The organism is Bacillus sp. NP247, from assembly GCF_018966865.1.
Classification (GTDB): Bacteria; Bacillota; Bacilli; order Bacillales; family Bacillaceae_G; genus Bacillus_A.
Genome location: NZ_CP076653.1, coordinates 3,025,172 through 3,082,842, shown reverse-complemented (window position 1 = coordinate 3,082,842; position 57,671 = coordinate 3,025,172). Strand labels below are relative to the sequence as shown.

The following is a 57,671-nucleotide window of genomic DNA, read 5'->3' as shown; positions in this document are numbered from 1 at the left end:
AAAGGTTGAATACCATCCACATTCATATGTTTATCAAAAGATGGCACATATTTTAATTCTTTTGGATTTGGCATATCCTTGAGGCCATCTTCTTTCTTAATATGACTAATCGCATCCACACGGAAACCATCAATTCCTTTATCAAGCCACCAATTAACCGTATCGTATAGCACTTCGCGAACTTCTTTATTCTCCCAGTTTAAATCTGGTTGTTTACGTGAGAATAAATGTAAATAATATTGTCCTGTTACTTCATCGTATTCCCATGCCGAACCATTAAAAATACTTTCCCAGTTGTTTGGTTCCGCACCATCTTTACCGTCATGCCAAATATACCAATCACGCTTCGGATTGTCTTTAGATGAACGCGATTCAATAAACCATGGATGTTCATCACTCGTATGATTAATAACTAAATCAATAATAAGCTTCATATCACGCTTATGAACTTCATCTAGTAAAGCATCAAAATCTGCCATTGTACCAAACTCATCCATAATGTCTTGATAATCACTAATATCATAACCATTATCATCATTAGGTGACTTATACATTGGACAAATCCAAATTACATCTATACCTAAATCTTTTAAATAATCCAGTTTTGCAATAATACCTTGTAAATCTCCAATACCATCACCATTTGAATCCATAAAGCTACGTGGATAAATTTGATAAGCAACTGCTTCTTTCCACCATGTTTTCTTCATAATAACTCTCTCCTTTTGCATCTCTATTTTTTTATGCAAACGTTTTCGTAACACTATCATAACAAAATATGGAGAGTTTGCAACTGTTTTCATTGAACTCCATGTATATTCCTTATTCTTATGCTTTATTTATTTCTCGCAAAGATAAAATGAAACTTTAATCAGTGGGGGGTGTCCATTCCCCACTGATTATTAGCCCACACCAATCGTACTTTTACGAGCATCCTGATTTTCATCTAACTTCTTTGCTTCAGCCAGATTTTGAGGTAGGGGTCTTACTGCTCACAACTAGCAGGATAAATCTAACACTTCTCTTCTTCTTGTCCATACGCGTTAAACACACTCTTCATATACTAATACAAACTCATATTATTTCAGAAAGGAGAAACAAATTGAAACAAACAAAATTAACTGGTCGTATCGTCGTTCCTTCGGATCCCGGGTATGACATAGCCCGAATGAATTTGAATTTAAGTATTCCAAAACTCCCTTGTATTATTGTTTTTTGTCAAAATAAAAATGATGTGTGTAACGCCTTAAAGTGGGCACGTGAGCATCATGTACCATTTCGCTTAAGAAGCGGGCGTCATAGCTATGAAAATTTCTCTCTTTTAAATCGAGGACTTATTATTGATGTGAGTGAAATGAAGCAAATTACGGTTAATACAGGGAAATTAACAGCAACAATTGAAGCGGGTGCAAATCTTGGCACTGTTTATAAAGAACTTTGGAAATACGGTGTTACAATACCAGCTGGCACAAGTGCAAGTGTTGGTATCGTTGGATTAACACTTGGCGGTGGCATCGGCATGCTTTCACGCTTATTTGGACTAACATGTGATCAATTATTAGAAGTCGAAATGGTACAAGCGTGCGGAAAATTTGGTGCAAAACTCATTCGTGCAAATGAACAAGAAAACCCTAACCTTTTTTGGGCATGCCGCGGCGGTGGAGGTGGGAATTTCGGGATTGTTACTTCCTTAACTTTTCGGGTCCATCCTATAAAAAACGTCTCAATTTTCTCGATTACATGGGAATGGGAAGACTTTATTGCTGCATTTCAAGCTTGGCAAAACTGGGCACCTTATATAGATGAACGTCTCACTTCATCAATTGAATTATTCTCCAAACAACGAAATAAAATCGAGGTGAAGGGTGAATTTGTTGGCTCTCCCTCTGAACTCTATCCTCTATTATCTCCTCTTCTTGAAACTGGTAACCCCTCTCTCTTTATAGATGAAGTTCCTTATATAAAGGCTGTTCAATTCTTTAATAGCGGTAATATTCCTGAAAAATTCAAGCGTTCTGGTTCCTATGTATATAAACCTATTCCCCTTAAAGGCATTCAAATCATGCAATATTTTCTTTCTCATGCACCAAATAAAGAGGCAAGCATTTGGCACCAATCACTCGTAGGTGCTGTAGAAAATATTTCTCCTAATGAAACCGCTTATTTCCATCGCAAAGCAATTATTGTTCAAGAATATATTACCTCTTGGAAATGCGACGATGAAGAAAATCGAAATATACGCTGGGTTAAAGATTTACGGGAGAGCTTAGATCCTTACACACTAGGAGACTATGTCAATTGGCCCGATATCGACATAAAAAATTGGCAAACTAGTTATTATGGCTCTAATTTTCAAAGGTTGCGTAAAGTGAAGACAGCATATGACCCTTGTAATGTTTTTCGTTTTCAACAAAGCATTCCTCCTTTCCATACGTAAAAAGGAAGAACAGAATTCTGTTCTTCCTTTTTACATTGAAAATCGTTCAATCGTTTGTTTCAATTCAGCTGATCGCTTCTCTAAGTCTTTTAATAATTGATCGATTGCTATCATATTTTTAGACTGTTGCAATGTCACACGCGCCACTTCTTGTGAACCAGCTGACGTTTCCTCAGCGATGGCTGCTACAGCCTTTGTTTGTGCTCCTGTTTGATGAATGTGACTCACTTGTTCATTCATATAACTACTAATTTTCTTAGTTGCATCGGCTACTTCCATAATACTTGATGACATTTCTTTTAAAATTAATTCTGTAGCTCCCCCGCGTTTCGCCTCTTCTTTAGCTGTCTTCACCTGCTCTGTCATTTTCAATGCGACTTGCTGTACTTCATCTTGCATATTCCGTAATAACTGCGATATGTTTCTTGCGGAATGATCACTTTCATCAGCAAGTTTACGTACTTCTTCTGCTACAACCGCAAAGCCCCTTCCATGCTCTCCTGCACGAGCTGCCTCAATAGAAGCATTGAGTGCTAATAAATTCGTTTGGCTAGCAATCTCACTCACAACAGAAACAATATGTTCAACTTGTTTCATTCGCTCTTCTAATTTCTGTACATTTTCCATCGAATCTTCATTTTCTCTCGCCAATGTTTGAATACCTTGAATTAAAGACGTAAAGACACGTGTACTTTGTCCTAAAGCTTGAACCATTTCTGAAGACAACTCGTCAGACTGTTTTGCTTTTCCTTCTACTTCATTTGCAATAGAAGTCGTTGTATCAACAGTAGAAACGATCGCTTGAATCGATGCTGCTGATTGCTCGGCACCGGAAGAAATCTCCGCAAGAGTTTCAGACACACCTTGTGCTTGCTTTGTCGCTTCACCTGTTTGTTTTCTAATTTGCTGAACTTGATTATTTGTATACGAAAATGTAGTATCGATATTTTTTACCATGCCCCTTAAGTTCCCTAGCATCATATTAAATGCAACACTTAAAGAATTAATCTCATCATCGGTCTTTGGCAACGGGACATCTTCACGAATATCACCTTCAGCCGCTTTCCTTGCTGCTTCTTCCAACTTTCGAAGTGGTTTAATTAAAAATATTGCTGCCCCATACGCTAAAATTCCAGACCATACTACACCTAATAACATAACGATAATATTATAAACAGTTTGACTTACATAACTTTGAAAGTAATCATATATAACGTAAATGAAAATTAAACTTGTTGAATATGTAATGAAAGCTAAAACTGTAGTAAATAACATAAGCTGTATACGCAAGCCAAAGGAAAATGTTTTTCTTTCTTTTCCCATCTCTTCTTTCCCCCTTCTTATAAGCAATATAAGTACTACCTATATATTATTATCCATATTTTCGTTATAGAAAGATATAGGGATTTTAAAAATCATTATTTCTTTGAATATTAAATCCCCTGAAAAAAATAAAGGATTCTGACAATTTATGACTAATAACAGAAATAAGGGGCAACATTTGTAAAATATATTTTTGACTGGGGGTTTTGTATGATTCAAGTTCGAAATCTAGTAAAATCATTTGGCTCACTTGATGTTTTAAAAGGAATTGATTTAGAAGTAAAAGAAAAAGAAGTTGTTGTTTTAATCGGTGCCAGTGGTTCCGGCAAAAGTACATTACTTCGCTGTCTTAATTTTTTAGAAATGTACGATGAAGGTGAAATTCACTTACAAGGTGAACGAATTGATCCAAAGCATTCAAATTTAAACAAAGTCCGTGAAAATGTCGGTATGGTTTTTCAACACTTTAACCTCTTTCCTCATATGACCTCACTAGAAAACATCATAGAAGCACCTATTCACGTGAAAAAATTGGAGACAGCAGACGCGAAGGATGTTGGGAATCAACTCCTACAAAAAGTCGGCCTACAAGATAAGGCCGATGTAACTCCTCACCTACTTTCAGGTGGTCAAAAACAACGCGTTGCGATTGCACGAGCTCTTGCTATGAACCCTAAAATTATGCTATTTGATGAACCTACCTCAGCCTTAGACCCTGAACTCGTTGGGGAAGTATTGCAAGTTATGAAAGAACTTGCTGAAGAAGGAATGACAATGGTTATTGTTACTCATGAAATGAATTTCGCAAGAGATGTAGCTGACCGCGTCATCTTTATGGATGACGGGAAAATTGTAGAGGATGCTTCGCCAGCGCAATTTTTTTCCGCTCCATCGCATGAACGGGCAAAGCAATTTTTACGCAACGTTTTATAATGTAGCTTCTGTTTCAAACATAAAAAAATTCATTCATACGGGGCACAACTAATTGTCCAAATAAAATATCTCCATAACACATTGAAAACAATCCGTATGATCAATATAGGAGGGGTTTTATGAAAAGAAAACTATTAACCATTGTTGCGAGTATTACATTATGTACATCCTTCATACTAGGAGCATGTAGTAAGGAAAGCTCTACCACATCTAATGGTGAAAAAGAATTTCGTTATGCGATGAGTGGTTTATACAAACCTTTTAACTATAAAGAAAATGACGGAAAACTTGTCGGTTTTGATGTAGAAATAGGTGAAGCTCTCGCGAAAAAGATGGGAATGAAACCTGTTCCTGTTACAAATCCTTGGGAAACATTGATTCAAGGTCTACAATCAAAAAAATATGACGTGATATTAGGAAGTATGGCAATTACAGAAGAACGATTAAAAGCCGTGAATTTCTCAAATCCATATTATCGCTCTGGCGCACAAATTTTTGTAGCTAAAAAGAATACATCTATCTCTTCTCCAGAGGACTTGAAAGGTAAAAAAATAGGTGTTGTAAAAGCAAGTACTTTCAAAAACCTTGTTGCAAAATATACAGATCAAATTACAGAATATGATAGTGATATTACTGCACTTATGGACTTAGAACCAGGACGTATAGACGCAGTTATTACTGATCAAATGGTTGGTCTTCGTATGATTAAAGAAGGTAAATCAAATATAAAAGAAGCTGGAAAACCGTTAAACCTTGATGAAATGGGAATTGCTATTCATAAAGACAATAAAGACATGGTCGAAAAGGTAAATAAAGCGCTGGATGGAATCATTAAAGACGGCACGTATGAAAAGATTAGTAAGAAATGGTTTGGGCGTAATATTCTTGGAGACGAGGTAAAAACAAAGTAAGTTAGCCATTTAGAGATTTCATAAATCATGCCCCACTTTGTATGTGGGGTATTTCATTCCCTACTAAAATCCATACAATATGAGGTGACACATATGTTTGAAATTTTTATCTCTACCTATCCCACACTCTTAAAGGCTACTATTGTCACATTACAATTAACATTAACATCCCTATTACTCGGTTCACTAATTGGATTACTAGTCGCTTTCTTTCGAATCTCTAACAATAAGGTTTTAAATAGTATTGCTCATGTATACATCGCCATTATTCGTGGTACACCTTTAATTGTTCAAATCGCGATTCTCTATTTTGGGATTACATCCGTTGTTGTTTTTACCCCTTTTTGGGCAGGAGCAATTGCTTTAGCAATTCATAACGGTGCATATATTACTGAAATTTTCCGCGGATCCATTCAGTCCGTTGACCGGGGACAATTGGAAGCTGCTCGCTCTTTAGGTATGCCTTACCCTTTAGCGATGCGCCGGATTATATTACCACAAGCATTCCGTCTGTCTCTTCCTCCCCTAGGGAATCAATTTATTATTGGATTAAAAGATTCTTCTCTTGTTGCTTATGTAGGAATGTCCGAATTATGGGGATCTGGTTTATCAATTGCCGCAGGGAACTTTCAACAATTAGATACATATATAATTGTTGGTGTATACTATCTCGCACTTGTTCTCCTATTCACTTATCTTGTTAGCCTTCTAGAAAAACGACTACAACGGAAAGAAAATAACTCTGTCCAAGTCAAGACAAAGAACAAGAAAGAAGTTTCTTTATAACAAAAAGCAAGCTCTAAGAGAGCTTGCTTTTTCATCGTAAAATATATTTATTATTGATTTACTTTTTTTATAGTCTCTTTTTCCTCTATATGATCCTCACGATATGAAATATTATGAGGATCCAATCCATTTCCTAAAGAACCATAAAAATGCTCCCTATGCGGATCAACTAATTCACTTCCGTGATAATACACACGTGGTGTATTCCAAAGTGCTGCCAATGCTTTTGTCATCGGCATTTCGTGATAGCGTTCCGGCCACATTTCTTTAATTTTATCTTTTACTAATGGATAGTATTTAGAACTCATAGCAGGAAACAGATGATGTTCTGTATGGTATGAGAAATTGAAATGTAAAACGTCTACCCAGCGCGGCACTGTTACTGATAAACAGTTTGCTAACGGATCATTTACTGGAACAATTGGATTTAAGCGATGATTTGTTGCGATATACGCCATTACAATAAAGTTAGCAATTAACAACGGAATCACATATGCAAAGACCCACTTTGCAGGTCCCATAATAAACAATAAACTAATCCAAACTGTCCAGGGCAAAAGAAGTTGCAGCCATACAGATTTTTGATTGGACGACTTAAATTCTTTAATAAAATGAAAGAACATTCGAGTCGAATGTAACGTAAATTGAATTGTTAGTGAAAGAAAACTAAAGAATGAACGTACATGAAGAGGCATGCGATATACCCAACTCAAAAACTTACTCTTTTTAAGTTTCTCAAATGTCGGCCATGCATCTGGATCATTCTCTTCATGCTGTGTATGAACATGATGCGTTGCATTATGCCACTTTCTCCAAAGTTTTGGGCCAGTTGATAATGGCATAAATGCTATCGCACCTAAAAAATCACGAAGCCATGCCTTTCTTACAACTGTTCCATGTAAAATTTCATGACCTAAAAACCCAAGTGAAGCAAAACATAGTCCGAGAACAATCGCAATTCCTAAATTTGCCCACACATTCAATTCAAATACACCAATCGCTATTAACCCCGCTAATGCCACAAGTAAATAAGCCAGTCCACCAAATAAACGAGTAGGAACTGGTTTAAATGCTTTTTTTGGCAAATGTGGTGATACGCGTGCTGCATACCACCCAAACGTATGAAGCTCCTTCATCCTTTTGCCCCTTTCTTATGCCGCGCCCTACGCGACTTGCATATATCAATTCTTGCTTCCAGATTGATTTTACTAGGTGATTCAAAAAAGCATTTATCATAAGGAAAATATACTCACTCTATCGTCACTTATTTCTCGCTTTTATTATCAATGAAAAACATTTCTCTTTTTACTCTCTATCAACCTTTCCACATGATGAATCATAACAATAGACTTTCTACATTGTCAACAACTTTTATGACCTAGTAATAAAAGTTGGTTATACTTTTATAATTATACTTTATTTCACTAAAGAAAGAGTACAGATTCCACAAGGTTTTATCGCTATACATACACATCCACTTAAATTCCATATACTCTACCTTATTCAAGAACTCCCTATGTAATCCACAAATGGAATCACTTAAATTTAGCTTTATATAAATCCTACTTCCTCATACTGCCCTAATAAAATAATTATATTAATATAATTTTATATTTCTTTTAATAAAAATAGGATGCTACTAAAACAACATACATGAATTCCATATAATATGGAAATATTAAAAGGAAAATTGTTCTAAATTCAGGAGGTTTCCAAAATGACAGATGACACATTTCCGCAGTTACCATCATCCTATTGGATTGAATCTACTCATTTCCCTACTTTTCCTCATTTATCCGAAAATATAAAAACAGAAGTTGCTGTTATCGGAGCTGGTATTACAGGCATTACTACCGCCTATTTACTCGCTAAAGAAGGAGTGAAAGTCGTTTTAATTGATTCTGGTTCTGTTTTAAATGGAACAACTGGACATACAACCGCAAAAGTAACAGCTCAACATGATCTTATTTATGATGAATTAATAAACAATTTTGGTGTTGAAAAAGCTCAACTTTACTACGAATCAAATAGTAAAGCTCTACAATTCATAAACGAGACTGTACAAACATATAAAATCGACTGTAATTTCTCAAATGAAGATTCATATTTATATACAACTACCGATAACGGATTAAGAAATTTATCGAAAGAATATGAAGCCTATCAAAAATTAAATATACCTTGTGACTATGTTCAATCTCTGCCCCTACCTATTCCAGTACAATCTGCACTTGTGATGAAAAATCAAGCGCAATTCCATCCCCTCCTTTATTTAAAAACACTTTTAGAAAAGTTTGTGGAAATGGGCGGAAAGGTTTATGAGCAAACAACAGCTATTGATGTGGAAAAAGGAGATTATCCACAAGTAATTACAAAGGGTGACCATCGCATCACTTGTAAATATATTGTCTCTTGTTCACATTTTCCTTTTTATGATGCCAACAGCTTTTTCTTTGCGCGAATGTATGCAGAACGCTCCTATGCTCTCGCAATAAAAACAAAAACGGATTATCCAGGTGGCATGTATTTAAGTATCGATGATCCAAAACGCTCCTTACGCTATACAACAACAAATGGAGAAAAGCTAATATTAATCGGCGGAGAGAGTCATAAAACAGGACAAGGAATAAATACGATGCTTCATTACGAAGCACTCTATTCTTTTGCTGAAGCAACTTTTGGAGTAGATGAAGTTCCCTATAGATGGTCAGCACAAGACTTAATTACGCTAGATAAACTCCCTTATATCGGACATATTAATGAAAGGAATCCAAATATATTTGTCTCAACTGGATATCGTAAATGGGGAATGACAACCGGAACTGCTGCAGCTCATTTACTAAAGGATTCCATTCTAAAAGTCCACAGTCCATATAAAGAATTGTTTGCACCATCACGCTTTCATGCAAATCCAGATATAAAAACATTCCTCTCGCAGAACATTGATGTTGCTAAACATTTAATTGAAGGAAAAATTGAAACCGCATTACGTAAACCAGAAGACCTTGCAGTTGGTGAAGGATCTGTTGTACATGTCAACGGTAAACGAGCAGGTGCTTATAAAGACAAAGAAGGCAAATTACATATCGTCGATACAACTTGCACACACCTTGGCTGTGAAGTTGAATGGAACAACGGTGATTGTACTTGGGATTGCCCTTGCCACGGTTCCCGTTTTTCAATTGATGGGGATGTTATGGAAGGTCCAGCAGATCAACCATTAAAACGAGTTAATAACGAGTAAAAAAACAAAGAAGTTCAATAAGAAACCTGTTGAACTTCTTTGTTTTTCATGACACCTTTTCATATAAATTTCGATATAAGAAGGGAAATATTAACATTAAATAAAATAATATATTCATCTACAAATAAAAGGGGTGAATACTATGCAACCTTCTGCTCCACCTCATCTAGAATCTACAGAAACTATCTTTTCAAGCGCTATTACAAAACTTGTTGTTTTTATTTGTTGGCTAGCCATTCTAGCTGACGGATATGATTTAGGTATTTACGGCGCCGTTCTGCCAAAGCTTTTAGAAGACAACAGCTGGGCACTATCACCAGCTCAAGCTGGAACAATTGCTAGCTATGCTCTATTTGGGATGTTTATTGGCGCTATTCTAGTCGGAACCATTACAGATTTAATTGGACGAAAGTGGACACTTATATGCTGTTTAGCTCTTTTTTCTATCACAATGGGCTTAGCTGCAATTGCTCCTTCTCCTGAATTATTTGGACTATCTCGATTTATCGGAGGAATCGGATTAGGCGGTGTTATCCCAACGGCTTCAGCACTTACTGTTGAATATTCACAAAAAAAACGGCAATCTTTTATTTATGCTCTTATGTTTACCGGCTATCCTTTAGGTATCGTGTTAGGTGCTATTTTATCCATGTTTATGTTAGAAGATTTCGGATGGAGAATTATGTTTGGCATCGGAATGATTCCGCTACTCCTCATTCCTTTCATTATTCGTTATTTACCTGAGTCCATTCAATTTTTATTATCGCGGAATCGACAAGAAGAAGTGAACAAAATTCTTGATCGCTTTCAAATTGAATTCCATGTAAACGATGAAATTCCTGGAACACCATCTAATATACAAAAGAAAAATGGATTTCTTACGTTATTCTCAAAAGAATACATAAAAGCAACGCTACTTTTTTGGATCACTTATATAATGGGAATGTTTTTAATATACGGTTTAAATACTTGGTTACCACAGATGATGCGCCAAGCAGGATATCCTCTTGGATCTAGTTTATCATTTCTACTTATGCTAAATATTACTGCAGCTATCGGCGCATTATTTGCTGGGGCGATTGCCGACCGTATAGGAGCAAAAATTGTTATTAGCATCTCCTATCTTATGGCAGCCATATGTATTGGACTGTTAACAATTCAACCATCTGTTACAATCATTTATCTTTTAATTGGTCTTGCTGGAATTGGATCAGTCGGTATTACTCAAATATTAAATGCTTATGTAACACAATACTTCCCATCACATATACGAGCTACCTCCTTAGGATGGGGACTTGGACTTGGCCGAGTTGGGGCGATTGCTGGTCCTATTCTTGTCGGTATTATTATGACAATGCAATATGACTTAGTATGGAATTTTTACTTATTCTCTTCTGCAGGTCTTATCGCAGCTATATCTGTTTTCTTTATTCCTACAAAATAAAGTGAAACTTTAATCAGTGGAGGTTTTGTTCATCCCCCACTGATTATTAGCCATCACCAATCGGGCGTTTACGGACAGTTGACCTTCCACCTAACTTCTTCGCTCCAGCCGAATCTTGAGGTGGGATTCTTACCGCCCGTTAATGCGGGATAAAAAAGAGCACAAATTTATTTGTGCTCTTTTTCATATACTTCAAACAGCATATTTCGAAATAATGTATTCAAACTCTCAATATCAATCCCTAATCTCTTTTCAATGCCTTTCACGTATTGCTGATAGTAAATAATTTGTTCTTCTAAAAATTGATTTAGCACCTTAATTTTCAATCCAACATCTAATTCAGTACCTGCTTTTTTCTTTATTAATAACTTTTCAATTTCATCTAATACGCTACGCTCTAATATTAATTCTGTAATCAATCGATCAAATTCTACAGGAGGCAAAGTCCCTTTCTCTTCTAACCATTTACAAGCTAAAATAGGGCGTAATACGTAAAAGTACTTTTTCAACTTTACATTCTCACCTTGCAAAAATTCACGATAATTTTTTGAAGCCATATGTAAGTAATGGTATATCGTTGCTTTTGGATCAAAATTCTTTTCGCTCATTTGCTGAAGCTGTTCTGGAAAATTGGAGTTTTTCGAATAAAGAATTGGTGATCGAATCCACTCAAGTAACGCCGGATTTGACTTTGCAAATAGTTGCAATGCCTTTTTAATATCCCAGCCGCTTATATCTAAATCATCACTAATTGGATATTCAATTACATCACGTTTATCATGAATTGATAAATACCATTCTACTGGATGTATATAAACAAACCTAACATCATAATCGCTATCTTTCGATGGAAATCCCCAAGCACGACTCCCTGATTCCACAGCAAATAAGATTTTCACATCATTCTCTTTTTCAATTCGTTCTAACTCCAATTCTATTTTTTCTCTCATTTCATATCCTCCCCATTTTTTGATTATTTCCTTGGAAATTCGACAAATATACTCTTAATTTTACTACATACTAAAATAGCTGTCAGAAAATTTCCAACAGCTTAATAAAATACCCCATTTTTTACTTGTTCTTTTCTGTTACACCGACCGCAATTCGTTCAAACTCTTTTTGAATTCCCTCTTTATATGCATCAACTTTTGAAAAATCCATAGCAGCAATATAAATTCGTTCTAATTTATCACGAACTGATTTTGCTTTCGCTAAGAAAGACATTGCCTCATTCATTTTTGTTTTATATTGAATGGAGACGTCACGGATTTCTGTAGCATACTTCTCATCCGTCCCCGGTGTCACAATAAGGGCATACATATCTATAATTTCATCACCCACGCGACTTGGAAAATATTCATGTGGCGCAGTACTATCAAAAATTGCAAATCCTAATTCTCTTACGATAACCATATCAAGACTATTCGGGTCAAATCCACAATGGTATACTTCCACTTCAAACCCTTTTTCTTCTGCTACCTTAGCTAATTTTTTGAGCATTGTTGATTTCCCAGAACCTGGGCGTCCCTTAATAAAATAGCGATGTGGTAGATCCTCTGTTAAATTAGGAACAAAATCAACTGCTCCTTTCGGTGTAGCTGCTCCTAAGAAACGATGTTTCACAAGCGATTGTTTCCCCTTTTTATCTACAAATAACTTCTGAATCAGCTCATCTGTTAGTTCATTTGCTTTATTAAAATCGATATTATTAATATATATTTTCTCCCACTCATCATGTATAGCTAACGCCTCTTTAAAACATGCGTAAGCAGATTGAAAAGCCTTACTCGCTTCTGATACAAATCGTTCAATTTCTAACTTCTGCTTTCTTAATTTATTCGAGTCCCAGGCAACCCCTAAATTTATATACTCTTCGACAACTCCTGGCATTTTCGGCTCAATAACGTGTGGCGATGTCCCATCGACAATTCCTACATTTAACTTCGGAATAATTACACCGTCAACCGACTTATTGTCAGAAGAACAATGTAAAAATTCAATATTATATCCTTTTCCAGCCCATTCACGCCCAATGGCTTTTATTAAAGAGGACTTCCCTGTTCCTGGACCGCCTTTTAAAATAAACAACCTATCTAGCCCCTTTAAACTCTCTTCATACAAGCTATAAAATCCTCTAGCTGTATTTCCACCAGCAAAATAGTTCAATACATTCCCTGTCACTGCACCCACCCCTTCGCAGCAGTCTACTTACATAAGCTACAATATGCGAGCAACTTTGTTTGGGTGAATACCTATTTTGTATTGCACCGGAAAAGGAAATGAATTACAATTTAAATATCAAAAAATTACAAATTTTAAACTGAATATACCTTTATCAAGAGAGGCAGAGGGACCGACCCTTTGAAGCCCAGCAACCTCAGTTTATAAAAACTGAATAGGTGCTAATTCCTGCAAAATGCTTTGCATTTTGGAAGATAAAGCTTAGCTACTGTATGTAAAGCTCACCTTTCTTGATTATGGAAGATGAGCTTTTTATTATTTTAAAACATATATTGGAGGTATTTAGAATGAAAGTAATTGACCTATCACAAACGTTTGAAAACAATATGTCTCAATTTCCTGGAACACCTAAAATCCAACTAGAAGCAATTACAAGTGTTGAAGAAACAGGATATCAAGTTACAGATTTTCATTCTGTCGTTCATGTTGGCACTCATTGCGATGCCCCTGCACATTTCATCTCTGGTGCAACAACAATTGATAAATTACCTCTCGACCAATTTGTAGGCGAAGCAGTTCTAATCGATGTAACACATGTTCAAGGACGAAAATTACCTAAGGAAGTATTAAATAATACCGACATAAAGGAAGGAGATATTGTTATTTTCCATTCCAATTTATCTAATAAATGGAACACAGAAGCTTATGCGAAAGAAGCATTTTATCTTTCTGAAGAATTAGCTGAAGAACTAGTTAATTTAAAAATAAAATCTATCGGTTTAGATTTCATTTCTCCTGATGAGGTAACGACAGAAACATCACCTATCCATCACATATTGCTAGGGAATAACATTTATTTAATTGAAAACTTAACAAATCTAGATGCCATTAAAACGAAGCGTTTCTTTTTCTCAGCAGCACCTTTAAAAATTAAAAATAGTGATGGTGCTTTCGCAAGAGCATTTGCCGTTATTTTTTAAAATAAGAACTACTTGAGGACAACAAAAAAGCAAAGATCACTTCTGACCTTTGCTTTTATATTTTTTATTTAAGTTAAAAAAGAATTGTTCCACCCTTGGGCGTACCCAAGCTAAATAATCTTTATCTTTCTTCTTTGTACAAGCTATTTCTTCTCCATCTACCATCTCGACAAGTTCCAGCTCTAACAGTTGCCTCGTAAATGCTACCATATTTACTTCTTCTGCTGGATATTCTTCTTTTAATTTATCCTCAATTTCTCCCAATAAAAAACCGTCACGCATCATTGCTAGTGCATCAATCCAAAGTGGCGGCATTTCATATGTCTCTCCTGTAATCGTATCTTTGACAATATAGTTCTTTTGCTCTTTTCGAAATTGAATCGTGTGTAAACATACAGTCGAATTTAATGTTAATTCCATCATACCACCCCTTTCATCATATCTGCATAGAAAAAAGGATGCGCGTGCACCCCTTCTTTTCTTTTCATAACACTACCGAACCGTTACATGAGTAACCAATCTCATGTCGATATTTTCCTCCATTATAAACGAAGTATTTTATAAAAAAAACCCTTCTTGAAACATTTTATAAAATGTTTATATTTACACAAGAAGAACACTTTTCTGAAAAATAATTTCTTCTACTTCACTACACTGTCGGTAAATAAATCTCCACCTCCGTTCCTACACCCATACTACTTTGAATTGTGATACTCCCTTGATGTTCTTTAATAATTTTATATGTAATCATTAAACCAAGTCCTGTACCATTCTCCTTTGTTGTATAAAAAGCCTTTCCAATCTTCTCTAATTTCTCATTCTCTATACCAAATCCTTGATCTTCGACAGAAATACACAAATGTCCTTCCGTTTTTTGGTATGCACGGATATGAATGTCTCCACCTTCTGGCATTGATTCTATTCCGTTTTTTATAATATTTAACAACACCTGTTTTAACTCTTTATCATCGCCGTTTATAACAGGTAAATTTCCATCTACTTGCAAATAGACTTTCACTTTATATTGACTCGCATAACTTTCCATTAACTGCACAACATATAAAAGGATTCCCCCTATATTACACCATTCATAATTTATTGATTTTGGTTTTCCTAATAACATCAATTCGCTAACAAATCCGTTAATTCTCTCAATTTCTTGTAGCATTATTTCATAGCTCATCATATCTTCAGGGTTTTTTTCTTTTTGCATTTGCGTAAATCCCTTCAAAGCCGTTAATGGATTTCGGATTTCATGCGCAATTGTTGTAGACATTGTGCCAATTACAGCTAAATTTTCCGTCTCTTTCATATTGTTCATCATTTCAAACACTGTTCTTACATAAGATTGAAATCGTTTTAACAAAGAATGTGAAATAATGAAATAGAATATACATAAGACAAGCGGAATCACAACTTTTAAATCTTGTAATATCAATGTAAAAAGTACATACTTTCCAATTACACTAAAGGAAACTAAATAAAAATATTTTCTGTTCACGAAAACTGGTGCAAATAAAATTAATAACATTTCTACCATACTACCATGTTCAAAAGCTCTATCCGTTCGCAAATAAATCATTAAATTATTAATAAGATTAATAAACATGTACCCAAATAAAAATAAATATTTTATAGAATATACATAGCCTCTTTTTTGAAGATATATTGAAATAGGAAATAATGCTATTACAAATATATATACACCTATCCCAAGGCTGCCTTTTGGCCAACCTACCGCTGTTCCATTAATGTTCATAGCAGGATATGCAAAATAATATATAGCGTCATATAAAAAGAATATAATATAGAATAATAATATAAATACTTTTAAAGCTTTTCTTTCTTCATAAATCAAGCTCTTGTATTTGTTCATATAAAAACTCCCCTTGATCGATACGAAAAAACATTTCCACCGTTATCTCCTTAAATTATAAATATGAAATTGCTTTCAGGGCAATATGTAACCTTATAATACTAAAAAGGAAGGAGATTTCTCCTTCCTTTTTAGTCACAACTTATATCCATCTTACCCTATCATGTAGCAGTCCATCCGTAAAATCATTATGCCCTATTACAAAATCCTTCATATATAAATTTAAATATTCACCGTACTTACTTTCTGTATTTAATAATAATTCCTCGACATAATAAGTACCTTGTCCAAGGTGATCTAAAAGTAAACTGCACAAACCTGCATAAATTCCACACCCTACTTGGAAGTAAGTTGCATTCGTTTTATATTTATGAAAAACTTGGCTACTATTCATCACGTTATACATATATGTCTCGCTATTTTCATAAACGAGTAGCACACCGACTAAATCTTCCCCTACAATATCATCTTCTGCTGGATTAAATACTTTACGATTCCAATTCCATAAATCTTCTACTTTATCTAAGTTCTGTCTAATTAAGTTTGTTGTATACTCATTGATCCGATAAAGAAAACCCACTTCCATATTAAAAGATTTTCCCAAAATTAAAACTTCTTCATGCGGCATTAAGCAACCATAAAATTCTTTTTTACCTAACTTTACTTTATACTCGGAAGCATATACATCCTCATAAAAGTAAAGTGGACGATGATGACTCATATACATAGGATAACTCCATATCGCTTCATCAAGAAAACGCTCTACTGCCCATGATGCATAAAGTGTATGAGGTTTTATTAGCCCTTTATCACCCAAAAATGAATTATCATGTTCTACAATATAACATGCTCTTGGTTTTTCATTTGGACGTTCTTTCATAAGCTCAACAACCATCCATTGAACAACACCTGGATTCATACCTGAGCCTATGATTGCTCTTGTATTTGTAAATGTTTCTTTCTCCTTCTCAAACCTCGTATACCTTTCCGTAAGCTGAAAACCAAGTAAACTATCGTCTTGATCTACCGCCTCATTTTCCAAAGCCGAATTAATATAACAAATACCAAGGTCATTACAACAACTCAGTCCCCTAATCGTATCTGCACCTGAAACATCAATAACAACCTTCGTTCTTTTTTCTTTTAAATGTTGTTTAAATTTGACTACATCTTGGAGGTTTATTTCATATAAAAAAAATTGCTCTTTCAAATTTGGAAACAACTCATCATAATAACTTTTATCTTTTTGTTTTATATCCACCAAATGGAAGTCCACATTCTTTATAACTTCATAAATTGGATCTTTTTCATTTACTATCGCTTGATTCAAAATTGCTAACACTGCTTTTGCTGCTCCACCAGCACTGCCAAGCAACGTAATCGAAAACGAATTTGGAAACTGCTCCACAAATAAAACCCCTTTAATAAATTAGTTGAGCAGCACTTCCTCAAAAAATGAATTGAATGCACCAAAAAATAGCTCGTACATCTTTTTTATAATTTGGTACAAGTTTACCTCGTTATAAGTAAAAACAGTAACATACTTATATATTCAATTCACTTTCCCCCTCATATCCAAATAACGGTAAACAAATAGGCTCGACCTTTTCTTCCGCATATATAAAAGAAAAAGCCAGCCCTTTTAACTAACCTACGGACAATGGACCGATTTCACATGTTGAATATTCACATACATTTTTGCGTCACGGGCTTTTAATATTTCAATATGCCCTTCATCAATTTTCGCCATCTTTCCGATTTTGTTAGATTCTTCACCTAAATCAAACACCATAATTTTCCCAGACATTTTAATAAGCTGTTCTTCGAACGTTCTAGCTAAAGTAATATTTAATGGATTTACGGGGAGTTCATTTTTATTGAGGGAATAAGGGACTTGATTCTCTTTATAGGGAATTAACCATTTCAAATGCTTTAAAGATATATATACTGTTTTGTAAACAGGGCTATAAAAAACAATATAATCGTTCATAACACTTGTAACATAACCATGTATTGGAGCATTTCCTGCCACATAAATTTCTGTAAAAATCCCTTTAGAGGTGCTCAATACTTTTCTCAAAGAAATTGAAGGGGATTCGCTCTTAATTACAGAATCCACACCTGGCTTTAATATTTCTTCATCATGCTCTCTTAAAAATTTATAATACTGGATATGGTATAAAGATATATATACGTAGTCTTGTCCATTGTAAAGAACAACAATATCATTTCCTACATCGATTAATACACCTTTAAATCTTTTTTCACCAATTAATTTAACATATATATTTTCTCCAATACTTTTGTGTAACTCATTCATCTATATCCTCCTTTCTATGGAATTATACTTTTCTGTCTTCCATTTCTAAAAAATAATCAGGGGCAATGTTTCTTCTTTTAATAGTAAGGAATTCCTTTTCATAATATCGCAACATAATTGTATCGATATAAGAAATCGTTCTTCACTTCCAATCATAATGCCCCTCTTATTTATCAAACATTATTCTTCTTCATTCTTTTTACATTTAACTACTTGACTCACACTCTTAATATGATAAATAATCACGTAAATAACTTCATCACCATTTACTAGTGTTATACATTCATCATGTACTTCACTTAATAAGCCTTCCACACACTCTGGTCCACCACGGTTAATTTTCACCCACTTATACTTCAAGTCACGTAATACATCGACAAAATTATCATCATCAGAGTAGAAACGTGAGATATAGCAATCGCCACATTTACTTTCTTTCACTTTCTTAACTAGACTCTTCACATGTTTCAATTGGTAATATACTAATTCTCCATGAGGTAGTTGTAGTGTAAGGTAATCTCCCCCTAACGATACAAGTATTCCCACTCGACTTTCTGGTCCGCGAAGATTTACTTTTACATTCTCACCAACTAAACTTTTAATTTGCTCACAGTATAATACACTCTCCAAATTTGTCTCCTCCTTTCTTATTATCATTATCTTCTTGATTGTCTTTGTGCACGAGCTCGACTTGAATTATTGCTACTTTCATCACTTTTCTCATCGCTCTCTTCGCATACTGGTTCGTTATAACTAACACTTTTAATATGAGCTAGTGCTATTAATACAACTTCTTCTTTTATAATTAACGTTACGTAATCGCAAGAAACGTCTTGTAAAATCCCTTCAACTTTCTCTGGGCCACCACGATTAATTTTTACCCAACGGTATTTGAAGCTTAGAAGCATTTTTTCGAAATCTTCTGCATAATCATATTCCAACCATCCACAATCATCTTCTACACAATCTTTCGTATTTTTTGTAACACTTTTCAGATGACGAAGCTGATAGTAATAGTGCTCTCCTTTTTCATTCTTTAATACGAAGTAGTCCGTATATACTGATACTATTGTCCCTTTTTGAGATTCTGGTCCACCTCTGTTTACTCTTACATAAGATCCAATTAAATCTTTCAAAAAATCACAATGAAGTAAACTCACGAGAAAACCCCTTCCATTAATTTATAAGCTTTTGCACTGATAGTATATGTATCTGTACAGGTTACGTTCTCTATGTTTGTCCTAGCTAGAAAAAAATATGCTTTTAACATGGTAGACTACTACCTATCAAAATTTCATGGAATGCTGAAGGCCCTTTAGGTTTTTAATAGCTTGAGACAAAAAAATCCCGTATGAAGGTACATTTCTGTATATCTTCATACGGGATTTCCCAAAATTTAGTCTTCGTCTTTAACATCCATATCTTCTGGAATTGGTTCGTTTAATATTTCTTCCACTAATAGTTTATATTTTTCCATTTGTTCTAAATGCGTGTTGAATTGTTCTTTATTTAATAAATATTGTTCTCCATCGAATAACGCACGAACTTTCTTTTGCTGAATTAACTCTTCAATATACGATTTTGGTAAATTCAAATACTCCGCAGCCTCTTCTACTGTTATATACAATGTGTTCATTCCCTTATTATTTTTTCATATATACTGTATCTTACTTTACTTTATTTTTGTAAACAAATAAAAAAGATTTTGTAAATGCAGTTTAAAAAGCAGGTAGAACCATTCCATATATTGTATAATAATATAGTAAGTATTTTTTTAAATATAGAATGGTATCACCCATTTACACAAAGGAGAGTTAACATATGGCTACTCGTCACATCATTACAATGTTAGAAAAAACATTACAAGTTGAAACAGAAAACACAACTTCTCATTTAACTACATCTTTATCTGATCGTATTCTTTCTCAAAGCGTAGCAATACACGAAACCAATTGTTATCATACAATTGGTGAATGGTACAAAAATCATTTTTTATTCCAACAAGATGATTTTCTATGGGCTAAATATGCTTTCTACGACGCATATTGTGAAGCTATAAAAAAACAGGGACATCTTACAAAACGCATTCGTCAAATATTAGAATCATTGGCTCGAAAACATGGAAAACAATACATTGCTTCTATACTAAATATGCCATTTCCTAACGAACGAGCAAAAGGAACAGCGTAAACAAAACATAGATTCATTGTTTTCTGGACTGATTTATAAATAAAATGTTCATGTCATATGAACTGATGAAACCGGTGTCATAATAATGATTGAAAATATAGTAAACAGGAAAACCCCCATTTACCTCTCTCGTCCATACGAATAGAGAAGTGAATGGGGGTATACTTGTTCCTTTATTATTTCATCATCTGCTTAATTAACTCTCGATTTCTCTTCTTAAATACTTCATTATGCGAAGAAACCATTCCGTACTCACTTGCATCTGGTTGAATAAATTGTTTCGCTTTATTCACAGCATTTCCAGCATCTTGGAACGCCCCTGCAATTAAATGTAATTTCCCTTCATGCTTTAAAATATCTCCAGCGGCATATAATCCATCTACCGAGGACTCACTATTTGCATTCCCTGCGATAAAGTAATTATCCACAATTGCGACATCTAGCTCACTATTTTCCAATAATGTAATGTCACGTTCATATCCATGATTAATAATAACTTCTTCAACAGGTAAATAAGAAACCTCTCCAGTTTCATGATTTGTTAATTCTACATGTTCAATCGCTTCATGGTTATCACCGGCAATTAATTTTGTAATCGATGTATTAAAGAAACATTCTGCCGAACTGTTCATAAGTTGTTTTACTTGTGCTTCATGACCAGATAATTCTTCTTTTCTATATGTTAAATAAACTTTTTTCGCGATTGGTTCTAATTCATTCGCCCAATCAATTGCAGAATTCCCTCCGCCTGAAATAATTACCGTTTTATCTTTGAAACGTTTTAACGATTTAACTGTATAATTTAAATTTGAGACTTCGAATCTCTCCGCACCCTCAATTGATAACTTTTGTGGATTCAATATACCACTACCAGTTGCGATGATCACTGTTTTTGAAAAATGTTCTTCCCCAGAGCTTGTTTTCAACGTAAAAATGCCATCCTGATTACGAATAATTGATTCTATTTTTGTATTCAATACAACTTCAGGCTGAAATGTTAATCCTTGTTGTACAAGTTGCTCAATTAATTTCTCACCAGTAACCGGTAATAATCCGCCAATATCCCAAATCATTTTCTCCGGATAAACATGTATTTTTCCACCTAACTGTGGTTGAAATTCTATTATTTTCGTTTTCATTTCTCTTAGTCCACTATAAAAAGCTGAATAAAGCCCCGCAGGCCCTCCGCCTATCACGGTTACATCAAACAATTCTTCTTGATTCATTCGTGCTCACTCCTCAGCTATTAATCATTGATTATCATTCTCAATAAAATATAACTTGTTTTTATAAATTTTACAATCAAAATCACTATTGACAATACACCTATATAAAATTATAGTATTTAAAGAATCAATAGTGATAATCATTATCAATTTATTAATTATTAGCAACTGTGAGATTACATCTTCTTCTATTACTATGGTGAATACTATATGGTAAAATCTCATATTCAAGATTGTTAATAAGACTTTTGTATTACCACTAACTTTTCAAAAGATTAAAGCTAAACAATTTATTGTATATCACATATCATCTATCAAAAGGAGAAAGACGATGAAAAAGTTATTTATTTCACTAACAGTTCTGTTCGTCCTTGTTATGAGTGCTTGTAGCAATGGTTCAACAGACAAGAAGAACGACACAAAAGGTAAGAAGTCAGAAACAATTACATACCAATCTGAAAATGGTAAAGTTGAAGTTCCAGCAAATCCACAACGTGTTGTTGTCCTATCATCATTCGCTGGTAACGTAATGTCATTAGGAGTAAATCTTGTTGGGGTAGATTCATGGTCTAAACAAAACCCACGTTTCGATAGCAAACTGAAGAATGTCGCTGAAGTATCAGATGAGAATGTTGAAAAAATTGCTGAATTAAATCCAGATTTAATCATTGGGTTATCAAATATTAAAAATGTTGATAAGTTAAAGAAAATCGCTCCTACTGTAACATACACTTACGGAAAAGTTGATTACTTAACACAACACTTAGAGATCGGTAAATTATTAAATAAAGAAAAAGAAGCAAAAACTTGGGTTGATGATTTCAAGAAACGCGCACAAACAGCTGGAAAAGACATTAAAGCGAAGATCGGTGAAGATGCAACAGTTTCTGTTGTTGAAAACTTCAACAAACAGCTTTACGTATACGGCGAAAACTGGGGCCGTGGAACAGAAATTCTTTACCAAGAAATGAAATTAAAAATGCCTGAAAAAGTAAAAGAAAAAGCTTTAAAAGAAGGATACTACGCATTATCTACTGAGGTATTACCTGAGTTTGCTGGTGATTACTTAATCGTAAGTAAAAACAAAGATACTGATAACTCATTCCAAGAGACAGAATCATATAAAAACATTCCAGCAGTAAAAAATAATCGTGTATATGAAGCAAACATGATGGAATTCTATTTCAATGATCCACTTACATTAGATTTCCAACTAGACTTCTTCAAGAAGAGCTTTCTTGGTCAATAATACAAACATGAGGAATTCTTAATTTAAGAATTCCTCTTCCTTTATTCTATGAAAAGAAAAGATGTGAAACGAATGAAAAAAGAGCAAGACAACCTACGTTCCAATGCTTTTACATACAAATTAATTTTGAGTATCATTGCATTCTTTCTTATTTTTATGTTTGCAATGGTGTTAGGTGCTGCGGATACTTCTATAAAAGATGTATGGTTAGCACTTACTTCCTCTGCTAAAGGGGATAAGCTATCCATCCTTCGTGAAATACGTTTACCACGTGAAGTTGCTGCTATTTTTGTAGGAGCTGGACTCGCTGTTTCTGGTGCAATTATGCAAGGATTAACGCGAAACCCTCTTGCTGATCCAGGATTGCTTGGCCTAACTGGCGGCGCAAATGCTGCACTTGCACTAACACTTGCTTTCAATCCTTCTATAAGCTACCTTTACTTAACACTAGCTTGCTTTATCGGCGCTGCAATTGGCGCTATTATGGTATTTGGAATTGGCATGGTGAAAAAGGGCGGACTTTCCCCTCTTCGAATTGTATTAGCTGGTGCTGCTGTTTCAGCATTTCTACTTGCAATCTCAGAAGGTGTTGGCATTTACTTTAAAATTTCACAAGATGTATCAATGTGGACGGCTGGGGGCGTAATTGGAACGAGTTGGAGCCAATTAAAAATTATTATTCCGGTTATTTCAATAAGTATATTTATCACTATTTTACTTGCAAAGAAATTAACAGTCCTTAGTTTCAGTGAAGAAGTTGCCGTTGGACTCGGTCAAAAAATTATCGTCATTAAAACAATTTTATTTATCATTATTATCTTGCTTGCTGGTGCTTCTGTAGCGCTTGTCGGAAATATGGCATTTATCGGCTTAATGGTGCCTCATATGGTTCGTCCTATCGTTGGACCAGACTACCGTTTCGTTATACCGATGTCAGCTATCGCTGGTGCTTCCTTTATGTTACTTGCAGATACAATCGGGCGTACTATTAACGCTCCGTACGAAACACCCGTCGCGGCAATTGTCGCTATTGTAGGATTACCATTCTTCCTATTCATTGTACGTAAAGGAGGAAGAACTTTCTCATGATGCAATCTATTTTAAAGAAACAACGCCTTATCATACTTGCATTACTTATACTTACCATCACAACAATTGTAATTGGAATGGGACTCGGTTCTGCCGCCCTCTCCTATGACAGATTAATCCCAACACTTATGGGACAAGGTACATTTAAAGAAGAATTCGTTTTATATTCTTTAAGGCTACCTAGAATCGTCATTACATTATTAGCTGGTATGGCTCTCGCTTTATCAGGTGCTATATTACAAGGTATTACCCGAAACGATTTAGCTGAACCTGGTATTCTCGGCATTAACGCTGGTGCTGGTGTTGCAGTTTCTGTTTTCTTTCTATACTTCCCGATAGACGTAGGTTCATTCCTTTACCTACTACCAGTTGTTGGATTTATCGGTGCGTTTCTAACAGCTGTTCTAATTTACGTATTTTCATATAGTAAATCCACCGGCCTTCAGCCAATACGATTAACATTAACCGGCATCGGTTTTTCATTTGCACTATCTGGAATAATGATTGTCCTTATTTCATCCGCTGATCGTATGAAAGTGGACTTTATCGCCAAATGGATTGCCGGAAACATTTGGGGAGATGACTGGACATTTGTTTTAGCAATGCTTCCTTGGCTAATCGTATTAATCCCATTTGTCTTCTATAAAGCACATCGATTAAATATACTAGCATTAAACGAGCCAGTAGCAATCGGTGTTGGAATTGAAATTGAAAAAGAACGAAGATACTTATTAATCGCAGCCGTTGCACTTGCTGCTGCAGCTGTTTCCGTAACAGGAGGAATTAGCTTTATCGGACTTATGGCTCCTCATATCGCAAAATCTTTAGTAGGTCCAAGGCATCAAATATTCATGCCTATCGCCCTTTTAATTGGCGGATGGTTATTACTATTAGCAGACACAATTGGACGAAACATCGTCGAACCTAGCGGTATTCCAGCAGGTATTGTCGTCGCTTTAATTGGTGCTCCTTACTTTATGTATTTATTGCTTAAGAAGGTATAGAAACACCCTCAAGAGTGAAATCTTGAGGGTGTTTTTTCATTCTACTGCTGCCCATAGCCTTCAAACTTCTTCGCCAAATGCTCCATCTCATCTTCTGGCAACAGCTTCGGTTCCCCGACACTTTTCGTTTGATAATAAATTTGGGCGCAAAACTCAATCTCTTCTGCAATAGTAAACGCCATTTTTATATTATTTGCACCCGCAATTAAACCGTGATTTGCAAGTAATACAGCACGACGATCAACCATCCCTTCAAAAGCAGCCTCTGCTAATTGCTTCGTACCAAATGTTTCATACGGCGCACAGCGAACATTCGGACCTGCAAAAGCAATTAAATATGACACAGCAGGAAGCTCCCATCCTAATGATGCGATCGTCTTCGCATAAGGAGAATGTGTGTGTACAAGCGCGTTTATATCTTCACGATTTCTATAGTAAATAAGATGCATATCTAATTCACTTGATGGCTTTCTTTCTCCTTCTACTACTTCACCATCTAAGTTTAATATAACTACATCTTCAGGCTTTGTTTCATAATACTCTAAACCACTTGGGCTAATTGCAACTAGGCCTTGTTCACGATTGAAAATACTAATATTTCCCCCGGTCCCCTTTGTTAAACCGCTAGAAATCATTTTCTTTCCGTACGCTACAACTTCTTCTCTTTCTTTTTGTAATAACATATACATCCCCCTAAGTATGAAGCTTATGATGACTGCTTTTTATCTATCTACTTATTGAAATAGCTTTTTTAAATTCTCCGTAAACGGTGCTTTCACAATTCCTTTTTCTGTAATAATCGCTGTTACATTTTCATGTGGCGTAACATCAAATGCTGGATTATATACTTTACTTTCTTTCGGAGCCGAATATTGTCCGAAACGATTGATCACTTCAGAACCATCTCTTTCCTCAATCGGAATTTCTTTTCCTGTCGGTGTTTTTAAATCAATTGTTGGTGTTGGTGCTGCTACATAAAATGGAATGTTGTAGTATTTAGCTAAAATAGATACACCTAATGTTCCAATTTTATTTGCTACATCACCGTTTGCTGCTACTCGGTCACAGCCAACGATTACCGCATCAATCTTCCCTTGTGACATGACCATTGCTGCCATATTATCTGTAATGACCGTTACATCGATTCCCGCTCGCTGTAGTTCTAATGCTGTTAACGTTGAACCTTGTAATCTAGGGCGTGTTTCATCCGAATAGATTTTTAAGTCCCATCCTTTTTCTTTCGCTAAGTACATTGGAGCTGTCGCAGTACCGTACTTCGTCGTTGCTAACGCCCCTGCATTACAATGCGTTAATACTCCCATGCCATCATGGAATAATGTTAATGCGTGCTCTCCAATTTGACGGTTAATTTCTTCATCTTCTCTATGAATCTCTTTTGCTTCTTCTAATAATCTATCTTTCAACTGCGCAATTGATAAGTGAGCATTCTCTTTCGCTACACTTTCCATTCTTTCAAGTGCCCAAAATAAATTTACTGCCGTCGGTCTTGATGTTGCTAAATATGCACATACTTTTTTTACTTCCTCTATGAATTCTTCCGCCGAACTTTCAGCAACTTCCTTTACCCCTAAATACACACCATAGGCTGCTGAAACACCTATTGCCGGCGCTCCCCGTACTTTCATTACTTGAATCGCATCCCAAACACCCTCAGCCGTTTTAAAAGATTCATAGACTACTTCGTTCGGCAATACCGTTTGATCCAACAACACTAAAGCATCATCTTTCCATTGAATTGGTATTAATTGCTCTGCCATCATCTTTTCCCCTTACTTCACATTCTGCACAAATTGTTCTTTTAGCGTTTCTATAAAGCTTGCACCTGTTTTATATTGTTTCGCCTGCAAAATAAATTTCTTCGCTGCCTGAAGGCAAATTCGTTCCGCTCTCGCGTGTGCTTCCTCATTCTCAATACAAGTAATATCCTTTACCTTTGCTAGCCCAACAATACGACGAATTAATTCAAGACCCGTCACTGCCGCTGTATCCTCTAATACAGATTGTAAATAAACACGATTAAAGCCTTCTTCCTTCGCCATAATCTCTGTCACATGAATATCCCAAGCATCTAAAAATTTCTTCTTAAATAAATCAATTACATCTACCATTGTAGATTGTAGCCAATCCATATATGTATCTTTCTCAGCTCCAGGCGGCATAGTCTCATCTGCATTCACCCAAGCAAATATTAAATTCGCCATTACATTCCCAACGTCATATCCCATAGGTCCGTAAAAGGCAAACTCAGGATCAATAACCTTTGTAGAATCACTTTTTACAAAAACAGAACCAGTATGTAAATCACCATGGAGTAAAGCTTGTGCATTCGTCATAAACGCAAATTTAAGCTTTGCTACTTCCATACGAAGTTCCTTATCGCTATATATATTCTCTCTAATCCAACCTTCATTTAATTGAAACAATTCGTTGCGTTTATTATGATTTGTGAATGGCTCAGAATATACGAGGTCCTCTGTAATCTCGCATAACTCAGGATTTATATAATTTTTCACGAGTTCCTTCTTCTCTTTATGATTCATTACAACATCTGATGTTAATAGAAGAGTATTTACCATAAAGGTAGTTAAATCGTCAGCAAGACTTGGAAATATTTGATGATTCATGAGTGCTGTACGCAATATTGTGTGATCTGATAAATATTCCATCACACAACAATTCATCACACTATCAAACAAATAAACCTTTGGAACAAGCCCCGATGCTAACTCCTCCTCTAACTGCAAAACATCAGATTCAATACGAATACGATTCGTCGACAACTTAAACTCATCTGAAATACGCGCTGTATCCCCAGCTTGCTTTACAATGACAGAAATATTCTCTTTTTCATCCCAAACACGGAACACATAATTTAAATTGCCATCTCCTATTTCTTTACACTTTAACCCCTTTGCGTGTTCGAACTTAGATAGCTTCTCTTGCACATATGTCATCACATCTTTAGCTTCCATTAAAAAATACTTCGTGAACTTAGACATGGCTTCCCCTCCACACTAATTGTAAGCGTTTTCTGAAGACTATAAAAAAAATAATAGGGTGAAATTTTTTATCCTACAACTAATGTCTTCTTTTTGAAAGATGTATCTAGATTTTATTATAGCTCGTTAAAGATGGGGGTCAATGCTTCCATTTCCCTAGTTTATTCTCTATAACTAAAGGAAAACTTTAATCAATCGAGGGTTTGTCTATCCCTATTGATTATTAACTCGCACCAATTGTGCCTCTACAGTCAGCCGGCTCCGCCCTAACTTCTTTATTTTCCATTCGAACTTCGATGTGGGAATCTTATTGTACATAAATTGCGGGATAAGTGTTAAAAATTACGAATTTCATAACACATTGACACATTAAATTCATATATCTAAAATATAAAATTTAAATACTAAGAATTTTATTATATATTATTGAAGAAGAGGTGATTACCCCATGTGGAAACAAGCCATTGGTTGGCTTCTCATCACTGTGATGATGCTTTTAATTATAAATATTAACTTTCGAGATAGTGATACAAATCTCATTCAAAAACGTGCACAAAATGGTACGCTTAATTTAAGTGATCTTCCTTCAAATGCGAAAATATTATCTTTAGCAGGCGAATGGAAATTCACCCCAAATGAATTTGTAAATTCAAACGAATTTCAAGACCAAGCTCCAAACCAACTCGTACCAGGACAGTGGGAATCCAAAGCACAATATGGTGCTTATCAATTAAAGATCTTGCTACCTAAGCATTTTTCTGAAGTTGGTTTTCGAATTCGAAATATTTGGTCAGCCCATACTATTTATGTAAACGACGAAAAAGTTTCTGAAGTAGGCCAGATCGGAAAATCAAAAGAAAATACAAAACCTGAAAACCCATCATATGAAATTTATTTAACACCGAAAACAAAAGAGCTACTCATAACAATTCAAGTTTCAAATTTTTATAATGTACGGGGAGGTATAATTTTCCCAATCGATTTCGGTGATGCTAAAGCGATGCGAGAAGACGTAGCGGAAGATACAAATATTGAATGGACAGCAGTTTCCATATTATTAGTTTTTAGTATTTTTCATCTCACTATCTTCTTGCTACGTAAAAAAGATGATGGCTTTTTTTATAGTGGTTGTTATTTCCTAAGCCTTGCACTAATTGTTATGACACGTGGGGAGCGTATATTACTTCGCGCTGTTCCTAATATCCCTTTTGAAATTTATTTTCGATTACAAGACTCTATTACATTTTTTAGTGCAATTTTATTACCATTGTTTATTTCAAAAACTATGCCTACTATTATAAATAAAAAACAAATGCTTTTATTATTTTCGCCTTTCTTTATTTATAGTGTAAGCATAATCTTATTTCCAGCTCGATCTCTATCTAATCTACAAACACTATTCTTTTTTTATATGAATATAATGTTGTTGTGGATTATCCTAAGAATGACTCAGCTAATCATACAAAAAAAGTGGATTATTAATAAAAATGAAATTTTAATTTTTATCCTTATGTTACTTACTCTATTCATGTTTCTCTTTAGCGGCACACTAGAACAACTTTTTGCATCAGGTCGTAATATATTTAATCGCTTTGGACTAATAGGTTTCATTATTATGATGAATGTCTTTTTAGGCACACGTTTTATTAATCGTACCGAAGAAGCTGAGCACTTATCGAAAAAATTAGAAGCTATTCATTTAACAAAAGATTCTTTTTTAAAAGTAACGACCCAAGAATTAAAAAATCCTTTATACCATGCAATTAATTTGATTAAATCTGTAAAATCTAATGATAAAAAAGAAAAGCATTCTAATGAGTTACATCTACTGGAACAACTTACGGAACGTTTACTATATCTTACTAATGATTTACAGGATTTCACAAAAATTAAATTTCATGATTATTCTTTTGTAGGAAAATCAACAAATATAAAAATGGTTGTGAATCACGTTTATAAATTAATGGAACTACCCCTCTCAAGAAAAAACATTATGTATCAAGAATACATACCGAAGAATTTGCATGGACTAGTAGACGAAGATCGATTAACACAAGTACTTTATCGTATTTTAGAAGAATGTTGTTACTATGCAGTAAGTGGAAAAATTGTTATTGATACTCAACATATAGGAGAAAATATTCATTTAACCTTTAAAGCTACTAGAAGTTCTAATTTTACGTATGAAGAAGCTCATACTGAAGTTGGATTATTAATAAGTAAAGAACTGCTAGAACGCATGAATGGGCAGTTACAAATTGAATACTATAAAACTTCTATTCTATTTAAAATAAAAGTTCCTTTTTATGAATATAAAGAAATACCTACTATTTTAAAGGAACAACATGGTTTTAAAGAAGTTTCCCAAGTAAATACTAGCCATCAACCAAAAATTTTAATTGTAGATGATGATGTCATACATACAGAGGTACTAAAATCTTTACTATCCGAAAAATACAATATTAACATTGTCCATTCAGCTCAAGAAGCTATTTTCTTGCTAGAGAAAACTAAAGATTTCTCGCTTCTTATTATAGATGAAACCCTTCCCGAAATTGGAGGCATTGAGTTGGCCAAACATATACGCAAAAAAACATCCATATTAGAATTACCTATTCTAATGTTAAGTTCAAAAGATTATCCAACTCATGTAGATAATATATTTGCAAGTGGAATAACCGATTACTTAGTTAAACCTTGTACAAAACAAGTGCTATTAGCTAGATTGCAGACTATTTTCCAAACAAGAGAAGCTATACTGCAAGCATTCGAAAATGAAATGGCCTTTCTACAGGCCCAAATCAAACCACACTTCTTATATAATGCAATGAGTAATATTATTTCATTCTGTTATACAGATAGTGAACGTGCTGCACATCTCCTAACGATGTTAAGCTCCTACTTACGCTATATCTTTGAGTCTGGAAAAGAAGCAAATTATTCTACATTACAAAAGGAACTTTCTATCATTCAAGCATATGTAGAAATAGAAAAGGCACGATTTGGCGAACGTCTTTCTTGTTCATATGAAGTTGATACCGTCCAATCTTTAGATGAAATATATATACCTAATTTACTCGTACAACCATTTGTGGAAAACGCAATACGCCACGGCCTATTTGAGAAAGAAGGAAACGGTCATGTACAAATTAATATAAAACAAATAAAACAGATTTTATTTATACAAGTAATAGATGACGGTATAGGAATGTCAGAAACAACTATACACAATTTATTAAATGGAACTCTTAAGAATCAAGGAATTGGATTTTCAAATGTTTTACGTCGTGTTCGAAAGTTTTCCAATGGAACTGTAGAGATTTATTCTATTGAAAATAAAGGAACAACTATTAATGTAACAATTCCATTAAAGGAGAGAAAGCAGTGTGGCGAATAGTAATAATAGAAGATGAAAAGCCCATTTTAGATTTACATAATCATTTATTAATAAAACATGGCGGATTTCAAGTTATTGATACTTTCCAGTCACCATTAGAGGCGCTTAAAATGATTCCTCTTTACACATTAGACGCTATTTTATTAGACATTGAAATGCCTAAGATGACAGGAATTGAACTCGCTCAAAAGTTAGTAAGTGAAGGCATTGATGTTCCGGTTATTTTCTCTACAGCTTACCCAAACTATGCTTTAGAAGCTTTTCGGGTACAAGCTCTTGATTATATTTTAAAACCGTTGACACCTACTGCTGTAAAAGATTTAGATTACCGCCTAAAAAAATATTATGGCGTTTCGAATCAACAAAGAAATTCAAACGTCCTTCAAGTACAACTATACGGTAATACCTTTGTAAAAAAAGATCATCAATCGCTAAAATGGCCTACCCGTGTTACTGAAGAGCTTTTTTATTACTTCCTTCTCCATAAAGAAGAAGCTGTTTCAAAATGGCATATTATTGACGATATTTGGCCTAACATAGAGGAAAAACGTGCACTGGCAAATTTATATAATACTATTTATCGAATACGTCAACTATTCAGTGAACTAAATGTTCCTATCACAATCGAGCGTATAACTGATGGTTATGAAATGCATATTAACCAAACAATTCAATTTATAGAAAAGCATAATACTAACGACCTATTATTAGATTCAAAAGGGTATTTATGGGCTTACAAACTTCAAAGCATATAACTTTAAAAAACCTGTCTCTATGTGGAGACAGGTTTTTCATTTTATAAAGAATATCTTGAGAGATTTTTGAGAGAAACGTTTGATAAATTAATTAATGGAGATAAACCCTATTTAAAGTATTCCCTCATCAATGAAAATAATTTCTTAATACATATACTAAAGGAGAAAAAGATGAATACTTATAATAACCAAAATATTGTACTTACAAATATTGAATCCATTTCCGATAGAACAAATTTTAATTTATATTTACAAGAATCCAATGATTTCGATCCTAACCTAATAAAATGCACAATGTTAGAATTTATCGTCACGAAAGAAAATGTGAAGATTTATATAAAACATACGCCAAATTGTGATTCTGAAAATTACATGATCAAAGAGTATATGATTCCAAGCAAAGTATTCCAGTATGTTTTTCCCACTATTCACGAAAGTAATGAAGATATATCCGTACAAATGCAATGCTTTGGTATAAATGGTGAACTACTAATTATGGAAAGACTATTTATCCATAAAAATAATCATTTAAACTCCAAGTTACGTGCATTTTTCGAAGCATTGAATAGCAATATACATAGCGCTCTACATACATTGAAAATAAATTAGAAAATAATCCACCAAGCACCTTTACGCTTGATGGATTATTTTTTTACATTTAAATTGAGCAAAACAATCTTAATTATTTCTTACCTCTTTACTCCTCCACCAAATACTTTATGCTTCAATATATGTCAAATAAAAGAACACTTAAAATAACAACACGTTTTCAAAAAGATTCCGATTCATTTTGTTTTATTTATTGCAAAATTCTTTGTACAATAAAGTAAGAAGTTACTTTTCAAATACACAATCTACTAAGAAATCTTTCCACTAATAAATTTAATTATCGTTTATACATTTCACTTTCAAATTAAAATTTACGTAGTAAAACACCTTCACCTATGACTATACTCACTCATTTAAAACTAAATTTTCTACCTCTATCACTGCTAAACTACTTCATCATCTCAATTGAGAATAAATATTAATTAAAATTACAATAAAGTGCTACATTCTCCTTGACAAAATAACCACTTCTATATGATAATTAATATCGAATTAGAATTATTATAGTTAATTAAAAAATATATTTTATGAGCAAACTAATTTCCGATGCTCAAAACCAACCTTTAGGAGGAATTTTAATATGTTATTAATCGGCACAGAAGTAAAACCGTTTAAAGCTAATGCTTACCATAATGGAGAATTTATCCAAGTTACTGACGAAAGTTTAAAAGGAAAATGGAGCGTAGTTTGTTTCTACCCAGCAGACTTCACATTCGTTTGTCCAACTGAACTTGAAGACTTACAAAACCAATATGCAACTCTAAAAGACTTAGGCGTTGAAGTATACTCTGTATCTACAGACACTCACTTCACTCACAAAGCATGGCATGATAGCTCAGAAACTATCGGCAAAATCGAATACATTATGATTGGTGACCCAACTCGCACAATTACTACAAACTTCAACGTTTTAATGGAAGAAGAAGGTCTTGCTGCTCGTGGTACATTCATCATCGATCCAGACGGCGTTATCCAATCTATGGAAATCAATGCTGACGGTATCGGCCGTGACGCAAGCATCCTTGTTAACAAAATTAAAGCAGCTCAATACGTACGTAACAACCCAGGTGAAGTTTGTCCAGCTAAATGGCAAGAGGGTTCTGCAACACTTAAACCAAGCCTTGACCTTGTAGGCAAAATCTAAGGAGTTCGATCAAAATGATACTAGATGCAGATATAAAAACACAACTATCCCAATACCTTCAGTTAATGGAGAACGATATTTTACTTAGAGTAAGCGCAGGAGACGATAACGTATCTAAAGATATGTTATCTCTAGTAGATGAATTAGCTACTATGTCATCTAAGATTACAGTAGAAAAAGTTGAACTAGAGAGAACACCAAGCTTTAGCGTAAATCGCCCTGGTGAAGACACTGGTGTAGTATTCGCTGGTATTCCATTAGGACACGAATTTACTTCATTAGTGTTAGCTTTACTACAAGTTAGTGGACGTGCTCCAAAAGTTGAACAAAAATTAATCGATCAAATTAAAAACATTCAAGGCGAATATCATTTTGAATCTTATATCAGCCTAAGTTGTCACAACTGTCCTGATGTTGTACAAGCTCTTAACGTAATGAGCGTTCTTAACTCTGGTATTACACATACTATGATTGATGGCGCTGCATTTAAAGAGGAAGTAGAAAGCAAAGACATCATGGCAGTACCAACTGTTTACCTAAATGGCGAATCTTTCGGAAGCGGTCGTATGACACTTGAAGAAATTTTAGCTAAAATGGGTAACGGTCCAGATGCATCAGAGCTTTCTGATAAGGATCCATACGATGTTCTTGTTGTTGGTGGCGGCCCAGCTGGTGCAAGTGCGGCAATTTATGCAGCACGTAAAGGCATCCGCACTGGTATCGTTGCTGAGCGCTTCGGTGGTCAAGTAATGGATACTATGGGTATTGAGAACTTCATCAGCGTAAAACGCACTGAAGGTCCTAAGCTAGTAGCAAGCCTTGAAGAGCACGTAAAAGAATACGACATCGATGTAATGAATCTACAACGTGCGAAACGTTTAGAGAAAAAAGAACTTATTGAAGTGGAACTTGAAAACGGCGCTATTCTGAAAAGTAAGAGCGTAATCGTTTCAACAGGTGCTCGCTGGCGTAATGTTGGCGTACCGGGTGAAGCTGAGTTCAAAAACAAAGGTGTAGCATACTGCCCACACTGTGACGGTCCATTATTCATCGGAAAAGATGTAGCGGTTATCGGCGGTGGTAACTCTGGTATTGAAGCAGCTATCGACTTAGCAGGTATTGTTAAGCACGTAACTGTTCTTGAATTCATGCCAGAATTAAAAGCTGATGCTGTATTACAAGAACGTCTTAACAGCTTACCTAACGTAACTGTTCTGAAAAACGTTCAAACGAAAGAAATCACTGGTACTGACAAAGTAAACGGTATTTCTTACATCGATCGTGAAACTGAAGAAGTTCATCACGTTGAATTACAAGGTGTATTCGTTCAAATCGGTCTTGTGCCAAACACAGACTGGTTAGGCGAAACAGTTGAACGCGTTCGCGGTGAAATCGTAACAGACAAGCACGGTGCTACAAACGTACCAGGAGTGTTTGGTGCAGGTGACTGTACCAATAATCCGTACAAACAAATCATCATCTCTATGGGTTCAGGTGCAAATGCAGCTTTAGGCGCATTTGATTACTTAATCCGTAACTAATAATAAAAAGCAGGTGCCTTAGCACCTGCTTTTTATTATCCTAACGTATAAACTAAAAATCTCTCATTCCCATTCTTCTCATAAGCATCCGGTAATCTAACTTCTTTCTTCAGCTCAAACGCAGTCTGATTATCTAAGAAGAAAATATAGTCCTCAGAAGGATAGTATAAAATAATATCCACTTCTCTCTCCGCTTCTTCTACCGAAAGTAAAATGTTATTAACTACATTCATAAACACTTGTACTGAAAACGGATTAAAGAAATAAAACCGATTATCACGCGGATCAATCTCATATTCTTGCGCTAAACAACACTCAAATTGAATTTTATCTTTACCGTCTCTTACTTTTCGTGCATAACGATCACGATTATCTATCGCTTCTTTATAAAACTCTTCACTCATTTCAATTCCAACTGCTGAAGCACCACACTTATGGTGCATGTAAAAGTTTAATCGTCCTTTTCCGCACCCAAAATCTACAACTCGATCACTACTTCTTATTTCATATTGATTCAACAACTCATCTAATCCGCTATATGGCGTCGGTTCATAACGGTGATAATGCATAGACTTATTAAATCCTTTTTGCTCGCCGACAGTTTTTATATTTAATACAGCATCGTAATATTGTTCGTTCATTCGTTTGCTCCTATTAAGAAATATTACTATTATTATACACCACGTACTGAATGCTCATTTTTATCAAATTAATTGGTACGTGAAATTATAATATCGCGAAATCGAATATATCGACTTAACAACAAATTCCTACCAAAAAAACAGGAGCTTTCTAGCCCCTGTCTTCTAATACTTTCAATACAGTTTGTTTCAATATTTCTACTCCATCCATTATACAGCTATGATCAAACTTCATATACGGATGGTGTAATCCAGGTTGTAAGTTCGCCCCTAGTCCAAGCATGACAGCTTTTAAATGGGGTCTTTTCACTGTATAGTAATGGAAATCATCGCTTCCTGTCGTATACAGTGGTCCAGTACATCCCTCTTCCCCGTACACTTCAAGAATGCCTTTCCGCATGAAACGCTCAGCTTCTTCTGACACTTCAGCTCCTGGTGCGAGATCAATCCACTCATAAGAAAGTTTAGATCCCATTGATTCAGCTGACTGAATTACTTGCTCTATTTTTCGCTTCAATTCATCTAGCAATATGTTATTTTCTGCTCTTACATCTAAACTAAAGTGCCCGTTACCTGGAATAATATTTAGATTATCACCACCAGCTTGGCATCTCGTCATCTTAACAGAATAAGACGTCTGCGGCGGTAACCATATATTTTTCAATCCAATATTGATCATCGAAATGATATCAATTGCATTTATACCTTGATGTGGGCGTGCCCCGTGTGCATCATCTCCATGAATCATCCCTTCTAAAAATGCTGCAGCTCCGTGACGAATAGATGGGGCTGCTTGTTTCAAAGGCAGTTCTTCAATCGGCCTTAAATGAACACCAAATAAGAAATCAGCATCATCCACGGCGCCCTTCTCTACCATCTTTAAGGAACCATTTCCTTTTTCCTCTGCCGGCTGAAAAATAAATCTAACAGTACCGCTATCCCATCTCATATTTTTCAATTGTAAAATAAGGCCCATCACAATTGTCATATGAGCATCGTGGCCGCATGAGTGATTCGCTTTAAATTCTCCGTCTACTTCTTGCCATAGTGCATCCATATCAGCACGAATCGCGATAACTGGATTCCCTCTTCCGATTTCAGCAATCACGCCAGGGCAATCATCAAATATTTTATATGAAATTCCTTCTTCTTTTAGAAAGTTAGTAATATAAGCTGTCGTTTCATATTCCTTCCAGCTTACTTCAGGGTTTTCATGTAAATGCTGAAAAATTTCAGTTAAACGCTCTTGTAGTTCTAATGTTTTCAAAGCTTCATTCTCCTTCCCCTAATTACAAACCATTCAGATTAATTATACTTATGAAAAACAGATGTTTTTATGAACATATTGAATTTTAAGAAAAAAGTCAATTATTTATTTTTTAATACCGTTAATACCCGATTTTCAACTCACCTTATAAAGATATCCATACAAATAGAAGATTCGATATTTTCTGTTTTTATATTGACGCTTACATCTATTTTTAGTTATTATAACTTAATAACGTCTATTTTGCGACAATTCTAAAAATACAAACATACATAATGAGGAGGCAGTTTATGAAAAGAGAAATACCTTTTGGCATAGCAATAATCCCTATTATCATTACAGTTGCAGTTATGATGGTTACAATTGTTGTATTAGAACAAAGCCCTCACGTCCCACTTATTATCGGTACAACCGTTGCTTCGATCGTCGCTTGGCGATACGGTTACAAATGGAATGACATTGAAGAATCGATGTATAAAGGAATTCGCCTTGCATTACCCGCTATCGTTATCATTATTCTTGTAGGTTTAACGATCGGTGCTTGGATTGGCGGCGGAATCGTCGCTACTATGATTTATTACGGCTTAAAACTTTTAACTCCATCACTATTTTTAGTTTCAATTACAATTATTTGTTCTATCGTTGCATTAGCAATCGGTAGCTCTTGGTCTACAATGGGAACAATTGGTGTTGCTGGAATGGGAATTGGCCTAAGTATGGGAATCCCAGCTCCAATGGTTGCTGGTGCTATAATTTCTGGTTCTTATTTTGGCGATAAAATGTCACCGCTTTCAGACACAACAAACTTAGCCGCAGGATTAACAAATACAGATTTATTCGTACATATTCGTCATATGTTATTTACTACAATTCCAGGTTTAATTATTACTCTTATCGTCTATGCTTTATTAGGAAGAAGCTTCGGTGATAACAATATTGATGCAAAAAGCATCGATCAAACGTTACAAGTATTGCAACAAAACTTTGTTATCTCGCCTTTCCTATTAATCATACCCGTAGTCGTTATGGTATTGGTCGCTAAAAAAGTACCAGCTATACCAGCTATTCTCGTAGGTATTATTTTAGGATTTTTATCACAAGTCTTTATTCAAGGTGGTTCTGTCTCAGCATCTGTCGGTGCACTCCAAACTGGATTTGTCATAGACACTGGAAACAAGCTAGTAGACGAACTATTTAACCGCGGTGGCTTAGATTCGATGATGAATACAGTCTCTATGACAATTGTCGCTATGACTTTCGGAGGAGTACTAGAACATACTGGCATTCTTCGCTCAATTGTAAATCAAATTTTAAAATTAGCGACATCATCAAAAGGACTTATCGCTTCTACTATCGCATCTTGCTTTGCAACGAATCTTACTTGCTCTGAACAATATATTTCGATTGTTGTTCCTTCAAGAATGTATGCAAATGCGTACACAGAAAAAGGACTACATTCTAAAAACTTATCCAGAGCATTAGAAGATGGTGGAACATTAACTTCTGTTTTCGTACCTTGGAATACATGTGGTGTATTTATACTCGCAACACTTGGAGTCGGTGCATTCGAATATGCTCCTTATGCTATATTGAATTTCATCGTACCTATTATCTCAATCATTTATGGTATAACTGGCTTCACAATTACGAAGCTATCTGATATTGAAAAAGCAGACCTACTGAAAAAACAAAAAGCACAACTAGAAGCTTAAAATTTTTGAAACGAATACAACGGTAAATTCAGCTCATATATTGCGCGAGGGCGCCCTTGTTGATAGGGCATTTCCTCGCCGCAAATATTGGCATACCTGTAATCAACTAATTTCTTTAATAGCCTTTCCGTCGATCGCCGAGTCACTTGTAAGTACTCAGAAAGATCGGCCGCTGTAAATTTCAATGATGGATGCGATTGACTAAATTGAATGATTTTTGATAAGTTTGCAGGACTAAGCTTCGTTTCCTTCGCTATTTTCATTAATTCTGGATTATCGTTTTTTAAACTTTGTACTCTCTGTTCTTTCGGGAACGGACCAAATAATTCTTTATCACTTGTTAGTATATAAAAGCAGCGTTCTATCGGATTATTCCTTGCGAAACCTTGAGCGATTTTTGCATTTTTTTCCGCTTCATTTACTGTTTTACCGTAACCAAATCCAACAGACACTGCGCCTTCTATATTCATAAATAAACGAGCTATCGTATTTGTTTTTATACTCAATTCAATATCACCACGAGTTGTATACAAAATAAAAGTCATTTCATCAACTTGTTTAAATGAACCACGTAATTCTTTTGAAATTACATTTAATTGTTCAAGCGAGCTTTCTTGTAACTCTATAAAGGATATAATACAAGCACCAACAGTAGCTGAATGGCTTTTTGCTAACTCAGCTTTTATTTTTGCATCTTTTAACCCATGTATAATTGATTGCGTCGGATCTATCATGCGCTCTGAAGGAATACATATTTTTTGAAGTTCATCGTAGACAGCGTGAATACTAGTTAAAGCTAAATCAACCTCTCCTGATTGATATTTAGCTAAATGAAAATCAATGATTCTCTTAATTTCATCATTACTCCATAACATATTTTCATAATCCATCACTTGCGGCGTTTCTTTTAGACCGATGTCATGGAACACATTTGTAATAAACGAACGATCTACTAAATCAATTGAAATTTTATGAGGTTGAATACCTTGATGATATAATATAGAAAGAAGTGAAGATGCGACAGTTGTCTCGTCTTGCTGCAAATATACACTTGGAATTGGTAATTGTTCTCTTATTTCTTTTGCCATATAATAAGGTAAAGCACCTGAGAAAAAGATAACATCACAAGGTTTTAAACGTTTTAATATTTCGGAAGATTCTGCCGGGTGAAGGTAAATATATGGATCAATCTCTATCTCTTCTAGTTTATGAGCAATAGGTAAAAGATTCTCCATAAACTTTTTTGAACCGACAACTGCAATTTTTATCATCATTTTCTCTAACTCCTTATCATCAATTAACGACTATTTAACGTCAACTATATCAAATGTACAAAACTATTGTAAACAGGAAGGGGTCTTTATTCAATGAAAATTACAGCTATTCATCTTTACGCAATTCGTTTACCACTTCGCGATCCGTTTGTTATTAGTTATGGTTCTTATTCTGATATGCCTTCTATTATCGTCAAAATGGAAACAGATGAAGGCATTATCGGTTACGGTGAAGGCGTTGCTGATGATCACGTTACAGGTGAATCATGGGAAAGTACTTTCCATGTTTTAAAACATACACTAGCTCCTGCTCTAATTGGGAAAAATCCAATGAATATCGAAAAAATACACGATATGATGGACAATACAATTTACGGTATTCCTACTGCGAAAGCTGCGATTGATATCGCTTGTTTTGATATACTGGGTAAAAAACTAAATCAACCTGTATATCAATTAATTGGAGGACGCTACCATGAAGAATTTCCTGTCACTCACGTCTTAAGTATCGCCGATCCAGAAAATATGGCTGAAGAAGCGGCTTCCATGATTAAGAAAGGTTACCAATCTTTCAAAATGAAAGTCGGCACGAATGTAAAAGAAGATGTAAAACGAATTGAAGCTGTACGTGAACGTGTAGGAAATGATATCGCGATTCGTGTTGATGTAAACCAAGGCTGGAAAAATAGCGCAAACACATTAACAGCACTTCGTTCATTAGGTCATTTAAACATCGACTGGATTGAACAGCCTGTTGTCGCAGACGATATTGATGCAATGGCTCATATTCGTTCGAAAACAGATCTTCCGCTTATGATTGATGAAGGACTAAAAGGCTCTCGTGAAATGCGCCAAATTATTAAATTAGACGCAGCTGATAAAGTGAATATAAAACTAATGAAATGCGGCGGCATATATCCAGCTGTAAAACTCGCTCATCAAGCTGAAATGGCAGGCATTGAATGCCAAGTTGGATCCATGGTCGAATCATCTGTTGCCTCTTCCGCAGGATTCCATGTCGCTTTCTCAAAAAAAATCATTACTAGCGTCGAGCTAACAGGACCATTAAAATTCACGAAAGACATCGGAAACTTACATTACGACGTACCATTTATTCGCTTAAACGAAAAGCCGGGACTCGGCATTGAAATAAACGAAAATACATTACAAGAACTAACCGTCTTTCAAGACGTTGTACGCTAAAGGAGGACTAACGCATGACGATTCTTTACGAAGGAACATTAAAACAAAACGAACAACCATTTCACGTTACATTACTATCACTAGAGCACATCGAACAAATTTTATCATTACAAAACGTTATAGTTGAAGCGCTAGAAGATAAAGGTCGTTTACAACCACTCTCGCTAGAAGAATTTCAATACATTCTAGAAGGAAACGGCATGATGATCGGGGCGTTTATACAAAACGAGCTCATCGCATTTCGTGCCCTACTAGTCCCTCCTATCGACGATGAACATTTAGGGCTTGATATTGGTCTACCAGAAAGTCAGCTACACCGCGTCATCTATCAAGAAATCTCAAACGTTCATCCGAACTGCCGAGGAAATGGCATGCAAAAAATATTAGCCACAGTCATCATGGATGAATTACAAAAAGAAGACAGCCAGTACGACTATGTTTGTTGCACCGTTGCACCTTTCAACATCCCTAGTTTAAAAGATAAGTTTGCGCAAGGTATGGAAATTGCTGCATTGAAGGAGAAGTACGGCGGGAGTATGCGGTATGTTTTTGTGAAGGAATTGCGTGGGGATAAGGAAAGAGATTGGTCCGATGTTAAGAGCGTTCCGATGAGTGATGCTGGTGGACAGCAGGCGTTGCTTTCGGAGGGGTATCGTGGGTATGAAATGGAGAGAATAGACGATACTTTCACTGTGAATTTTGGACGATAATCTATGTACAAAGAGAACCCTAATTCATTAGGGTTCTACTTTATTTCATTCCACAATCTAAAGTAATAACTAAACCGTCATCTTCCAGCTCGATAACGCTAACCAGTTTTCCATTTCCTTATAATCAGGCATTATCTTCCCGACAAGACGCCAAAAAGAGCGATCATGATTTAAATGAACCATATGACACATTTCATGAACAACTACATAATCAATTACCCTCTGAGGTGCCATTGCTAGTTTCCAATTGAATGTTAGTTGTAGATTTGAATCACAAGTTCCCCACGTACGACTACTATCTGTAATACGAATAGAACGCGGTTTTGTTTTAAAGTTGTTTTGATGCGCTTTAATACTCTTTTCCACTACCGCCTTACACTGCTTATAATAAAATCGCTTCAAAGCTTGCTGGATTTTCTCATCCTTAAGCTCTTTCACATAAATATGTAGCTTATCCCCTTCAAACACTGCATTGTCTTGCGTAATACTTACATCTTGAGAAACCTGTATCGGATATGTGTTTCCTAAATACAGAAAACCCTCTCCTTGATCATAACCTTTTTCCTGTGGTCCAAGCGCTCGCTCCTGCATTTCCTTACGTGTTGCCTGAATCCAATCCCATTTCTCCTCTAACAATTGGACTAAGTATTCAACAGGTGTACCTTTCGGGGCTTGCACCTCAACATTTCCGTAAGAATCTACATAAAGACGCACCGACTTTTTCTTCTTATAAGTTATATGAAAATTAATTGTCTCACCTAAATATGTATGTACCATTTCATCACCTAACGTATTCGTTCATAATTATTTTTACAAATAAAAAAGAGCAGGATACAAACGTCCTACTCTACCTATTATATCATTTACTGCTTTATCATAAATGTTACAATGCTTATTTCTTATCCTCTATAGCTTACAGCTAATCCCTTTAAGAAATTCCTTGCGTATCTATCACCGCACTCTTTGTAATTCTTATGGCCTTCTTTTCTTAATAGAGCGCTTAATTCTCCTTTTGTTACAATGACTCCTACGTCTTCTAATATATCAAGCATATCTTCACTTGTTAATGATAGTGCTATCTTCAATTTTTTTAGAACGAGATTATTAACACTTCCATTACTCTTTAAAGACATCGCTTGTCTATCCGATTGCCCTGGTTTTGGATCTTGTTTTCCTCTTTTAAAAGTAATAAAACCATTCAAAAATGACTCTAACATAACATTATTGCATTTTATTTCGTAATCATATTCAACTACATCAATATCATCAACTTCATCATAGTAACTGTTTTTTAATTTTGTCAGCATCTTTCGCACTTCTTCTTTTGTTACTTCAACGCCACCAAGTTTAAATATCTCCACCATATCTGTATCTTTTATATCCAGAGCATATCTTACTCGAATTAATATATCATTATTACTTATAGCCATTGTTTGTCCTCCTGAAATGTTGATTATAGTAATGCTTTTAGCATGTGTAAATTAATGTCGTTAAGTTACTACTTTAACATTTTAGAGGTTGGTTTTGTAGTCTTAGGTGGATTAATGGTTTTGGGGATGATTTTAAAACAGCAACATATGTTGTTTAGGTACTTTTAATTATCCATTTTAACCCAATTAAATTATAATGATACTAGAGTTAATATGAGAGGGAATCAATATTGAATTATCTAATTGGTTATAAAGATGCTGAACGAAACTTCGGACATGAGGACCCAATGCTAACAGAATATACATATGGGGAGCCAGGATCTAATACCGAAAAGCTCCTAAAAGTACAAAAGGGAGATTTACTATTAATTAACACACTTGAAAATGGACTAACCTGATATAGGTTAGTCCATTTCTTTTTATTTTAGTGGGCAACTCAAACATGAATGTTACGCAAAATTCAGGTGAAATATATTGATTGTGTTTACTTAGGTTTTCCTTTTTATTTGTGGTACGGTTCACCGTAACTAATCTAAATGAGGTTATTGTTCATTATTTTCATAATTAAATTTAACAAAAAAGGTAGTGCCTTCCGAGCCTGTTTGAATTTCTATTTTCGCATTATGCCGGGCAGCAATAGCATAACATACGCCTAATCCCAATCCAGTTCCATTATCTTTGGTCGTGTAAAATGGAGTACCCAGTTTCTCTAATACTTCGGGCCTGATACCTTTTCCTTGATCCCGCACTGCAAGCACCACACAATTTCGACCTTCCTTGTAGGTGCTAATGGTTAGAACTTTCCCTGTGCTCATCGCTTCTAAGCCATTACGGTATAGGTTTATTAATAATTGCCGTATCTCATTACGATTTAAAAGTAATTCCGGAATGTCATTTGTATCGACTTGAATATATTTATTTTGATTATACGTATCAATTTTTATTAAAGGAATACTATCGTGGATAATTGAATTTAAATCTAACATCTGTAAATCCGATTTCTTTGTATTACCCATTGAGAGAAATTCCGTAATAATAGAATTGGAACGGTCAAGTTCTTCAATCATTAAATTAAAGTACTTATTATGTTTCTCATAGATGCTCTCTTCTTTTAATAACTGCAAAAACCCTCGTACTGTTGTCATTGGATTTCTAATCTCATGGCTGATACCTGCTGCCATTTGCCCTATTAAATCTATGTTGGATAACCTTTTCAATTCCTGCTCATATTGCTTTTTTTCCGTTATGTTTTTAAAAACACAACAAATACCATCATCATACGGGTATGCAATAACTTCGTGCCAATATTCATCAGAGATAGAAAAAGATTCGAAATGAACTGTAGTTCGCTCTGACATTGCACGATGAAATTCCTTATACATAACTGCGTCGACGCTACTCAGGAAAACATCCCATATATTCTTGCCTAATACATCTTTTGCTGTTTTTCTTTGTGGAAAATATTGATGCTTATTTACGTACGTAAATTCCCATTTATTATTCAAAGTAAAGAATCCATCCGTAATACTTTCAATCACACTTGTAACTTTTTCATTAGCAGCAGCTAGTTCTCTCGTTCGCTCTTCCACCATACTTTCAAGTTGATCCATATATAACAAGTTTGAAAACGTAGGAGCTGTGGCATCAACGATAGATTTTGCCAGTTGAATTTGGGAATTATCGTAATTGTGAGCTTTTCCCTCTTTGCCAACGACGATTACCCCTAATATTTCTCCCATTGAAACCAATGGAATCATCAGTAGACCCTTACTATCTATATTTTTTGTTTGAATAACCTCTTGGATCTTGGCTTCATAGCTTTTCTCCATCCAATCCGCTTCTGTCCAATCACAGTCCTTGCTTAACTTTGTTGTTTTAATCGTTGTTTTGTCTAGCGGATCTAAAAGGTGGGCAGCCATGTTTTTACTCTCTAAAATCTGTCCTAAGTAAAAAAAACATTTATCAAAACTCTCCTGTATCGAGGAACACATTGATAAATCACGGGTAACATCTAGTAATAGCTGCTTCTCGGCAATAAGGTTTTCCTTTTGTGTTAAATTATTTGCATTTTGAATTGCGACCGCAGCCATATTTACATAAGCTTCAACACTTTGAATCTCTGAATCTGTTAAGTTCATTGGAACTCCATAATCAAATAAAAAAACCAGACCAAATAACTCTTGTCCAAATGAGATAGGCAGGGCTAATAAGGACTTAATTTTGAACGCAGCAACTGGTCTCGGATCCGGCCGATGATCCTTTGATGTATCAGGAATATAAATGGTTTTTTTGGTTTCAATAACTTCTTTTGCCAGTAAGTCTATTTCAGGATCAATTACCTGAGTATCGAGCGTTACGCCATTTATGGTCTCTGGTTTTCCTGCAAAACCTCTAAATGTTCCATCTTCCTGAGGTAAATAAATTCCAACAGCGTTGCACCTAACAATCTCCTCTGATATCGCCATTGTTACACGCTGCAATACTTCACGTAGTTCTAATTTTGTATTTATTATTTTTGTTATATTCGCGAGCCTAGAATATCTCGTCTGATCACTTAACATTCACATAGCCTCCAAGTTATAGGCATAATAAAATAAACATGATAATATCAGTGAAAATCAAGACCAACCTGCCATTTTCAATTTTCTCCTGTATTCTTTTCTTACCCTTGTTTTACATAGAATACTTCACTTACTTATGATACGGTTCACCTTAATTAAAATGAAACAAACACTCATAAAATCGCTACACCCTATCCCCTCTAACTTTCAAAAGTTACACTGTTTCACTATCTCCATCCTTATCAACACTCGCCACAAACTTATCAAGCAACGCACGCACTTCATCAGTTGATTTCGTGTTCATCAATTGATTTCTTAGTTCAGCAGCTCCAGGGAAGCCTTTTACATAAATTTTGAAGAAGCGATGAAGCCCTGTGATTGAGCGTGGTAGTACTTCTGCATATTGATCTTGAAGATCAAGCTGTAGTCTTAGAAGATCAAGGTGTTCTTTACTGCTATGTTCTCTTGGCTCTTTTTCAAAAGCAAATGGATTTTTAAAGATACCTCGTCCAATCATAACGCCATCAATACCGTATTTTTCAGCAAGTTCCATTCCAGTTTGACGATCAGGAATGTCTCCATTGATTGTTATTAGCGTATTTGGTGCAATGCGGTCACGTAATTTTTTAATTTCTGGAATTAGTTCCCAGTGCGCATCTACTTGGCTCATTTCTTCTCTTGTACGTAAGTGAATAGAAAGGTTCGCAATATCTTGTTTGAAAATGTGCGTTAACCAATCCTCCCACTCACTTAACTCTTTAAAGCCAAGTCGTGTTTTTACGCTGACAGGTAGTCCGCCCGCTTTTGCTGCTTGAATAAGTTCTGCCGCAACGTCTGGACGTAGAATAAGGCCACTACCTTTTCCTCTTGATGCTACATTCGGTACAGGGCAGCCCATATTAATATCAATACCTTTAAATCCTAACTCTGCCATGCCAATACTCATTTGACGGAAGTATTCAGGATTATCTCCCCAAATATGCGCCACTATCGGCTGTTCATCTTCTGTAAAAATTAAACGGCCACGTACACTTTTCATACCTTCTGGATGGCAATAGCTATCCGAGTTTGTAAACTCTGTGAAAAATACATCCGGGCAACCGGCTTCACTTACTACGTGACGGAAAACAACGTCTGTCACATCTTCCATTGGTGCAAGTACGAAAAACGGTCGTGGTAAATCACGCCAAAAATTATCTATCATTTCAAATTCAAATCCTCTCACTATGAATACAATTTCAAATTCTCAATTTAAAAATATAAGGCCAAATAACAACTGGACATTTATAATTTGTGAAAATCAGCAATATTTATTTTAACTAAAATCGTTGCTGAATGGTATTTTTATAAACCAAAAAGCAGGTGGTATAGATTTTTTCTATATCAACTGCTTTTCTATTATACCAACTTAAGCCAAGCCACACACTCCACATGAGTAGTATGCGGGAACATATCAACAGGTTGTACTTCCTGCGTTTTATATCCGCCTTCTTCTAGTACTTTTAAGTCGCGTGCTAATGTTGCTGGATTACATGATACGTATACGACGCGCTTTGGCTTCATGTCGATGATTGTGTTTAGTAATGCTTCATCACAGCCTTTACGCGGTGGGTCGACGACCATTGTGTCGGCGATTACGCCTTCTTTGTACCATTTTGGAATGACTACTTCTGCTTCTCCTACGCCAAATTCAGCGTTTGTCATGTTGTTTAGTGCTGCGTTTCGGTTTGCGTCTTCGATTGCTTCTGGAACAATTTCAACACCGTACACTTTTTTCGCTTTTTGCGCTAGGAATAAGGAGATTGATCCGATTCCGCAATAGGCATCGATTACTGTTTCGTCACCATTTAATTTTGCGTATTCTAACGTTTTATCGTATAGCACTTTCGTTTGTTCTGGGTTTACTTGATAGAATGAACGTGCTGAAATCGCAAATTTAATGTCACCGATAAAGTCATAAATATATTCTGATCCGTACAGTACTGTCGTTTTGTCTCCGAAAATAACGTTTGTACGTTTCGTGTTTACGTTTTGAACGATTGATTTTACTTCTGGGAATTTCGCTGCGATTTCTTCAATGATTGCTTCTTTATTTGGCAATTCAGCTGTACGTGTAATGAAGACAAGCATAATTTCCCCTGTTACTTGTCCGTAGCGAGCCATTACGTGGCGAAGTGTTCCTTTGTTACGCTCTTCATTGTAAGCCGAAATACCGTGCTTTTCACAAATACGTTTTACTTCTTGAATTAATGTATCGTTTTCTTCCGCCTGAATTAAGCATGATTCCATATTAATGATGTCATGCGTTCCTTGACGATAGAAACCAGCTACAAGTCCACCTTCACGTTCTCCAATTGGCACTTGTGCTTTATTGCGGTATACCCACGGGTTTTTCATGCCAAGTACAGGATGAACAGGAACATCACTTAATCCACCGATGCGCTGCATAACATCACGTACTTGTTTTTCTTTCGCTTTTAATTGTCCTTCATATGTTAAGTGCTGAAGCTGGCAACCGCCGCACTCGTTGTACACGGGGCATTCTGCATCTTTACGATATGGACTTTCTTGATGAAGCTTCATTAAACGACCAAACGCGAAGTTTTTCTTCACTTTAATAATTTTAATTTGCGCTTCCTCACCTGGTAATCCGTTTTTTACGAAAATAGGATATCCCTTCACTTTCGCAACACCGGCACCATCATGTGTTAAATCTTCAAACACTACATCTATAAACTCGTTTTTTTCAACTGGTGGCGTCATTTTTGTACTCATTTTCCGACCTCTCTTTTTCATAACACTGCGTTACATTTTATCATACTTATATGGTCTATTTCTATTGGAAGAAAAAAAGCTATTGACGATAGTTCTCTAGTAATGTTACGCTACTACTAATTTAATACGGACGATGTTACCTCATATATAGTCGATAATATGGATCGAGAGTTTCTACCCGGCAACCTTAAATTGCTGGACTATGGGGAAAACTAATGAATATTAGCCTATGTATAAAAAGACTCCTATTGATTAGCTTTCTCTCATAGATGAAAGTGAATCCATAGGAGTCTTTTTTTATTTTTTATTTTCAAAAAGGTCAGACATCTTACGTATGACATAAAACTTCTACTACTTTATTTTTAGTAATATAACGAACGTTTTATGTACAAACTTTATACGAACTTCTGAAAGGGGCAACTACATGCAATATGTAATGAGCATTATCGGCATTCTTGTCGTTTTAGGTTTATGTTTTGCTTTGTCAAACAACAAAAGTAAAATCAACTTCCGTGCAATTGCTATTATGATTGGTTTTCAAATTTTAATCGGTTGGTTTATGTTTGGCACAAAGATTGGTCAACAAATCATTGTTTTCATTGGTAAAGTTTTCAACAAACTAATTAAACTTGGTACGACAGGTGTCGATTTTCTCTTTAATGGAATTCAAAGAGATTTTGTCTTTTTCTTAAACGTATTACTAATTATCGTATTTTTCTCAGCACTACTTTCTATCTTTAGTTACTTAGGTGTTTTACCATTCATCGTTCGCATTGTCGGCGGTGCAATTTCAAAAATTACTGGTTTACCACGCGTTGAATCATTCCACGCAGTAAATTCTGTATTCTTCGGTTCAAGTGAAGCGTTAATCGTTATTAAAAACGATTTACAGCATTTTAATAAAAACCGTATGTTTATCATTTGTTGTTCTGCGATGAGCTCTGTTTCTGCTTCTGTTACAGCATCATACGTAATGATGTTAGATGCGAAATATGTACTAGCAGCTCTTCCACTAAACTTATTCTCAAGCTTAATCGTTTGTTCGTTATTAACACCAGTTGATACGAAAAAGGAAGATGAAGTGATTCAAAAATTTGATAGAACTCTATTCGGAGACAGCTTTATCGGCGCAATGATTAACGGTGCGCTCGACGGTTTAAAAGTAGCTGGTATCGTTGCCGCATTAATGATCGCCTTTATCGGTGTTATGGAAGTTGTAAACTACGTAATTAGCGCAGCTTCAGGTGCAATGGGATATGCTGTTACTTTACAACAAATCTTCGGTTATATACTTGCTCCATTCGCATTCTTAATGGGTATCCCAACTCATGATATTATCCCAGCTGGTGGTATTATGGGTACGAAGATTGTCTTAAATGAATTCGTAGCAATCCTTGATTTAAAAGGCGCTGCTGCAACATTAGATCCACGTACAGTTGGAATCGTTACTGTATTCTTAATTAGCTTCGCAAGTATTAGCCAAATTGGTGCGATTGTTGGTACAATCCGTGCCCTTTCTGAAAAACAAGGAAGCGTCGTATCAAAATTTGGTTGGAAAATGCTATTTGCATCAACACTTGCTTCTATTTTATCTGCAACAATCGCTGGATTGTTTATTTAATAAAAAATCACCTTACTCGTTAAAGTAAGGTGATTTTTTGATTCTTTATGAAACCGAACGGAATTCAACTACTTCCTCTTTACTAATAAGCTTTCCTTCGTGTATACCTTTTACTGAAATATCAATAACAGATTTATTCTCTCCTTCAAGCTTGCCTAAGGAAAATAAATAGATTAAATCTTTTTTTTGTAACATCCATTGCTTGCCATTCACTGGACCTAATATTCTTTTTTCTGAAGATGGTTTTGTTTCTCCAACATACTGACATTCTCCAAAAGAAGTTTTTATTATATTCTTCTCTGTATCAATTACTAGCTGCTGAAATAGCTCCAGATTTTTACTTGAAACAATTTCTATCTCATGGTTACTTTTTTGCTTAAATTTAAGTTTTCCATCACTTGTATTAGATAAACTACTATTCTCAACGGCATTTCTAAAAAAATTATATTCTTCTTCTGTAATACCAAAATTCGGGTGATAAGGCTTCACCTGCTTATCTATATGCCCCGATATGTAGTTTACATACCACTCTTTATCATTTTTTACATGATCACTCATTTTTTTAGTAATAACCTCTACTTTTTTACGGGTATCACGATCCATCTCAATCGTCATAATATCCGCCGTAACTTCCGCGTTCATCAGATGCTTTGGAATATACTCTTCCACACTATTCGCCTTACTCACTTCACTTTGGCAACCGACTATGAATAACGATATGAGCAGAATATATACTATTTTTTTATATTTCATTTCTGTTCTCCACTCCGTACATCATTCTTGCTTAAATTTATAGCGGTTCTTATTATAGTCTAAAATCCTGATATTTTAATAGAAACTACTCTAAATATGCAAAATTGCATATTAATAAACCTTCCTCTTACTTTAAAATTAGCTTAAATAATTTACCAAAATATACAAATTACAAATGAACAATGTTATAATTTGTAAAAAATATTGAAGGATATTATGAAAGCCCACGCCCTTTTTGACTTCTTACATTTACTAGTTTTAAGCATAAAAAGCTATTATGTATGGGGAATGCCTATCTATGTCTTTATTATTCCTCTCATTTTTGTAGTAGGTTATATTATTATCAATTCCAATAAGACACGAAAGAATACATCGATTCAAAGTCATTAATCTATCGCCCTAATAGCTCCTCCCAAAAATCATATTCCCCTCATTTTATTCAAATGATATGATGAACAAGGGTATATCCCCACCACTCTTATAGCGGTGGGGATTTTAATGTAAATATGCAACATAATACACAATAGAAGGTGATTTTATGAGAAAATACGCAGCAATTGCTTTATGTACGTCTGCCATCCTAGCAGGCTGTAATACAAATAATGCTAGCCCAGAACCTGCAAAAGAGAAAAAGGTACAAGAAGTAAAAAAACAAGAAGAGACTGTACAAACACAAGGTAAAATTTCTTATAATCCAGTTACGCACGAATCTACAAACACAGCTATTCATATAACAGATATAAAAGATGCTTTAACCGAAGTACAATATAAAATTTGGCGTACTGCTGATGGAAAAGAAACTACTAAATCTTTTTCTTCTAAAGAAAAAGAGAAACAATTCACCATTCCTTTTGATATAAAAGAATTTGAAGGAAAACGTGGTGAATATCAAATTGAAGCAACAGGAATAAAAGAAGATGGGAAAACGATCCCGCTCACGAAATCTATTATTACTTTCGAGCAAAAAGTTCCTGTTCTTATGTACCACGCAATTGACGATTATCATGGACAAGGTATTAAAGATTTATTCGTATCGCCTGCTAACTTTGAAGCACAAATGAAGTATTTAAAAGACAATGGTTATACATTATTAACATTTGAACGCTGGAGCGATATAAATAAAGTAAACAAGCCGATTTTCGTTACATTTGATGATGGCATGAAAAATAATATGAATGCATTTCATGTTTTACAAAAGCTAAAAGACGATACTTTCAAACCAACAGCGACAGAATATATGATTGTTGATAACGTTGATGTAGAAGGAGCTCTTTCTACATCTGAAATAAAAGAAATGGTTGATTCCGGCATTTTCTCGGTACAATCTCATACAGCAACACATGCAGACTTACCGAAAATTACAAACTATGAAGAAGAACTAAAAGGCTCGAAAGAAAAGCTAGAAAAAATAACAGGTAAGCCTGTTATCGCAATCGCTTATCCATTTGGTCATGTGGATGATAAAGTTGTCACAGAAACAAAGAAATATTATCAATTTGCGACGACAACGAAGCCTGGACAATTCATTACGAAGGATGAACCTGATGAGTTATTAAAGATGAAACGCGTTCGTATACACCATACAACTACAGTTGAACAGTTTGCTTCTTCCATTAAATAAATGTGAGAGCTCAATACATTTTGAGCTCTCTTTTTACGCTATATTTATATATATTTTTAGAATTTTCTTGTATTATATATAGTAAGAAATCTTTCAAACTAAAGGAGATTATACATATGTCATTTGAACAAACGTTAGAGAAGTATGCTGCCCTTGCAGTCAATGTTGGTGTTAATATTCAACCTGGACAAACTTTATCAATTAGCGCACCTCTTGAAGCTGTACAATTTGTACGCCTCGTTACAGAAAAAGCATATAAGTCTGGTGCAAAACACGTATATGTTGATTGGAATGATGAGACGTTAACACGCTTAAAGTTCGATCTAGCTCCTGAAGAAGCATTCGCTGAATTCCCTTCTTGGAAAGCACATGCTCGTGAAGAATTAGCAAAAGAAGGCGCTGCATTTATGTCTATTTATGCAGAAAACCCTGATTTATTAAAAGGTGTAGAAGCAACACGTATCGCAACAGCTCATAAAGTAGCTGGAGAAGCGATGAAAGTATACCGTGATTATGTACAAGCTGATAAAGTGAGCTGGTGTGTAATTTCTGTTCCTACGAAAGAATGGGCTGCAAAAGTATTCCCTGACGTAGCACCAGAGGAGCAAGAAACAAAACTATGGGACGCTATCTTCAAAGCTACTCGCGCTGATTTAGAAAATCCTGTGGAAGCATGGAAAGAACATGATGAAACGCTACATACAAAAGTTGATTACTTAAACGAAAAACACTATAAAGCTCTTCACTATACAAGCCCTGGAACAGATTTAACAATTGAACTTCCAGAAAAGCATGTATGGGCTGGTGCTGGTAGCCTAAATGAAAAGAACATACCATTTATGGCTAATATTCCAACTGAAGAAGTATTTACAATGCCACTTAAAACAGGTGTAAACGGCCAAGTGTCTAGCACAAAACCGTTAGCATTTGCAGGTAACATTATCGATAACTTCACGTTAACATTTGAAAACGGCCGTATCGTAGACTACAAGGCTGAAGCTGGTGAAGAAGCTTTAAAACATTTAGTGGAAACAGATGAAGGCTCTCACTTCTTAGGAGAGGTCGCTTTAGTGCCTCATGATTCACCAATTTCAAACACAAATATTTTATTCTACAATACGCTATTTGACGAAAATGCATCTTGCCACCTTGCAATCGGAAGCGCTTATGCATTTAACTTAGTTGGTGGAAAAACAATGTCTAAAGAAGAACTTGCTGAAAATGGTGCAAACGCTAGTATTACACACAACGACTTCATGATCGGATCAGCTGAGCTTGATATCGACGGTATTACAGCTGATGGAAGACATGAGCCGATTTTCCGTAAAGGTAACTGGGCGTTTTAATATAAGAGGAGGCTACCCCAATGGGTAGCCTCCTTTTATTATGTCGTTTTTTCCGGTACATCGGTATATTTCAAAAATCGCTGATATAAATTGTGACAAAGAAAAAAGCTATCTTCTACAAAAGATAGCTTTCATGATGCCGATGACACCTTAAGTCCAATTACTCCTAGAACAATAAAGAGAATACAACACGCTTGGAATAAGTTAATATGCTCTTTAAAGAAGTACACACTAATAATTGTAATAAGTAGTGTCCCTAGGCCGGACCAGATCGCATAAGCAATGCTTAAGTTAATCTTCTTTACAACGATAGCAAAGATACTGAAGCAAATACCATAAAAAACGAAAATAAGGACACTTGGAACAAGCTTTGTTAAACCGTTTGATAACTTCATCGCAATCGTTCCAGCTACTTCAAAAATAATTGTTACGAGTAACAATAGCCAATATACCATACTAGAATCTCCTTCTCTGTTACCTTATAGAGATTCTAGTATACTACTTATAATCCTAATGAAATATATTTAATTTCTAAATATTCCTCAATGCCGAAATGGCCTCCTTCGCGGCCGATACCACTTTCTTTAAAGCCACCAAATGGTGCTTGTGCAACTGATGGAAGTCCATCATTCAAACCGATAATGCCGTACTCTAACGCTTCGCTAATTTGGAATGCTTGGCTAATATCTTTTGTGAAAATATAAGCAGCTAAACCATATGGTGTATTATTTGCTCGCTCGATTACTTCTTCAACTGTTTTAAATTTAGCAACTGGTGCAACTGGTCCAAATGTTTCTTCATTCATACAAAGCATCGTGTCATTTGCCAATCCAATTACTGTTGGCTGAATGAAATATCCATCTAACTCTGCAAATTTTTGGCCACCATATAAAACTTCTCCACCCTTTTGAATAGCGTCTTCAATATGTTCTTGTACTTTCGAAATTGCATTCGCATCAATAAGTGGACCTACAGTTGTTCCTTCACCGAATCCGTCTCCAACTTTAAGCTGCTCTACAGCTTTTGTGAACTTCTCTGCAAATTCTTCGTACACTTCTTCTTGAACAAAGACGCGGTTTGTACATATACACGTTTGTCCTGCGTTACGGAATTTCGAACCGATTACCGCTTCTACCGCCTTATCTAAATCAGCATCATTCATAACAATAAATGGAGCGTGACCACCTAATTCAAGCGAAACCTTTTTCATCGTTTGCGCAGCGCTAGCCATTAATTCTTTCCCAATTTCAGTTGATCCTGTAAAGGACACTTTTCGAACGCGCTCATCTTCCATCCACGTATCAGCAATTGCCTTTGCACTACCTGTTACAATATTTATTACACCTTTTGGAATGTCTGCTTCATGTGCTAATTCAACTAACTTCAATGCAGTTAATGGCGTTTGACTCGCTGGTTTCACAACTGCCGTACAGCCTGCTGCAAGTGCTGGAGCCACCTTTCTCGTAATCATAGCAGCTGGGAAGTTCCACGGTGTAATAGCTGCCATAACCCCAACTGGTTGCTTCATAACTAAAATACGCTTATTCGGATGAGAAGCAGGAATCATTTCACCGTATATTCTCTTTCCTTCTTCTGCGTACCATTCAACAAAACTATTTGCATAATTCACTTCACCAAGTGCTTCTGCAAACGGCTTCCCTTGCTCTCTCGTCATGATTGCTGCAATTTCTTCTTTATTTTCATCAATGAGTGTGAACCACTTTTTTAACTTTACTGCACGATCCGCTGCCGTTAATTTTGACCATAATTTAAAAGCCTCATGTGCAGCATCAACCGCTTGCTTTGCCTCTGTAATCCCACCCTTTGGTACCGTTGCAAATACTTCCTTTGTCGCTGGATTATTTACTTCGATTTGTTCTTGCAGTGTAATCCACTCACCATTTATATACATCGCCTTTTTCTCTAAGTTTACGAACGTCGCTTTTTTATCCAATGTTTTCTTCCTCCTCTATAAACTTCTTAATTTTCCTATTAGCAGCAGATTGACTTATTTTTAAAAACTCCGCTACTTTATAGCTTGATCCACATGTTTTATATGCTTTTAAAATAATGTTTCGTTCTACTTCTTCCAACATTTTATAGAGACTTTGACCTGACTGTTCAACTGTTGATTCCTGCATTGCTATTGGTAAATTCTCTATCGTAACGATATCATCAGCAGTTATAACAATTCGTTCAATTACATTTTCAATTTCTCTATTATTTCCTTCCCAAGGGTACCCCACAAACATTTGCAATGTGCTAGGTGCTAATTTTACATTCCGTCCATACTTCTCATTAAATTGCTGTAAATAATGATAGATGAGCGGCAAAATGTCTTCTGTTCTCTCACGAAGTGGCGGAATTGAAATTGGAATGACATTCAGACGATAATATAAATCTTTCCTGAATGTTCCTTGTTTCACCATCGCACTTAAATCTCTATTTGTTGCCGCCACAATTCTAACGTCTACCTTTTTCAGTTCTCTTCCGCCTATAGGGCGAAACGTTTTTTCTTGCAATACTTGCAAAAGCTTCGCTTGAATTTCAAGCGGCATTTCACCAATTTCATCTAAGAAAAGAGTCCCTTTATGCGCTGCTTCTAATAACCCCTTTTTTCCTTCACGATTAGCACCTGTAAAAGATCCACCTGAATATCCAAAAAGCTCCGATTCAATTAAATTAGTTGGCAATGCCGCACAATTAATTTCATAGAAACTTTCATTCTTCCGACTACTCACTTCATGCAAATGACGTACTAATCGACTCTTCCCTACTCCTGTCTCACCTAAAACGAGAACAGTACTATCTACCACGGATACTTTTTTGATTGTCTCGACTATTTTTTGCATAGCAATGCTTTTAAAAATAAGCCCTTCATGCTCATATGTTTCTCTTAATTCTTTTTTATATGTTTTTAGCTGATTATCCATTTCCTCTACCTTTTGACGTAATTGATAGAGTTCAGTAAGATCACGAGAATAACTAATCACTCTTCTTAAATTTCCTTCATCATCAAAAACAGGCCTTGTACGAACATGCAAATACTCTCCTGATTTTGTCGTTTGAACGAGTTCAATTGGTCTCTTTTTTTCAAT

Annotated in this window: 51 protein-coding genes and 2 riboswitches (2 of these 53 running past the window's edge); of the genes, 23 read left to right on the top strand and 28 right to left on the bottom strand. The window is 35.3% G+C overall.

Going from position 1 to position 57,671, the window contains the following annotated elements; all coding sequences use genetic code 11:
- On the bottom strand, positions 1 to 710 hold the beginning of the coding sequence (locus KPL75_RS16215; protein ID WP_002151609.1) for a glycoside hydrolase family 13 protein. Its footprint begins 955 nt before the window's first position; the window shows 710 of its 1,665 coding nt (coding positions 1-710); its start codon is at positions 708 to 710; its stop codon lies beyond the left edge, outside the window.
- Between the two features lie 392 nt (positions 711 to 1,102).
- On the opposite strand from KPL75_RS16215, the gene KPL75_RS16210 reads away from it, so the two are divergent.
- On the top strand, positions 1,103 to 2,437 hold the full coding sequence (locus KPL75_RS16210; protein WP_219916983.1) for an FAD-binding oxidoreductase: 1,335 nt from the start codon (positions 1,103 to 1,105) through the stop codon (positions 2,435 to 2,437).
- A gap of 30 nt (positions 2,438 to 2,467) precedes the next feature.
- On the opposite strand, the gene KPL75_RS16205 is transcribed toward KPL75_RS16210, so the two are convergent.
- Entirely contained in the window at positions 2,468 to 3,760 is a 1,293-nt protein-coding gene (locus KPL75_RS16205; RefSeq protein WP_219916982.1) for a methyl-accepting chemotaxis protein, read from the bottom strand.
- Between the two features lie 210 nt (positions 3,761 to 3,970).
- On the opposite strand from KPL75_RS16205, the gene KPL75_RS16200 reads away from it, so the two are divergent.
- The 3 genes from KPL75_RS16200 (at position 3,971) to KPL75_RS16190 (ending at position 6,390) form a co-directional block, all read left to right on the top strand.
- Entirely contained in the window at positions 3,971 to 4,693 is a 723-nt protein-coding gene (locus KPL75_RS16200) for an amino acid ABC transporter ATP-binding protein (RefSeq protein ID WP_002124956.1), read from the top strand.
- A 119-nt stretch (positions 4,694 to 4,812) separates the two neighbouring features.
- Positions 4,813 to 5,604, top strand: a complete 792-nt coding sequence (locus KPL75_RS16195) for an ABC transporter substrate-binding protein (protein WP_219916981.1) — start codon at positions 4,813 to 4,815, stop codon at positions 5,602 to 5,604.
- A 93-nt stretch (positions 5,605 to 5,697) separates the two neighbouring features.
- Positions 5,698 to 6,390, top strand: a complete 693-nt coding sequence (locus KPL75_RS16190) for an amino acid ABC transporter permease (protein WP_002113621.1) — start codon at positions 5,698 to 5,700, stop codon at positions 6,388 to 6,390.
- A gap of 50 nt (positions 6,391 to 6,440) precedes the next feature.
- Here KPL75_RS16190 and KPL75_RS16185 read toward each other — a convergent pair whose 3' ends face one another.
- The gene (locus KPL75_RS16185) at positions 6,441 to 7,526 is read right to left on the bottom strand and encodes a Delta(10) desaturase DesB (RefSeq protein WP_219916980.1); all 1,086 of its coding nucleotides are present in this window, start codon (positions 7,524 to 7,526) and stop codon (positions 6,441 to 6,443) included.
- A 581-nt stretch (positions 7,527 to 8,107) separates the two neighbouring features.
- On the opposite strand from KPL75_RS16185, the gene KPL75_RS16180 reads away from it, so the two are divergent.
- Positions 8,108 to 9,634 (top strand): FAD-dependent oxidoreductase, encoded by a 1,527-nt coding sequence (locus tag KPL75_RS16180; protein ID WP_219916979.1) that lies wholly within the window; start codon positions 8,108 to 8,110, stop codon positions 9,632 to 9,634.
- A gap of 142 nt (positions 9,635 to 9,776) precedes the next feature.
- Positions 9,777 to 11,078 (top strand): MFS transporter, encoded by a 1,302-nt coding sequence (locus tag KPL75_RS16175; RefSeq protein WP_219916978.1) that lies wholly within the window; start codon positions 9,777 to 9,779, stop codon positions 11,076 to 11,078.
- A 167-nt stretch (positions 11,079 to 11,245) separates the two neighbouring features.
- Here the strand turns inward: KPL75_RS16175 and KPL75_RS16170 are convergent, their stop codons facing one another.
- On the bottom strand, positions 11,246 to 12,028 hold the full coding sequence (locus tag KPL75_RS16170) for a nucleotidyltransferase domain-containing protein (protein ID WP_219916977.1): 783 nt from the start codon (positions 12,026 to 12,028) through the stop codon (positions 11,246 to 11,248).
- 121 nt (positions 12,029 to 12,149) lie between these two features.
- Entirely contained in the window at positions 12,150 to 13,259 is a 1,110-nt protein-coding gene (locus KPL75_RS16165) for a PRK06851 family protein (RefSeq protein ID WP_219916976.1), read from the bottom strand.
- Positions 13,260 to 13,407: 148 nt separating this feature from the next.
- A riboswitch (SAM riboswitch) is annotated at positions 13,408 to 13,520 on the top strand.
- Positions 13,521 to 13,606: 86 nt separating this feature from the next.
- Between KPL75_RS16165 and KPL75_RS16160 the strand changes: the two genes are divergently transcribed.
- Positions 13,607 to 14,239, top strand: coding sequence for a cyclase family protein (locus tag KPL75_RS16160; protein WP_219916975.1), 633 nt, complete (start codon positions 13,607 to 13,609; stop codon positions 14,237 to 14,239).
- 36 nt (positions 14,240 to 14,275) lie between these two features.
- On the opposite strand, the gene KPL75_RS16155 is transcribed toward KPL75_RS16160, so the two are convergent.
- The 7 genes from KPL75_RS16155 to KPL75_RS16125 form a co-directional block, all read right to left on the bottom strand.
- A complete protein-coding gene (locus tag KPL75_RS16155; RefSeq protein ID WP_219916973.1) occupies positions 14,276 to 14,659 on the bottom strand; it encodes a hypothetical protein in 384 nt (127 codons plus the stop codon).
- A 229-nt stretch (positions 14,660 to 14,888) separates the two neighbouring features.
- Positions 14,889 to 16,115, bottom strand: a complete 1,227-nt coding sequence (locus KPL75_RS16150) for an ATP-binding protein (protein WP_219916972.1) — start codon at positions 16,113 to 16,115, stop codon at positions 14,889 to 14,891.
- A gap of 142 nt (positions 16,116 to 16,257) precedes the next feature.
- On the bottom strand, positions 16,258 to 17,523 hold the full coding sequence (locus KPL75_RS16145; protein ID WP_219916970.1) for an S-adenosylmethionine decarboxylase related protein: 1,266 nt from the start codon (positions 17,521 to 17,523) through the stop codon (positions 16,258 to 16,260).
- A gap of 243 nt (positions 17,524 to 17,766) precedes the next feature.
- Positions 17,767 to 18,435 (bottom strand): LSm family protein, encoded by a 669-nt coding sequence (locus KPL75_RS16140; protein WP_219916968.1) that lies wholly within the window; start codon positions 18,433 to 18,435, stop codon positions 17,767 to 17,769.
- 180 nt (positions 18,436 to 18,615) lie between these two features.
- Positions 18,616 to 19,065 carry a hypothetical protein gene (locus KPL75_RS16135; RefSeq protein ID WP_016096994.1) on the bottom strand — a complete coding sequence of 150 codons (450 nt, stop codon included), beginning with the start codon at positions 19,063 to 19,065 and terminating at the stop codon, positions 18,616 to 18,618.
- Positions 19,066 to 19,091: 26 nt separating this feature from the next.
- Positions 19,092 to 19,595: a spore coat protein gene (locus KPL75_RS16130; RefSeq protein ID WP_219916967.1), complete on the bottom strand. Its 504-nt coding sequence runs from the start codon at positions 19,593 to 19,595 to the stop codon at positions 19,092 to 19,094.
- A gap of 236 nt (positions 19,596 to 19,831) precedes the next feature.
- Complete coding sequence (locus KPL75_RS16125) at positions 19,832 to 20,071, bottom strand: helix-turn-helix domain-containing protein (RefSeq protein ID WP_219916965.1); 240 nt, start codon at positions 20,069 to 20,071, stop codon at positions 19,832 to 19,834.
- A 185-nt stretch (positions 20,072 to 20,256) separates the two neighbouring features.
- Here KPL75_RS16125 and KPL75_RS16120 point away from each other — a divergent pair, with 185 nt between their 5' ends.
- The gene (locus tag KPL75_RS16120; RefSeq protein WP_219916964.1) at positions 20,257 to 20,625 is read left to right on the top strand and encodes a hypothetical protein; all 369 of its coding nucleotides are present in this window, start codon (positions 20,257 to 20,259) and stop codon (positions 20,623 to 20,625) included.
- A gap of 176 nt (positions 20,626 to 20,801) precedes the next feature.
- Here KPL75_RS16120 and KPL75_RS16115 read toward each other — a convergent pair whose 3' ends face one another.
- Positions 20,802 to 21,851: an NAD(P)/FAD-dependent oxidoreductase gene (locus tag KPL75_RS16115; protein ID WP_219916962.1), complete on the bottom strand. Its 1,050-nt coding sequence runs from the start codon at positions 21,849 to 21,851 to the stop codon at positions 20,802 to 20,804.
- A gap of 331 nt (positions 21,852 to 22,182) precedes the next feature.
- On the opposite strand from KPL75_RS16115, the gene KPL75_RS16110 reads away from it, so the two are divergent.
- Genes KPL75_RS16110 through KPL75_RS16100 form a run of 3 tightly spaced genes read left to right on the top strand, consistent with a single transcriptional unit; the run spans position 22,183 to position 25,193 of the window.
- Positions 22,183 to 23,100, top strand: a complete 918-nt coding sequence (locus tag KPL75_RS16110; RefSeq protein ID WP_002091285.1) for an iron-hydroxamate ABC transporter substrate-binding protein — start codon at positions 22,183 to 22,185, stop codon at positions 23,098 to 23,100.
- A 48-nt stretch (positions 23,101 to 23,148) separates the two neighbouring features.
- Positions 23,149 to 24,189 carry a FecCD family ABC transporter permease gene (locus KPL75_RS16105; RefSeq protein WP_219916961.1) on the top strand — a complete coding sequence of 347 codons (1,041 nt, stop codon included), beginning with the start codon at positions 23,149 to 23,151 and terminating at the stop codon, positions 24,187 to 24,189.
- Entirely contained in the window at positions 24,186 to 25,193 is a 1,008-nt protein-coding gene (locus KPL75_RS16100; protein ID WP_219916960.1) for a FecCD family ABC transporter permease, read from the top strand. The genes KPL75_RS16105 and KPL75_RS16100 overlap by 4 nt, the downstream gene beginning before the upstream one ends.
- A gap of 41 nt (positions 25,194 to 25,234) precedes the next feature.
- Here the strand turns inward: KPL75_RS16100 and KPL75_RS16095 are convergent, their stop codons facing one another.
- From KPL75_RS16095 to mtnK, 3 genes are read right to left on the bottom strand one after another with little or no spacing between them, the layout of a single operon-like run.
- Complete coding sequence (locus KPL75_RS16095; RefSeq protein WP_219916959.1) at positions 25,235 to 25,876, bottom strand: L-fuculose-phosphate aldolase; 642 nt, start codon at positions 25,874 to 25,876, stop codon at positions 25,235 to 25,237.
- A gap of 51 nt (positions 25,877 to 25,927) precedes the next feature.
- Positions 25,928 to 26,971, bottom strand: coding sequence for an S-methyl-5-thioribose-1-phosphate isomerase (gene mtnA / locus KPL75_RS16090; protein ID WP_219916958.1), 1,044 nt, complete (start codon positions 26,969 to 26,971; stop codon positions 25,928 to 25,930).
- Between the two features lie 12 nt (positions 26,972 to 26,983).
- Positions 26,984 to 28,213 carry an S-methyl-5-thioribose kinase gene (gene mtnK / locus KPL75_RS16085; RefSeq protein ID WP_219916957.1) on the bottom strand — a complete coding sequence of 410 codons (1,230 nt, stop codon included), beginning with the start codon at positions 28,211 to 28,213 and terminating at the stop codon, positions 26,984 to 26,986.
- A 448-nt stretch (positions 28,214 to 28,661) separates the two neighbouring features.
- Here mtnK and KPL75_RS16080 point away from each other — a divergent pair, with 448 nt between their 5' ends.
- The 5 genes from KPL75_RS16080 (at position 28,662) to ahpF (ending at position 35,659) form a co-directional block, all read left to right on the top strand.
- Positions 28,662 to 31,610 carry a histidine kinase gene (locus KPL75_RS16080; RefSeq protein ID WP_219916956.1) on the top strand — a complete coding sequence of 983 codons (2,949 nt, stop codon included), beginning with the start codon at positions 28,662 to 28,664 and terminating at the stop codon, positions 31,608 to 31,610.
- Positions 31,598 to 32,365, top strand: a complete 768-nt coding sequence (locus tag KPL75_RS16075; protein ID WP_219916955.1) for a response regulator — start codon at positions 31,598 to 31,600, stop codon at positions 32,363 to 32,365. The genes KPL75_RS16080 and KPL75_RS16075 overlap by 13 nt, the downstream gene beginning before the upstream one ends.
- Positions 32,366 to 32,536: 171 nt before the next feature.
- A complete protein-coding gene (locus KPL75_RS16070; protein WP_219916953.1) occupies positions 32,537 to 32,974 on the top strand; it encodes a DUF3978 family protein in 438 nt (145 codons plus the stop codon).
- A 580-nt stretch (positions 32,975 to 33,554) separates the two neighbouring features.
- The gene (ahpC, locus tag KPL75_RS16065; protein WP_000924420.1) at positions 33,555 to 34,118 is read left to right on the top strand and encodes an alkyl hydroperoxide reductase subunit C; all 564 of its coding nucleotides are present in this window, start codon (positions 33,555 to 33,557) and stop codon (positions 34,116 to 34,118) included.
- A 14-nt stretch (positions 34,119 to 34,132) separates the two neighbouring features.
- Positions 34,133 to 35,659 carry an alkyl hydroperoxide reductase subunit F gene (gene ahpF, locus KPL75_RS16060; protein WP_219916952.1) on the top strand — a complete coding sequence of 509 codons (1,527 nt, stop codon included), beginning with the start codon at positions 34,133 to 34,135 and terminating at the stop codon, positions 35,657 to 35,659.
- Positions 35,660 to 35,694: 35 nt separating this feature from the next.
- On the opposite strand, the gene KPL75_RS16055 is transcribed toward ahpF, so the two are convergent.
- A complete protein-coding gene (locus tag KPL75_RS16055; RefSeq protein WP_219916951.1) occupies positions 35,695 to 36,300 on the bottom strand; it encodes an SAM-dependent methyltransferase in 606 nt (201 codons plus the stop codon).
- 151 nt (positions 36,301 to 36,451) lie between these two features.
- Positions 36,452 to 37,567: a M20 peptidase aminoacylase family protein gene (locus KPL75_RS16050; RefSeq protein ID WP_002063595.1), complete on the bottom strand. Its 1,116-nt coding sequence runs from the start codon at positions 37,565 to 37,567 to the stop codon at positions 36,452 to 36,454.
- Positions 37,568 to 37,857: 290 nt separating this feature from the next.
- On the opposite strand from KPL75_RS16050, the gene nhaC reads away from it, so the two are divergent.
- The gene (gene nhaC / locus KPL75_RS16045) at positions 37,858 to 39,279 is read left to right on the top strand and encodes a Na+/H+ antiporter NhaC (protein WP_002063594.1); all 1,422 of its coding nucleotides are present in this window, start codon (positions 37,858 to 37,860) and stop codon (positions 39,277 to 39,279) included.
- Here nhaC and KPL75_RS16040 read toward each other — a convergent pair.
- Positions 39,276 to 40,553, bottom strand: coding sequence for a transcriptional regulator (locus KPL75_RS16040; RefSeq protein ID WP_219916950.1), 1,278 nt, complete (start codon positions 40,551 to 40,553; stop codon positions 39,276 to 39,278). The genes nhaC and KPL75_RS16040 overlap by 4 nt on opposite strands.
- A 93-nt stretch (positions 40,554 to 40,646) precedes the next feature.
- Between KPL75_RS16040 and KPL75_RS16035 the strand changes: the two genes are divergently transcribed.
- Both KPL75_RS16035 and KPL75_RS16030 read left to right on the top strand, forming a co-directional pair.
- Positions 40,647 to 41,756 carry a mandelate racemase/muconate lactonizing enzyme family protein gene (locus tag KPL75_RS16035; protein ID WP_002063593.1) on the top strand — a complete coding sequence of 370 codons (1,110 nt, stop codon included), beginning with the start codon at positions 40,647 to 40,649 and terminating at the stop codon, positions 41,754 to 41,756.
- Between the two features lie 14 nt (positions 41,757 to 41,770).
- Positions 41,771 to 42,466, top strand: coding sequence for a GNAT family N-acetyltransferase (locus KPL75_RS16030; RefSeq protein WP_215574322.1), 696 nt, complete (start codon positions 41,771 to 41,773; stop codon positions 42,464 to 42,466).
- Between the two features lie 69 nt (positions 42,467 to 42,535).
- Here the strand turns inward: KPL75_RS16030 and KPL75_RS16025 are convergent, their stop codons facing one another.
- On the bottom strand, positions 42,536 to 43,243 hold the full coding sequence (locus tag KPL75_RS16025; RefSeq protein ID WP_002063587.1) for a M48 family metallopeptidase: 708 nt from the start codon (positions 43,241 to 43,243) through the stop codon (positions 42,536 to 42,538).
- A 122-nt stretch (positions 43,244 to 43,365) separates the two neighbouring features.
- Positions 43,366 to 43,896 carry a YehS family protein gene (locus KPL75_RS16020; protein WP_002010158.1) on the bottom strand — a complete coding sequence of 177 codons (531 nt, stop codon included), beginning with the start codon at positions 43,894 to 43,896 and terminating at the stop codon, positions 43,366 to 43,368.
- Positions 43,897 to 44,126: 230 nt separating this feature from the next.
- On the opposite strand from KPL75_RS16020, the gene KPL75_RS16015 reads away from it, so the two are divergent.
- Complete coding sequence (locus KPL75_RS16015) at positions 44,127 to 44,294, top strand: hypothetical protein (protein ID WP_002010155.1); 168 nt, start codon at positions 44,127 to 44,129, stop codon at positions 44,292 to 44,294.
- 144 nt (positions 44,295 to 44,438) lie between these two features.
- Here the strand turns inward: KPL75_RS16015 and KPL75_RS16010 are convergent, their stop codons facing one another.
- The 3 genes from KPL75_RS16010 to rlmD all read right to left on the bottom strand — a co-directional run bounded on the left by KPL75_RS16010 (position 44,439) and on the right by rlmD (position 49,232).
- Positions 44,439 to 46,457 (bottom strand): GAF domain-containing sensor histidine kinase, encoded by a 2,019-nt coding sequence (locus KPL75_RS16010; protein WP_002010154.1) that lies wholly within the window; start codon positions 46,455 to 46,457, stop codon positions 44,439 to 44,441.
- A 214-nt stretch (positions 46,458 to 46,671) separates the two neighbouring features.
- Positions 46,672 to 47,661: a tRNA dihydrouridine synthase gene (locus KPL75_RS16005; protein ID WP_219916949.1), complete on the bottom strand. Its 990-nt coding sequence runs from the start codon at positions 47,659 to 47,661 to the stop codon at positions 46,672 to 46,674.
- A gap of 194 nt (positions 47,662 to 47,855) precedes the next feature.
- A complete protein-coding gene (gene rlmD / locus KPL75_RS16000) occupies positions 47,856 to 49,232 on the bottom strand; it encodes a 23S rRNA (uracil(1939)-C(5))-methyltransferase RlmD (RefSeq protein ID WP_002151521.1) in 1,377 nt (458 codons plus the stop codon).
- A gap of 121 nt (positions 49,233 to 49,353) precedes the next feature.
- Positions 49,354 to 49,455, top strand: a riboswitch (purine riboswitch).
- A 201-nt stretch (positions 49,456 to 49,656) separates the two neighbouring features.
- On the opposite strand from rlmD, the gene KPL75_RS15995 reads away from it, so the two are divergent.
- Positions 49,657 to 50,853: a NupC/NupG family nucleoside CNT transporter gene (locus KPL75_RS15995; protein ID WP_002151520.1), complete on the top strand. Its 1,197-nt coding sequence runs from the start codon at positions 49,657 to 49,659 to the stop codon at positions 50,851 to 50,853.
- A gap of 45 nt (positions 50,854 to 50,898) precedes the next feature.
- On the opposite strand, the gene KPL75_RS15990 is transcribed toward KPL75_RS15995, so the two are convergent.
- On the bottom strand, positions 50,899 to 51,606 hold the full coding sequence (locus KPL75_RS15990; RefSeq protein ID WP_219916948.1) for a hypothetical protein: 708 nt from the start codon (positions 51,604 to 51,606) through the stop codon (positions 50,899 to 50,901).
- A 538-nt stretch (positions 51,607 to 52,144) separates the two neighbouring features.
- On the opposite strand from KPL75_RS15990, the gene KPL75_RS15985 reads away from it, so the two are divergent.
- Positions 52,145 to 53,227, top strand: a complete 1,083-nt coding sequence (locus KPL75_RS15985; protein WP_219916946.1) for a polysaccharide deacetylase family protein — start codon at positions 52,145 to 52,147, stop codon at positions 53,225 to 53,227.
- Positions 53,228 to 53,343: 116 nt separating this feature from the next.
- Positions 53,344 to 54,573, top strand: coding sequence for an aminopeptidase (locus KPL75_RS15980; protein WP_219916945.1), 1,230 nt, complete (start codon positions 53,344 to 53,346; stop codon positions 54,571 to 54,573).
- Positions 54,574 to 54,704: 131 nt separating this feature from the next.
- Here KPL75_RS15980 and KPL75_RS15975 read toward each other — a convergent pair whose 3' ends face one another.
- The 3 genes in view from KPL75_RS15975 to KPL75_RS15965 are tightly spaced (at most 47 nt apart) and all read right to left on the bottom strand, a layout consistent with a single transcriptional unit that may run on beyond the window.
- A complete protein-coding gene (locus KPL75_RS15975) occupies positions 54,705 to 55,028 on the bottom strand; it encodes a DMT family transporter (protein WP_071772037.1) in 324 nt (107 codons plus the stop codon).
- 47 nt (positions 55,029 to 55,075) lie between these two features.
- Positions 55,076 to 56,527 carry an NADP-dependent succinate-semialdehyde dehydrogenase gene (gene gabD, locus KPL75_RS15970; RefSeq protein WP_219916943.1) on the bottom strand — a complete coding sequence of 484 codons (1,452 nt, stop codon included), beginning with the start codon at positions 56,525 to 56,527 and terminating at the stop codon, positions 55,076 to 55,078.
- On the bottom strand, positions 56,520 to 57,671 hold the 3' portion of the coding sequence (locus KPL75_RS15965; protein WP_219916942.1) for a sigma-54 interaction domain-containing protein. Its footprint extends 216 nt past the window's final position; only the last 1,152 of its 1,368 coding nucleotides appear in the window; the start codon falls outside the window, past its right edge; it ends in the stop codon at positions 56,520 to 56,522. The genes gabD and KPL75_RS15965 overlap by 8 nt, the downstream gene beginning before the upstream one ends.

Excerpts from the sequence above, each read along its gene's own strand:
- KPL75_RS16205 (WP_219916982.1), bottom strand. The coding sequence starts at position 3,760 with ATGGGAAAAGAAAGAAAAACATTTTCCTTTGGCTTGCGTATACAGCTT.
- KPL75_RS16200 (WP_002124956.1), top strand. The coding sequence starts at position 3,971 with ATGATTCAAGTTCGAAATCTAGTAAAATCATTTGGCTCACTTGATGTT.
- KPL75_RS16195 (WP_219916981.1), top strand. The coding sequence starts at position 4,813 with ATGAAAAGAAAACTATTAACCATTGTTGCGAGTATTACATTATGTACA.
- KPL75_RS16190 (WP_002113621.1), top strand. The coding sequence starts at position 5,698 with ATGTTTGAAATTTTTATCTCTACCTATCCCACACTCTTAAAGGCTACT.
- KPL75_RS16185 (WP_219916980.1), bottom strand. The coding sequence starts at position 7,526 with ATGAAGGAGCTTCATACGTTTGGGTGGTATGCAGCACGCGTATCACCA.
- KPL75_RS16180 (WP_219916979.1), top strand. The coding sequence starts at position 8,108 with ATGACAGATGACACATTTCCGCAGTTACCATCATCCTATTGGATTGAA.
- KPL75_RS16175 (WP_219916978.1), top strand. The coding sequence starts at position 9,777 with ATGCAACCTTCTGCTCCACCTCATCTAGAATCTACAGAAACTATCTTT.
- KPL75_RS16170 (WP_219916977.1), bottom strand. The coding sequence starts at position 12,028 with ATGAGAGAAAAAATAGAATTGGAGTTAGAACGAATTGAAAAAGAGAAT.
- KPL75_RS16160 (WP_219916975.1), top strand. The coding sequence starts at position 13,607 with ATGAAAGTAATTGACCTATCACAAACGTTTGAAAACAATATGTCTCAA.
- KPL75_RS16155 (WP_219916973.1), bottom strand. The coding sequence starts at position 14,659 with ATGGAATTAACATTAAATTCGACTGTATGTTTACACACGATTCAATTT.
- KPL75_RS16150 (WP_219916972.1), bottom strand. The coding sequence starts at position 16,115 with ATGAACAAATACAAGAGCTTGATTTATGAAGAAAGAAAAGCTTTAAAA.
- KPL75_RS16140 (WP_219916968.1), bottom strand. The coding sequence starts at position 18,435 with ATGAATGAGTTACACAAAAGTATTGGAGAAAATATATATGTTAAATTA.
- KPL75_RS16125 (WP_219916965.1), bottom strand. The coding sequence starts at position 20,071 with ATGAACACATTGTATATAACAGTAGAAGAGGCTGCGGAGTATTTGAAT.
- KPL75_RS16120 (WP_219916964.1), top strand. The coding sequence starts at position 20,257 with ATGGCTACTCGTCACATCATTACAATGTTAGAAAAAACATTACAAGTT.
- KPL75_RS16115 (WP_219916962.1), bottom strand. The coding sequence starts at position 21,851 with ATGAATCAAGAAGAATTGTTTGATGTAACCGTGATAGGCGGAGGGCCT.
- KPL75_RS16110 (WP_002091285.1), top strand. The coding sequence starts at position 22,183 with ATGAAAAAGTTATTTATTTCACTAACAGTTCTGTTCGTCCTTGTTATG.
- KPL75_RS16105 (WP_219916961.1), top strand. The coding sequence starts at position 23,149 with ATGAAAAGAAAAGATGTGAAACGAATGAAAAAAGAGCAAGACAACCTA.
- KPL75_RS16100 (WP_219916960.1), top strand. The coding sequence starts at position 24,186 with ATGATGCAATCTATTTTAAAGAAACAACGCCTTATCATACTTGCATTA.
- KPL75_RS16095 (WP_219916959.1), bottom strand. The coding sequence starts at position 25,876 with ATGTTATTACAAAAAGAAAGAGAAGAAGTTGTAGCGTACGGAAAGAAA.
- mtnA (WP_219916958.1), bottom strand. The coding sequence starts at position 26,971 with ATGGCAGAGCAATTAATACCAATTCAATGGAAAGATGATGCTTTAGTG.
- mtnK (WP_219916957.1), bottom strand. The coding sequence starts at position 28,213 with ATGTCTAAGTTCACGAAGTATTTTTTAATGGAAGCTAAAGATGTGATG.
- KPL75_RS16080 (WP_219916956.1), top strand. The coding sequence starts at position 28,662 with ATGTGGAAACAAGCCATTGGTTGGCTTCTCATCACTGTGATGATGCTT.
- KPL75_RS16070 (WP_219916953.1), top strand. The coding sequence starts at position 32,537 with ATGAATACTTATAATAACCAAAATATTGTACTTACAAATATTGAATCC.
- ahpC (WP_000924420.1), top strand. The coding sequence starts at position 33,555 with ATGTTATTAATCGGCACAGAAGTAAAACCGTTTAAAGCTAATGCTTAC.
- ahpF (WP_219916952.1), top strand. The coding sequence starts at position 34,133 with ATGATACTAGATGCAGATATAAAAACACAACTATCCCAATACCTTCAG.
- KPL75_RS16055 (WP_219916951.1), bottom strand. The coding sequence starts at position 36,300 with ATGAACGAACAATATTACGATGCTGTATTAAATATAAAAACTGTCGGC.
- nhaC (WP_002063594.1), top strand. The coding sequence starts at position 37,858 with ATGAAAAGAGAAATACCTTTTGGCATAGCAATAATCCCTATTATCATT.
- KPL75_RS16040 (WP_219916950.1), bottom strand. The coding sequence starts at position 40,553 with ATGATGATAAAAATTGCAGTTGTCGGTTCAAAAAAGTTTATGGAGAAT.
- KPL75_RS16035 (WP_002063593.1), top strand. The coding sequence starts at position 40,647 with ATGAAAATTACAGCTATTCATCTTTACGCAATTCGTTTACCACTTCGC.
- KPL75_RS16030 (WP_215574322.1), top strand. The coding sequence starts at position 41,771 with ATGACGATTCTTTACGAAGGAACATTAAAACAAAACGAACAACCATTT.
- KPL75_RS16025 (WP_002063587.1), bottom strand. The coding sequence starts at position 43,243 with ATGGTACATACATATTTAGGTGAGACAATTAATTTTCATATAACTTAT.
- KPL75_RS16020 (WP_002010158.1), bottom strand. The coding sequence starts at position 43,896 with ATGGCTATAAGTAATAATGATATATTAATTCGAGTAAGATATGCTCTG.
- KPL75_RS16010 (WP_002010154.1), bottom strand. The coding sequence starts at position 46,457 with ATGTTAAGTGATCAGACGAGATATTCTAGGCTCGCGAATATAACAAAA.
- KPL75_RS16005 (WP_219916949.1), bottom strand. The coding sequence starts at position 47,661 with ATGATAGATAATTTTTGGCGTGATTTACCACGACCGTTTTTCGTACTT.
- rlmD (WP_002151521.1), bottom strand. The coding sequence starts at position 49,232 with ATGAGTACAAAAATGACGCCACCAGTTGAAAAAAACGAGTTTATAGAT.
- KPL75_RS15995 (WP_002151520.1), top strand. The coding sequence starts at position 49,657 with ATGCAATATGTAATGAGCATTATCGGCATTCTTGTCGTTTTAGGTTTA.
- KPL75_RS15990 (WP_219916948.1), bottom strand. The coding sequence starts at position 51,606 with ATGAAATATAAAAAAATAGTATATATTCTGCTCATATCGTTATTCATA.
- KPL75_RS15985 (WP_219916946.1), top strand. The coding sequence starts at position 52,145 with ATGAGAAAATACGCAGCAATTGCTTTATGTACGTCTGCCATCCTAGCA.
- KPL75_RS15980 (WP_219916945.1), top strand. The coding sequence starts at position 53,344 with ATGTCATTTGAACAAACGTTAGAGAAGTATGCTGCCCTTGCAGTCAAT.
- KPL75_RS15975 (WP_071772037.1), bottom strand. The coding sequence starts at position 55,028 with ATGGTATATTGGCTATTGTTACTCGTAACAATTATTTTTGAAGTAGCT.